Source organism: Thermoanaerobacterium sp. RBIITD, from assembly GCF_900205865.1.
Classification (GTDB): Bacteria; Bacillota; Thermoanaerobacteria; order Thermoanaerobacterales; family Thermoanaerobacteraceae; genus Thermoanaerobacterium.
In genome coordinates this window covers 2422201-2479871 of record NZ_LT906662.1, presented here as the reverse complement: position 1 = coordinate 2479871, position 57671 = coordinate 2422201, and the positions used below count along the sequence as shown (strand labels likewise).

56 protein-coding genes and 1 riboswitch (2 of these 57 only partly in view) are annotated in these 57671 nt (G+C 33.0%); of the genes, 8 read left to right on the top strand and 48 right to left on the bottom strand.

Annotated features, from left to right (window positions below; genetic code table 11):
* The 4 genes in view from CPG45_RS11865 to CPG45_RS11850 are tightly spaced (at most 32 nt apart) and all read right to left on the bottom strand, a layout consistent with a single transcriptional unit that may run on beyond the window.
* Positions 1-266 carry the 5' end (the start) of an extracellular solute-binding protein gene (locus tag CPG45_RS11865; RefSeq protein ID WP_096232144.1) on the bottom strand. It extends 904 nt beyond the left edge of the window, so only the first 266 of its 1170 coding nucleotides appear in the window; it begins with the start codon at positions 264-266; its stop codon lies beyond the left edge, outside the window.
* Positions 267-290: 24 nt separating this feature from the next.
* Positions 291-1280 (bottom strand): ABC transporter ATP-binding protein, encoded by a 990-nt coding sequence (locus tag CPG45_RS11860; RefSeq protein ID WP_096232143.1) that lies wholly within the window; start codon positions 1278-1280, stop codon positions 291-293.
* Between the two features lie 32 nt (positions 1281-1312).
* Positions 1313-2152: an ABC transporter permease gene (locus CPG45_RS11855; protein ID WP_197702804.1), complete on the bottom strand. Its 840-nt coding sequence runs from the start codon at positions 2150-2152 to the stop codon at positions 1313-1315.
* Between the two features lie 6 nt (positions 2153-2158).
* Positions 2159-2650, bottom strand: a complete 492-nt coding sequence (locus CPG45_RS11850) for a glycerophosphodiester phosphodiesterase (protein WP_096232142.1) — start codon at positions 2648-2650, stop codon at positions 2159-2161.
* Positions 2651-2787: 137 nt separating this feature from the next.
* Here CPG45_RS11850 and CPG45_RS11845 point away from each other — a divergent pair, with 137 nt between their 5' ends.
* Positions 2788-4443 (top strand): transposase, encoded by a 1656-nt coding sequence (locus tag CPG45_RS11845; protein ID WP_096231385.1) that lies wholly within the window; start codon positions 2788-2790, stop codon positions 4441-4443.
* Positions 4444-4454: 11 nt separating this feature from the next.
* Here the strand turns inward: CPG45_RS11845 and CPG45_RS11840 are convergent, their stop codons facing one another.
* The 19 genes from CPG45_RS11840 to pduA (CPG45_RS11750) form a co-directional block, all read right to left on the bottom strand.
* Positions 4455-4640 carry a hypothetical protein gene (locus tag CPG45_RS11840; protein WP_096232141.1) on the bottom strand — a complete coding sequence of 62 codons (186 nt, stop codon included), beginning with the start codon at positions 4638-4640 and terminating at the stop codon, positions 4455-4457.
* Between the two features lie 71 nt (positions 4641-4711).
* Entirely contained in the window at positions 4712-5710 is a 999-nt protein-coding gene (locus tag CPG45_RS11835) for a LacI family DNA-binding transcriptional regulator (RefSeq protein WP_096232140.1), read from the bottom strand.
* A 384-nt stretch (positions 5711-6094) separates the two neighbouring features.
* Positions 6095-6748 carry a nitroreductase family protein gene (locus CPG45_RS11830; protein ID WP_096232139.1) on the bottom strand — a complete coding sequence of 218 codons (654 nt, stop codon included), beginning with the start codon at positions 6746-6748 and terminating at the stop codon, positions 6095-6097.
* Positions 6749-6799: 51 nt separating this feature from the next.
* Positions 6800-7546: a cysteine hydrolase family protein gene (locus tag CPG45_RS11825; RefSeq protein ID WP_096232138.1), complete on the bottom strand. Its 747-nt coding sequence runs from the start codon at positions 7544-7546 to the stop codon at positions 6800-6802.
* A 243-nt stretch (positions 7547-7789) separates the two neighbouring features.
* Positions 7790-8938 carry an iron-containing alcohol dehydrogenase gene (locus CPG45_RS11820; protein WP_096232137.1) on the bottom strand — a complete coding sequence of 383 codons (1149 nt, stop codon included), beginning with the start codon at positions 8936-8938 and terminating at the stop codon, positions 7790-7792.
* 32 nt (positions 8939-8970) lie between these two features.
* Positions 8971-10410, bottom strand: coding sequence for an aldehyde dehydrogenase family protein (locus CPG45_RS11815; protein WP_096232136.1), 1440 nt, complete (start codon positions 10408-10410; stop codon positions 8971-8973).
* Positions 10400-11365: a cob(I)yrinic acid a,c-diamide adenosyltransferase gene (locus CPG45_RS11810; protein ID WP_096232135.1), complete on the bottom strand. Its 966-nt coding sequence runs from the start codon at positions 11363-11365 to the stop codon at positions 10400-10402. Before CPG45_RS11810 ends, CPG45_RS11815 begins: the two co-directional genes overlap by 11 nt.
* Positions 11337-11663: a EutN/CcmL family microcompartment protein gene (locus tag CPG45_RS11805; protein ID WP_096232134.1), complete on the bottom strand. Its 327-nt coding sequence runs from the start codon at positions 11661-11663 to the stop codon at positions 11337-11339. The genes CPG45_RS11810 and CPG45_RS11805 overlap by 29 nt, the downstream gene beginning before the upstream one ends.
* A 2-nt stretch (positions 11664-11665) precedes the next feature.
* Entirely contained in the window at positions 11666-12412 is a 747-nt protein-coding gene (locus CPG45_RS11800) for a flavoprotein (RefSeq protein WP_157732392.1), read from the bottom strand.
* Positions 12413-12416: 4 nt separating this feature from the next.
* Positions 12417-13073, bottom strand: coding sequence for a phosphate propanoyltransferase (gene pduL / locus CPG45_RS11795; RefSeq protein ID WP_096232132.1), 657 nt, complete (start codon positions 13071-13073; stop codon positions 12417-12419).
* Positions 13074-13131: 58 nt separating this feature from the next.
* Positions 13132-13425 carry a propanediol utilization microcompartment protein PduA gene (pduA, locus tag CPG45_RS11790; protein WP_096232131.1) on the bottom strand — a complete coding sequence of 98 codons (294 nt, stop codon included), beginning with the start codon at positions 13423-13425 and terminating at the stop codon, positions 13132-13134.
* Positions 13426-13440: 15 nt separating this feature from the next.
* The gene (locus CPG45_RS18030) at positions 13441-14052 is read right to left on the bottom strand and encodes a BMC domain-containing protein (protein WP_157732391.1); all 612 of its coding nucleotides are present in this window, start codon (positions 14050-14052) and stop codon (positions 13441-13443) included.
* Between the two features lie 16 nt (positions 14053-14068).
* Positions 14069-14506: a glycerol dehydratase reactivase beta/small subunit family protein gene (locus CPG45_RS11780; RefSeq protein ID WP_157732390.1), complete on the bottom strand. Its 438-nt coding sequence runs from the start codon at positions 14504-14506 to the stop codon at positions 14069-14071.
* Positions 14499-16319 (bottom strand): diol dehydratase reactivase subunit alpha, encoded by a 1821-nt coding sequence (locus CPG45_RS11775; RefSeq protein WP_096232129.1) that lies wholly within the window; start codon positions 16317-16319, stop codon positions 14499-14501. Before CPG45_RS11775 ends, CPG45_RS11780 begins: the two co-directional genes overlap by 8 nt.
* Before the next feature lie 15 nt (positions 16320-16334).
* Positions 16335-16841, bottom strand: coding sequence for a diol dehydratase small subunit (locus tag CPG45_RS11770; RefSeq protein WP_172856556.1), 507 nt, complete (start codon positions 16839-16841; stop codon positions 16335-16337).
* Between the two features lie 12 nt (positions 16842-16853).
* The gene (locus CPG45_RS11765; RefSeq protein ID WP_096232127.1) at positions 16854-17510 is read right to left on the bottom strand and encodes a propanediol/glycerol family dehydratase medium subunit; all 657 of its coding nucleotides are present in this window, start codon (positions 17508-17510) and stop codon (positions 16854-16856) included.
* Between the two features lie 14 nt (positions 17511-17524).
* The gene (locus CPG45_RS11760) at positions 17525-19192 is read right to left on the bottom strand and encodes a propanediol/glycerol family dehydratase large subunit (RefSeq protein ID WP_096232126.1); all 1668 of its coding nucleotides are present in this window, start codon (positions 19190-19192) and stop codon (positions 17525-17527) included.
* Between the two features lie 14 nt (positions 19193-19206).
* Positions 19207-20022 (bottom strand): propanediol utilization microcompartment protein PduB, encoded by an 816-nt coding sequence (gene pduB / locus CPG45_RS11755; RefSeq protein ID WP_096232125.1) that lies wholly within the window; start codon positions 20020-20022, stop codon positions 19207-19209.
* A 17-nt stretch (positions 20023-20039) separates the two neighbouring features.
* Positions 20040-20315 carry a propanediol utilization microcompartment protein PduA gene (gene pduA, locus CPG45_RS11750; RefSeq protein ID WP_096232124.1) on the bottom strand — a complete coding sequence of 92 codons (276 nt, stop codon included), beginning with the start codon at positions 20313-20315 and terminating at the stop codon, positions 20040-20042.
* Positions 20316-20554: 239 nt separating this feature from the next.
* Here pduA (CPG45_RS11750) and CPG45_RS11745 point away from each other — a divergent pair, with 239 nt between their 5' ends.
* Both CPG45_RS11745 and CPG45_RS11740 read left to right on the top strand, forming a co-directional pair.
* Entirely contained in the window at positions 20555-21772 is a 1218-nt protein-coding gene (locus CPG45_RS11745; RefSeq protein WP_096232123.1) for a sensor histidine kinase, read from the top strand.
* Positions 21765-22823, top strand: coding sequence for a response regulator transcription factor (locus tag CPG45_RS11740; RefSeq protein ID WP_096232122.1), 1059 nt, complete (start codon positions 21765-21767; stop codon positions 22821-22823). The genes CPG45_RS11745 and CPG45_RS11740 overlap by 8 nt, the downstream gene beginning before the upstream one ends.
* A gap of 27 nt (positions 22824-22850) precedes the next feature.
* On the opposite strand, the gene CPG45_RS11735 is transcribed toward CPG45_RS11740, so the two are convergent.
* The 3 genes from CPG45_RS11735 to CPG45_RS18025 all read right to left on the bottom strand — a co-directional run bounded on the left by CPG45_RS11735 (position 22851) and on the right by CPG45_RS18025 (position 24840).
* Positions 22851-23273 (bottom strand): PaaI family thioesterase, encoded by a 423-nt coding sequence (locus tag CPG45_RS11735; RefSeq protein ID WP_096232121.1) that lies wholly within the window; start codon positions 23271-23273, stop codon positions 22851-22853.
* Between the two features lie 28 nt (positions 23274-23301).
* Entirely contained in the window at positions 23302-23871 is a 570-nt protein-coding gene (locus tag CPG45_RS11730; RefSeq protein WP_096232120.1) for a sigma-70 family RNA polymerase sigma factor, read from the bottom strand.
* A gap of 276 nt (positions 23872-24147) precedes the next feature.
* Positions 24148-24840 (bottom strand): C40 family peptidase, encoded by a 693-nt coding sequence (locus CPG45_RS18025; protein WP_284697557.1) that lies wholly within the window; start codon positions 24838-24840, stop codon positions 24148-24150.
* A riboswitch (cyclic di-AMP (ydaO/yuaA leader) is annotated at positions 24837-24954 on the bottom strand. It overlaps the preceding gene by 4 nt.
* A gap of 162 nt (positions 24955-25116) precedes the next feature.
* Between CPG45_RS18025 and ku the strand changes: the two genes are divergently transcribed.
* The 3 genes from ku (at position 25117) to CPG45_RS11710 (ending at position 28588) form a co-directional block, all read left to right on the top strand.
* Positions 25117-25929, top strand: a complete 813-nt coding sequence (ku, locus tag CPG45_RS11720) for a non-homologous end joining protein Ku (protein ID WP_096232118.1) — start codon at positions 25117-25119, stop codon at positions 25927-25929.
* Positions 25930-25935: 6 nt separating this feature from the next.
* A complete protein-coding gene (gene ligD / locus CPG45_RS11715) occupies positions 25936-26859 on the top strand; it encodes a non-homologous end-joining DNA ligase (RefSeq protein WP_096232117.1) in 924 nt (307 codons plus the stop codon).
* A 67-nt stretch (positions 26860-26926) separates the two neighbouring features.
* Positions 26927-28588 (top strand): peptidoglycan D,D-transpeptidase FtsI family protein, encoded by a 1662-nt coding sequence (locus CPG45_RS11710; protein WP_096232116.1) that lies wholly within the window; start codon positions 26927-26929, stop codon positions 28586-28588.
* Between the two features lie 19 nt (positions 28589-28607).
* On the opposite strand, the gene CPG45_RS11705 is transcribed toward CPG45_RS11710, so the two are convergent.
* Positions 28608-28973, bottom strand: coding sequence for a NusG domain II-containing protein (locus CPG45_RS11705; RefSeq protein ID WP_096232114.1), 366 nt, complete (start codon positions 28971-28973; stop codon positions 28608-28610).
* The gene (locus CPG45_RS11700; RefSeq protein ID WP_096232112.1) at positions 28960-30009 is read right to left on the bottom strand and encodes an FAD:protein FMN transferase; all 1050 of its coding nucleotides are present in this window, start codon (positions 30007-30009) and stop codon (positions 28960-28962) included. Before CPG45_RS11700 ends, CPG45_RS11705 begins: the two co-directional genes overlap by 14 nt.
* A gap of 156 nt (positions 30010-30165) precedes the next feature.
* Between CPG45_RS11700 and CPG45_RS11695 the strand changes: the two genes are divergently transcribed.
* Positions 30166-30858, top strand: coding sequence for a polysaccharide deacetylase family protein (locus CPG45_RS11695; RefSeq protein WP_096232110.1), 693 nt, complete (start codon positions 30166-30168; stop codon positions 30856-30858).
* 29 nt (positions 30859-30887) lie between these two features.
* Positions 30888-31433, top strand: a complete 546-nt coding sequence (locus CPG45_RS11690) for a YkoP family protein (protein WP_096232108.1) — start codon at positions 30888-30890, stop codon at positions 31431-31433.
* On the opposite strand, the gene CPG45_RS11685 is transcribed toward CPG45_RS11690, so the two are convergent.
* The 20 genes from CPG45_RS11685 to CPG45_RS11590 form a co-directional block, all read right to left on the bottom strand.
* The gene (locus CPG45_RS11685) at positions 31427-32719 is read right to left on the bottom strand and encodes an ABC transporter substrate-binding protein (RefSeq protein WP_096232106.1); all 1293 of its coding nucleotides are present in this window, start codon (positions 32717-32719) and stop codon (positions 31427-31429) included. The two genes, CPG45_RS11690 and CPG45_RS11685, sit on opposite strands and share 7 nt — an antisense overlap.
* A 199-nt stretch (positions 32720-32918) precedes the next feature.
* Entirely contained in the window at positions 32919-33629 is a 711-nt protein-coding gene (locus tag CPG45_RS11680) for a YesL family protein (RefSeq protein ID WP_096232104.1), read from the bottom strand.
* An 80-nt stretch (positions 33630-33709) separates the two neighbouring features.
* Positions 33710-34900: an ROK family transcriptional regulator gene (locus CPG45_RS11675; RefSeq protein WP_096232103.1), complete on the bottom strand. Its 1191-nt coding sequence runs from the start codon at positions 34898-34900 to the stop codon at positions 33710-33712.
* Between the two features lie 14 nt (positions 34901-34914).
* Positions 34915-35901, bottom strand: coding sequence for a UDP-glucose 4-epimerase GalE (gene galE / locus CPG45_RS11670; protein WP_096232101.1), 987 nt, complete (start codon positions 35899-35901; stop codon positions 34915-34917).
* A 15-nt stretch (positions 35902-35916) separates the two neighbouring features.
* Positions 35917-37080 (bottom strand): galactokinase, encoded by a 1164-nt coding sequence (locus CPG45_RS11665; RefSeq protein ID WP_096232099.1) that lies wholly within the window; start codon positions 37078-37080, stop codon positions 35917-35919.
* Positions 37081-37098: 18 nt separating this feature from the next.
* Positions 37099-38658: a UDP-glucose--hexose-1-phosphate uridylyltransferase gene (gene galT, locus CPG45_RS11660; protein ID WP_096232097.1), complete on the bottom strand. Its 1560-nt coding sequence runs from the start codon at positions 38656-38658 to the stop codon at positions 37099-37101.
* Positions 38659-38808: 150 nt separating this feature from the next.
* The gene (locus CPG45_RS11655; RefSeq protein WP_096232095.1) at positions 38809-40998 is read right to left on the bottom strand and encodes an alpha-galactosidase; all 2190 of its coding nucleotides are present in this window, start codon (positions 40996-40998) and stop codon (positions 38809-38811) included.
* Positions 40999-41177: 179 nt separating this feature from the next.
* Entirely contained in the window at positions 41178-42170 is a 993-nt protein-coding gene (locus CPG45_RS11650; RefSeq protein ID WP_096232094.1) for a LacI family DNA-binding transcriptional regulator, read from the bottom strand.
* Between the two features lie 83 nt (positions 42171-42253).
* On the bottom strand, positions 42254-42415 hold the full coding sequence (locus tag CPG45_RS11645; RefSeq protein ID WP_197702803.1) for a mannonate dehydratase: 162 nt from the start codon (positions 42413-42415) through the stop codon (positions 42254-42256).
* Positions 42416-42430: 15 nt separating this feature from the next.
* Complete coding sequence (gene uxaC, locus CPG45_RS11640; protein WP_096232093.1) at positions 42431-43840, bottom strand: glucuronate isomerase; 1410 nt, start codon at positions 43838-43840, stop codon at positions 42431-42433.
* A 434-nt stretch (positions 43841-44274) separates the two neighbouring features.
* Positions 44275-46053, bottom strand: coding sequence for an ABC transporter ATP-binding protein (locus tag CPG45_RS11635; RefSeq protein ID WP_096232091.1), 1779 nt, complete (start codon positions 46051-46053; stop codon positions 44275-44277).
* A complete protein-coding gene (locus CPG45_RS11630; protein ID WP_096232089.1) occupies positions 46053-47819 on the bottom strand; it encodes an ABC transporter ATP-binding protein in 1767 nt (588 codons plus the stop codon). The genes CPG45_RS11635 and CPG45_RS11630 overlap by 1 nt, the downstream gene beginning before the upstream one ends.
* A gap of 674 nt (positions 47820-48493) precedes the next feature.
* On the bottom strand, positions 48494-50011 hold the full coding sequence (gene scpC, locus CPG45_RS11625; RefSeq protein WP_096232087.1) for a succinyl-CoA:acetate CoA-transferase ScpC: 1518 nt from the start codon (positions 50009-50011) through the stop codon (positions 48494-48496).
* Between the two features lie 296 nt (positions 50012-50307).
* Positions 50308-50670: a hypothetical protein gene (locus tag CPG45_RS11620; protein ID WP_096232086.1), complete on the bottom strand. Its 363-nt coding sequence runs from the start codon at positions 50668-50670 to the stop codon at positions 50308-50310.
* A gap of 66 nt (positions 50671-50736) precedes the next feature.
* Positions 50737-50964, bottom strand: coding sequence for a hypothetical protein (locus CPG45_RS11615; protein ID WP_096232084.1), 228 nt, complete (start codon positions 50962-50964; stop codon positions 50737-50739).
* 591 nt (positions 50965-51555) lie between these two features.
* Complete coding sequence (locus CPG45_RS11610; RefSeq protein WP_096232082.1) at positions 51556-52842, bottom strand: sn-glycerol-1-phosphate dehydrogenase; 1287 nt, start codon at positions 52840-52842, stop codon at positions 51556-51558.
* On the bottom strand, positions 52839-53951 hold the full coding sequence (locus CPG45_RS11605) for a GntR family transcriptional regulator (protein WP_096232080.1): 1113 nt from the start codon (positions 53949-53951) through the stop codon (positions 52839-52841). Before CPG45_RS11605 ends, CPG45_RS11610 begins: the two co-directional genes overlap by 4 nt.
* Before the next feature lie 196 nt (positions 53952-54147).
* On the bottom strand, positions 54148-55629 hold the full coding sequence (locus tag CPG45_RS11600) for an L-fucose/L-arabinose isomerase family protein (RefSeq protein ID WP_096232079.1): 1482 nt from the start codon (positions 55627-55629) through the stop codon (positions 54148-54150).
* A 36-nt stretch (positions 55630-55665) separates the two neighbouring features.
* Positions 55666-56307 carry an L-ribulose-5-phosphate 4-epimerase gene (locus tag CPG45_RS11595; RefSeq protein ID WP_096232077.1) on the bottom strand — a complete coding sequence of 214 codons (642 nt, stop codon included), beginning with the start codon at positions 56305-56307 and terminating at the stop codon, positions 55666-55668.
* A protein-coding gene (locus CPG45_RS11590; RefSeq protein WP_096232076.1) for a ribulokinase crosses the window boundary here: on the bottom strand, positions 56276-57671 show its 3' portion. It continues 299 nt past the right edge of the window; 1396 of the gene's 1695 nt are visible here — the last part of the coding sequence; its start codon lies beyond the right edge, outside the window; its stop codon occupies positions 56276-56278. Before CPG45_RS11590 ends, CPG45_RS11595 begins: the two co-directional genes overlap by 32 nt.

The following is a 57671-nucleotide window of genomic DNA, read 5'->3' as shown; positions in this document are numbered from 1 at the left end:
TCAACACCTCCTACGCCGCCTGTGCCTGATGCTAAATATTGCAACTTTACATCTATATCAGGATTTTTATCTTTAAATGCTTTTAAAACTGCTTCCCAAGTAGCACGTACATTATCAGAACCACCTGTATAAAGATTTATGGTCGACTTAGTATTTCTACTTGAATTATTATTCGTCGCAGTATTTTTTGAACCACAACCGCTTACTAAAATAGATAATGCTGTAAAAATTGATATTAGAATTAACAATATCTTTCTGTTAATCATGATTTATCCTCCTTTTTTATATTATTATTTATTTTTATAAATACAATGCCTTCCTATAGATAGACTCACATAATCGCCAATTTTATATGTTTCTGTATTTTCCCTTGGTAAAAAGGTCTTAATAATACCCTTTTGAGTTTCTACATTCATTTCAACAAAATGTCCTAGCACCATTATTGTACTAATTTTACCATCAATTTCTCCTTCACCATACTTGTTAACGCTGACGTTTTCTGGTCGTACTGCAATAATGTCATTGGAATCATTGCCCGAAATAAAGTTCATGCTACCAATAAACTCAGCTACAAATTTATTTACGGGTTTGTCATAAACTTCCGCAGGCGTGCCAATTTGCTCTATTACGCCTTTATTCATAACAACAATCCTATCTGATATAGCCATAGCTTCTTCCTGATCATGTGTCACAAAGACAACTGTTATATTTAATTCATTCTGAATTCTTTTAAGTTCTTCTCTCATCTGTGCTCTTATTTTTGCATCAAGGGCTGAAAATGGTTCATCTAAAAGAAGAAGTGATGGTTTAATTAGCAATGCTCTAGCAATTGCTACCCTTTGTTGTTGACCTCCAGATAATTGCGATGGATATTTCTTTTCCATGCCTTCCATTTTAACAAGCCTCAATGCATTAGATACCTCTTCTTTAATCCTCTGTTTTGTATGCTTTCTTAAACGAAGTCCAAATGCAAGATTTTCAAAAACCGTCATGTGAGGCCAAAGATTATAATTCTGAAACACCATAGCAGTAGGTCTTTTTTCTGGTGGATATTTCCCAATATCAATATTGTCAAGTATAACAGTTCCTGAGTCATTCTCAAGAAAACCACCAATAATCCTTAAAATTGTTGTCTTACCACATCCAGAAGGACCAAGGATAGTAACTAGTTCACCTTCGTAAATTTCCAAATTTATATGTTCTACCCCATCACCATTTTCGTATTTTTTAGTTATATCCTTTAGTATAAGTTTAGGACCGTTTCCTTTTATTTCTGTCATTATTTTTTCCTCCATTATCTTAACAAAAAAACTTATTTTATTTTAAACCCTTCTGCCAGTATGTTTGTACCAAAATACTTGATAAGAATAAATAGAAGAATTATTGTCGGTATAACAAGGATAAGTGAAAATACCGCTCCAGCTGTCGCTGGATAATCAAATATTACCGAATACATGACTACTGGAATTGTCTTATAATTAGGTACGCCGACTAATAAAGTTCCTTGTGCTTCTTCCAATGATTCTAGAAATGTAAAAATCGAAGCAACTAATATACCAGGCATTGCTATTGGAAGAGTAACATGCATAAACGTTTGAAATGGTGAAGCACCAATATCTCTTGCTGCTTCCTCTTGTTGTCTATGAACATTTTTGAATGAACCCGCAGGTATCCATGTCATATACATCATTGTATTTATTAAATGAATTATTATAACCCCTAAAAAGGTACCCATAAGGTTGAGTTTATAAAATAGTATGCCTATTGTAACATATAGACCTATTTTAGGAAAAGCATTTGTTACTAGAAACGAGAAAAGAAACAGTCTTCTAAAAGGGAATTTGAATCTTGCAAATGAATAGGCTGCGGGAACACATATTATTATTGATATTAATGTTGTCGTAATAGCTACTACAAATGACAAAATCATTGAACTTACAAGATTATCTTGTGATAAAACAAACTGCCACCACTTCAACGATAATGCAGATGGAAAGAAATTTGGATATTGATATTCATCTGAAAAAGCTAACATAATTACATTCATCAATGGTCCAAAGAAAAACAAAAGAAAAATTGTAAATGCAATAAATTCTAAAAATCTCTTCTTTCCTAGTGCGTAATAAAATCCTTTTATACTAAATAATCTCAATCAATATCACTCCTGAGTGCTATTAGAATCCAAATATAGATTCTCTTCTTTTAAAATCTTAGCAACCAAATCAACCTTATTTGTAGTAATATTATCAACACCATATTCTATCATTCTAAAGATATCATTAATGTTATCAACGGTCCACACAGACAGTTTTTTATTTACATTATGTATGTATTCAACCAGCTTAGGAGTAACAAGATGATAGTCAATATTAATACCAAGTACATCCAAATTGTTTATCATTTTTATTTGTTCAATAATGTAATCCTTGTTAGTTCTATTAAATAAGTTAAGATCAATATTTAAAAAGTATGGAATATCAATGTGTTTTTCAAGGACTTGTCCAACTAAATCATATGAAATCCCGGTTAAAAACACTCTATTATTCATTCCAGTCTTATATAAAAGCTCTTTCAAATATATAATGCCTTCAATTTCTTTTATATCAAGGTTAATTTTTATATTATTAAACTCTTTTACAATTTTAAGCACTTCTTCAAGCCTTATGATATGTTTTCTTATTTTAAATTTTGATTAAGGTGTCAAAAGTATTTTTCCTTCATGATAAACTAAAAATATGGTAAAATAGAAATACAAACAAAAGGAAATAGAAGGAGCGATACATAGCCATGGCATTCAAACCAAACGAATATCAACAAATCACAATTGATGATAGATTCTTAAACTTGGATGAAAGAACAAAAACGTTTGTTTTAAATTCATGGGCAAAAGGCTTTGCTGAAATCATATTTCCAGCAATCAATGAGAAACGCTTTTCCGTATTGTACAGTGACAATCCCGCTTCTCGTCCAAACAGTCCTGTAAACGCAATAATTGGAGCCCTAATACTAAAAGAAATGTTTAATCTCACAGATGACGAACTATTAGCAAGCATCCTATGTGATGTCCGTTTCCAATACGCCCTTCACACTACAAGCTTCAAAAGTCAACCTTTCAGTGATAGGACTTTTAGCCGTTTTCGTGAAAGGCTATATCTTTACAATCTAGAAACAGGAAGAGACCTTCTTCATGAAGAAATGGAAGCCATGGCAAACGTATTTGTAAAATACTTTAATATAAATCCATCAGTAAAAAGAATGGACAGCATTATGGTATCATCCAGTTGCAAAAAAATGTCCAGATTAGAAATACTATACACATGCGTAGCAAATATGGTCAAGGCAGTATACAAAACAGGAGAATATCAACACCTCAAAAACATGGAACACTACCTAGATGAAGACGACAGAAACAAAACAATCTATCATAGAAAAAACGAAGAAATAACAAAAAGACTTCAAGAAATAATTGAAGATGCCTATACACTAATAAAAGAATTAGGAGAAGCATACGCTGAATTACCAGAATATCAGCTATTACAGCGTGTACTAAAAGAACAAACAGAAATAACAGAAGAAGGCAAGATAGTACCAGTAGAAAAAGAAAAAATAAGCCCTGATAGTCTTCAAAACCCAAGCGACCCAGATGCAACATATCGCAAAAAAGCAGGAAAAGACCATAAAGGCTATGTAGCTAACATAGTAGAAACAATAGACGAAAAAGGCTCCATAATAACCAGCTATGACTATGATGTAAACACACACAGCGATAGCAGCTTTTGCAAAGAAACAATAGAAAAGCTAGGGAAACAAGAAAAAGAAATAACAATAATAGCAGATGGAGCTTACAGCAGCATTGAAAACATAGAACTTGCAGATAAAAACAATATCGAACTAATAACAACAGCTCTTATAGGGAAATTGCCAGATGAAATACAAAGCGAATTTGAATTAGATGAAACGACCCATGAAATAATCAAATGCCCAAGAGGAGAAAAACCATACAAAACAAGATACTATGAAAAAACAGGATTATATAGAGCATCCTTCAATAAAAAAACATGTGAACATTGTCCACTAAGAGAAAAATGTGGAGCGAAGCTACAAAAGAAATCGGCATATGTACTGATAACAGCAAAAACAATACAAAGAGCAAGCTATTTGAAAAAGATGTCAACAGAAGAATACAGTGTACTTCAAAAGATAAGAAATGGAGTGGAGGGTATTCCATCAATACTAAGGCGCAAATATTATGTAGATGTGATACCTGTAAGGGGATTAGTGCGCTCAAAAATCTGGTTTTCATTCAAAATAGGAGCCATAAATGCAAAAAAAATACTGAAAATGGCAGCGGAGATGGCTGCAACTTTGTATAAAAATATCAAAATCAAATTTATTCTTACAAAATCAGGTAAAAATCAAGCAAAGTTATCATTAGCAGCTTAAAAAAATGCTTCTTATGACACTTGAATCAATTTTAACTTATTATGACTCAATATGGGTATACAATTATTTATAAATCTTATGTCTACTTCGACTATATTTGCACCAGCATTTATTCCAGCAACTATTGATTCCAAACTGTCTCTTTTTGTATTCATGCATCCAGCATGAGCCGTAATGTATATTTTCTTTTTCTCCATCTTTTGTAAGCTCCATTATTTATTTTAATTTATAAATCTTTCAATTTAACTTAAACACCGCAATAAGAAATTTATGTGGAATTTCTAATAACTATTTTAGCAGGTATAACAGTGCATTCATCAATATAATTACAATCATTCATCATTGTATAAAGCTTTTTCATTGCTATAGAACCAATTTTTATTTTATCTACATGAACCGTTGATAATGATGGTACTGTATATTGGGACATATAAATGTCGTCAAAACCCATAACAGCGATATCATTTGGAATTTTTAATCCTGCGGAATTAAATACTTGTAAAGCACCGATTGCCATCATATCATTGCTGGCAAAAATAGCATCTGGCATATTTTTCGATTGGAGTATTTTCATAGCTCCATCAATCCCACATTCAGCTGTAGAATCACTAATGTATAAATTATGCTGGTTAATTCTTAATCCATTTTCATGTAATGCTGCCTGAAAACCATCCAATCGCCTCTTGTAACTCATGTGTTCAATAGGGCCTGATAAATAAGCTATATTTATATATCCTTTTTGTATCAAATGTATTGCAGCATCATATGCACCATTATAATCATCATTTATTACGTTTGTTGCATCCTCTACGTTGGTTGAGTTATTTATTAGCACATACGGTACTTCTGTTTTTTTTATAATATTTATCAGTTCCAGAGTTATATAACCTATCAGAATGAATCCGTCAACCCTATATTGAATCAAATGATTTAAGGACATATTGTTTATTTCATCATCAGCCATCATTATCATACTATAGCCTTCCATTTTAGCTTCTTTAGCAATTGACTCAATTATTTCACCATAAAAAGGATGCGATAAAAAAGGTTTATTTTTTCTGTAAATAACAACGCCTATTATACCTGTCTTTTTTGTTATCATAGCTCTTGCTAACCTATTTGGCTGGTAATTTAACTTTTTGGCTGCTTCTAAAATTTTTTGTTTTGTAGCAGCTTTGCAACTCCCACCCAATAGTACTCTAGATACAGTAGATTTAGAAACACCTGATAATCTTGCAATATCAATTATTGTTGATATTTTAGTCACCTACTTCTATTTAGGAACGTTCCCATTTTTATGTCGCTAAGTTTATTTTAATAGTTATTTGTTAAATTAGTTTTAAGATAATGTTAAATAATATTAAAATTGTGTTAATACTTTGTAAAATATGATACAAACTGTAAATCCAAATATTATTCCATCGCCACGTTATGGTGATAATAAGTAAATTCATAAACCGGCTTCATATAGCATATAGTAATCATGCCGGTTATGAATAAAAATATGTCATAATATTTTGATATCTTAAATTTACTATCAATATTATCAATTAATTACTTTTTTAGACAATAATTTGGTTACTAAAAAAGTCTTTCTATAATTTATAGAAAGACTTTATATCTTGGTGCAAGTAATTACATTTAGCAAATACTATTTAATGAATTCAAGAACTTCTTCAAGCGGTCTCATTTTTTTAGGCCTTGGCTCATAATCTGGGTATCCCGCAGCGATAAGTGCTATAAAGTCAAGGTCATCTGGTAAATTGATTAACATTTCTATATCTGATTTCGCTTGAACAGGTCCTGTCATCCATACGCTGCCTATGCCGTTTGTATGCAAACCTAATAAAAGATATGAAATAGCAGCTGATATAGATTGTATCCTTGAAGCACATAATTCTCTCGCTTCAAACATTTTATTTGCTTCAATATCCTTGTCCTTTCTCGCCCTTAATATTTTATCTGCCGCTGAAGAATATTTGCCAACAGCAGAGGCAATCAAAACGGGAGCATATCTAAAAAATGATGAGTTTTTTTTCCATCTTTCAATAGATTCTACATATTCATCAGCTTCCGGCCATTCAGCCATCATATCCGTCTTTTCCTGAACACTATCAGCAATTTTTGTAATCAATTCTCTATTTTTAATAACATAAAACTTCCACATCTGATGGTTTCCACCACTTGGTGCATATGTAGCAATATCAATACATTTTCTTAATATTTCATCTGGCACTTCTTTATCTTGCCACTTTCTTATTGAGCGTCTTGTTCTAATAATTTCCGCAAGTTCATCAAAATCCATCTGATTGCATTCCTTCCTTTAAATTACATAATTAATTTCCAGTTTATTATATTACTCTTCTAATAATTCTTTTACTATATTTATCCCATTAAGCTTCATATGATATAGAAACATAGTATGTGTCAAATCACCGTCATGTGGAATAATTTTAAGCCTTTCAGCTGTCTTGACACTAATATCATATGTCTCTACACAATTTTCGGGTACGAAAATACTAATTTTTAAATCATTTGCATTTGCTAACATCTTTAATGAAATAGCTGTTTCATATACGCACAAATCTGTGCAATCACCAACGACAATAAATGTCGACTTTCCTTCTTTGAGCATGCCAATTATTTTTTTCAAAAAGGAATTTCCACCTTCTAATTCGCCACCAAAAAATACATTTAATGAATTTTTTTCATATATTATCGGTTCCCCTTTTATTATCTCTCTTAATTCTTCAACAATACTGCTTTCTTCTGTACCTTCAACGCAATGTTTAGGATAATCAGCAAATTCCATAGCATTTGCCGTATGAGTGTCATTTATAAAAAATACATTTTTTATGCCCATTCTGTATGATGCATTAATTAAATTCTTAATTGGTTCAATTATACCCCCAACTCTTGGACTTGATAGTGCACCACTTTTGCAAAATCCATTTACCATGTCAACAACAAGTAGTGATACATTATCGACACCACCGGCATCCTTTATAAGCGAACTTAGTTTCATTTCATCGAGATTGCCATAAAAATCAAATAAGTAATTCAAAAATGGCCTTGTATTGTACAAAAAACTATCAAAATTCATTTAATTACGCCTCCTTCTAATATATTTAGATAATAGATCGCTTAAAAAATAGCTAGTTATTTTTTCAGCATAAATATCTGACTATAAATTCATATCTATCATCAATATACCATTCTAAATAATCTTTATATGTGTATTGTAGATTTTATCACAAAACATATCATAGCTACCTCTTAAATAAGATTATACCATATTATAATATAAAAATAGAACTCATTAGTCGAGTTCTTTTTTAAGAATAATTTAATATTTGTGAATACCATAATAGGCTTTTCGATATATTTCAATTATATCCTTTTTACTTGGCTTTTTTGCATTCGTCTTTAAAGTATTGTCAATAAGTGCCATATCAGATAATAATTCAAAATCACTTTCATTTACTTTTAAGTCTTTAATATTTGATGGGATTTCTAATTTTCTATTTAACTCTATGACATCACATATCAAGTTATCTGCGGCCGTGCTATCTGAAATATCATATATATTCTTTTTTAGGCTTCTCATGATATCCGCATATCTTCTACAATTGACATCAAGATTATATTCCATAACAAAGGGCAGTAAAACAGCATTGCAAAGGCCGTGCGGTAAATTATAAAGACCACTTAGTTGATGTGACATGGCATGTACAAGGCCAACTCCTACATTGCTAAAAGCTACACCTGCTAAATATTCCGCATATACCATTTGCTCCCTCGCATCTATATTTTTCCCATTCGAGTAGCATTCATAAAGATTGTCAAAGACCAAGGATATTGCCTTTAATGCAGATATATCACTTAAAACATAATGGTCTACAGATGTATATGCCTCTATAGCATGTGTCAAAGCATCCATACCTGTTTCTGCCGTCAATTTTGGTGGTAATCCTATCATCAAAAGAGGATCATCAACTGCAATATCTGGGATCACTTTTTCATCTACTATTGTAATCTTTCGGTGTTCTAATTCATCAGTAATAACACAAAATCTTGTGACTTCACTACCCGTTCCTGCTGTTGTATTAACACATACAAGTTTAATATTTTTATCTTCACATAATTCATTGTTTTTTAAAAGAACTAATTTAACACCTTTAGCAGTGTCGTGTGCACTCCCTCCCCCCAGTGATATTAATGTATCGCATTCATTGTTAATGAAACATTTTACTGCATTTTTTATTGCACTTACATTAGGATTTGGAATAACTCCATCAAATATAGTGCTTTTTATACTATACTCACCTAAGATCTTTTGTATTTTTTCTGTAAATCCTGCTTTTATCATAAACTTATCTGTAACAATCAAAGCCTTTTTACCAGATATTTTCGATATCTTATTTCCTAAATTAAGAAGACAATCTTTTCCGATTAAAGTTATAAAAGGCATAGTAAACAAATTGCCTTGTGACATTTTTTCACCCTCTTATTTATCATAAGACCATATTATACAATTCTAAATGAATCAACCATTACACATCTTCTCTGTCTGGTAAATGTTGCTGCACATGTTAAACCTTCACCTGTCGGACCAGCTATTGTAAATGTTGTAAATCCTTCACCACCGAATCCTATTCCAGCATATGAAGGTGCATTTTTTACAAATATCGTAGTATTTATTGCTCTTGCAAAACGTGTCAAATTATCAATATTCTTTGAATGCATTTCTGCCGTATGGTGATTTCCATGTTCTACTTCTACAGCTACATTTATTGCCTCATCTATATTTTTTACTTTGACAATTGGCAGTATCGGCATCATTAGTTCTTCCTGTACAAAAGGATGTTCTTTATTACAGCGATAAATTATACAAACTATATCATCACCCACATTAACACCTATTTGTTCAAGTAAAACTTTAGCATCTTTTCCAACCCATTTTTTATTTACAGCATATTCAAATTTAGATCTTTTTATTGAACAACCTTCTGCTTTTAACTCTTCTTTTTTAGTTAACACTATATTAACAAGCTTTTCTGCCTCATTATCTGTTAATTCATATGCACCATTTTTTTTCATATTATTAATTAAGTCTTCATATATTGGTTCAACAGCTATTACCTCTTTTTCTGCAATGCACGGTAAGTTGTTGTCAAAAGTACAACCAAGAATTATATCCCTTGCAGCCTTTTTTATATCAGCTGTCTCATCAACAACGCAAGGTGGATTACCCGCGCCAGCACCTATAGCTTTTTTCCCTGAAGATAATACTGTTTTTACGACACCAGGTCCGCCAGTTGCAACTAAGAGACTTATTTTAGGATGTTTTATCATAACATTTGTAGCGTCAAGTGATGGTTTTCTTACAGATGTTATTAAATTTTCGGGTCCCCCAGCTTCTATTATTGCCTTATTTAAAAATTCAACAGCCATTAAAGATGATTTAACTGCACCTGGATGTGGGCTAAATACAACTGAATTCCCCGCAGCTATCATTCCAATGCTATTGCAGCAAACTGTCTCTGCCGGATTAGTCGATGGTGTTATGCTGCCAATTACTCCGAAAGGAGCCATCTCTACGAGTGTCAAGCCTTTATCACCGGAATAAGCTTTTGTTGTAAGCACTTCAGTACCGGGAGTCTTTTCTGCAACTAACTTTAATTTTAGATATTTGTGATCTACTCTGCCCATTCCTGTTTCCTCAACTGCTAACTTAGCACAGTTTTTTGCATTATCAAGTATTGCTTTCCTCATTTCCGATATAAGCCTTTCCCTTTGCTCTATTGACATTTTCATAAGTTCTTTTTGTGCTTCATATGCCGCTTCAATTGCATCTTCCATTCGGTCATATATGCCATTTTGATACTTATCGTTTATACTTTTTTCTTGTATCTCCTTAAGAACACGTTCTATAACTTCAGATATCATATCATCCTTAATCTCCATTGTACATTACCTCCTTAAATTTTTCGAAACCCGCTTTGGCTATTTTCATATCTTGTTCAACAGTTCCTCCACTTACACCTAAACCACCTATAACATCATTTCCAATTTTTAAAGCTATTCCACCTCCAAATGTAACAACTTTTTTGTCAACTGTGTTTATGCCTAAAAGCTCACCATTCGGCCCCGTCATATCTTTTAAATCTTCCGTATTCATTTTTAGCGCAACCGCTGTATATGCCTTTCCTTTCGATATATTAATACTTAATAGAAGTGCTCCGTCCATTCTTTCCTGTAGTACAAGATTTCCTCCATCATCAACAATAGTGATTACTACCGGTATACCTATTTTTTCTGCCATATATTCGGCACTTTCAGCTATTTTCCTTGCTAACTCAAGATTCATCTTTTTAATTGGTGATAAACCTACCACTTTTTTCACCTTTTCATATATTTCGCTATAATCAACAAACCTGGCTAAAATATATATTAAATCTGATAATCTATTTATATATTTAATGAGGTGTGGATTTACTCTTTCTTTGAAGTTGAGTGAAATTATACATCTTTCAGCTCTACGTATAATTGTCCTTGCAACGTCAAAATAAGCACTTTTACTGTTTCCTGGTATTACAAAACCTTGTTGCTTAGGAATTTTATTTGAGTATTCATCGATAATTTTTTCAAGCTCGAGGACGTCTTCTTCTCTTATCTTCTCTGGAAACCTCTCTCTATCTATAGAAGCAAGTTCAGCTGCAACATCAAACAGTTTCTTCTGTATGTTTATTATAATATTTTTTAGGTCTTTATCTATAATGCTGTATCTTACAAGTCCCAAATAAGAATTTGCCTCATCAATCGTGCCATATGCTTCGACTCGCATATCACATTTAGGTACCCTAATATTTCCGAGTAAAGATGTTTCTCCACTATCCCCTGTCTTTGTATAAATTTTCATTTGAATCCCCCATTTCTTTGTCCAAATTTCTATCATATTCAATATTGTCTATAATTCCTACTATAGATAAGTCAACTGGGGATTCTTTTTTCTCTCCTGATGAATATCGTGCACTACTGCCTGTCGATAAAAGGACATATTCTCCAACACCTGCACCAACTGTATCTACCGCGACCATCGGATATCTTATTGGATTACATTTAAAATCAATCTGTTGTACAATAAGTAATTTATATCCAACCAACTTATCATCTTTTCTTGTTGATACAACATTCCCTACGATCCTTCCAAGTAACATTTTTATTCCTCCCTTATAAGCCTTATTTTGTTGTCCATTATGTAATCATTCGCGAGAGGTGTTACTAATGCATTCTTTTTTATATAAATTGTCTTCGATTTGCCAATATTAAGTAAATCTTGGAGTGTTACTACATTAGAATTCAATTTTGTATCATCGCAAATGTCATTTTTATAACTTCTCTTTTGAAAATTCAAATCAAATATACCTTTTATAACATCAAATAGATCACTGGAATTAACGAGAGTAGCTCCAAAGCTTTCAAGTATCTTAAAATAATTTAAAAGCATTCTATTATATGCCTCATTTTTTGTCATTCCCTTTGATATCCTAAATTGGTTTTTAAAATCTGCTCCATCTTTAACAATTATGATTTTTTTATTAAACATAAAGGCTTCGGCTAAGCCAAGTGTAACTTTAGTGTCCTGTATGCCAAGGGCTACCTTTGCAAGTGTATTTCTTGTCAGAGATGCTACTAAAATAAAGTCCGCCTCTTTTATAGATGTCGTAATATCATCCTTTTCTTCTAAAACATCGCTAATGCTTAATATTTTATCAATTCCTATGACTTTCTTTGCTGCATCTGATAAAACAGATTTGTAGCATATATTATATTTCTTAGCTTTTTTAAGGTCAGATAAAATAGAGTCAATATTGAGAGGTGTACCACTAAAAAATAATAAAACTTTCCGTCCAATACGTCTTACTACTTCAGCATATACTTCATCAATTAACTTTTCGATATCCATTTTATCATTCCTCATTATATTTATATATCTTTACAATTCTGACCATATCGCCATTTTTTATTTCGCAGCAATTCGCTTCGTCTGTATCGATATGCATTTCAAGTTTGTTTTTATCATTTACCCGTATTAATACATTTTTGAATATGATCCCTTTTTCACCTTGTGTTTCCACATCAACAAAATCTCCATTTTTTACACCATATCTTTCCGCATCTTCTTTTAGCATGTGAATATGTCGCTTCGCACATATCACTTTATTTTTAAAAATTAAAGAACCTTTTGGTCCAATTACTGCAAGTGTCTCAGAATCTTTAAGGTCTCCAGAATCCCTTACAGGTGGTTTTATGCCAAGTATATAAGAATCTGTTCTTGATATCTCTATCTGACTATATTTTCTCACAGGGCCTAAAACTCTGACATTTGACAAAGAACCTTTTGGCCCCGCTATTGTAACAGTTTCATTAGCCGCAAATTGTCCTGGTTGATTGACTTTGTTTTTCACTGTTAGAGCATACCCTTTACCATATAATACTTCAAGGTCATCCTGTGTCAGATGAATATGCCGGTTTGATATGCCTATTGGTATAGAATAGCTTCGATCTTTTATCGATATTGTTTTTAATATTTCTTTAGCAATTACTTCCGATAAATTTTCCTCCATTTACATCACTCCATGAAGTATTTTTATATGGCCCCACAATATGTGGAGCCAAAAGTTATTATTCAGTTTTTTCAACATTAAGCTTTGGCAGTATCTTTTCTGTGTCTGTATGTGGCCTAGGAATAACATGTATAGATACAACTTCTCCTACTCTCTTTGCTGCATTTGCACCTGCATCTGTAGCTGCTTTTACAGCACCTACATCGCCTCTTACCATAACAGTAACTAATCCAGAGCCTATTTTTTCATATCCAATTAGTACAACATTAGCTGCTTTTACCATAGCATCTGCAGCCTCTATAGCGGGAACAAGTCCCCTTGTCTCAACCATACCAAGTGCTTCACCAGTCATATAAATTACCTCCTATTATTTTTTGTAATGTATGCATAAATTTCTCGGCTGCCCTTTTCTTCTCGGGCAAAGCGGATCTTTGCATAAATTGCATACATCCTTTGTATTTGCAATTTCGTCTAATTTTGTCTCATCTTTATTTTCTATTTCAATCATAACTTCTCCTATTTCTTCAACTTCATCTTCTTCGTCTTTCTCTTCCTCAGCTTCTTCGGCTTTATTAGTTTTATTTCCATCTTTATTGGCCTTTATTTCCTTTAATTTACTAATTTTGATTACATTGTCTGTTGAATTCAGATTATTATCAGAATTATCAACATCATATTGTTGTTTTGCTACTCCAACAGTTTCGGCTGATACAACCATATCTTTTATACCTTCAATTGGCCTCGGTATTACAACACTTGTGTATACCTTGTTAACCTTTGAAGCAGCTATCTTTGCAGCTTCAACTGCAGCTTTAACAGCACCAACATCACCTTGTATCTTAACAGTTACCATGCCACCACCTTTTGAAAGCTCATATCCAATAAGTGTGATGTCTGCTGATTTTAATGCTGTATCACATGCCTCTATAGCGGCGGCAAGTCCTATAGTCTCAATTAATCCTAATGCTTTTGTTATCACAGAATCACCTCCAGCCTTATCTGCTGGATATATATTTTTCAACAATTTCTTTAACAATATTCTCTAAAATATCAGTGTTATCTTTCTTTTTATCTGCTGTATCATTTTTAGTTTTTTGAAGTAATTTAAAGGGTAATCCTTTATATAATCTTGCAGCATTTGTTCCAAAATTTCTCGCAACCTGATAATCGCTATCACCAATACTGATATCAAAAACAGGCTTTTTATCAGGCATTTTTGAATAATACAATGTTAAATTATTTTTATTAGCATTTGCTCCTATCCCAAATTTTGAGATTAGTGCTGTATTATACGGAGTTTTATAAAATTCCTTACTATCGACATATACTTTATAAGGTATACCTTCTTCTTCTATCCCAGCTTTTATTTCCCTTAAGATTCTATCATTACAACCATTTGTTGAAATAACTATTGATGGTATTTCATTACCCATTGTTTTCACTTCCATATAAGTATGATAGTACAAGCCCTGTAGCTACAGCATTCCTTGGTCCTTCTTTTGCTCTAATATTGCCTCTTCCGCATACTATTCCATATTTAGAAAGCGCATCAGATATCATATCAGGAATTTCAAAATCTAATGCAGAACCACCTACCAAAACTACGAATTCCGTGCCCCTTATATCGCCTGTCGTCGAAATATCTTTAAGTGCCCTTATAGCATTTGATACAAAAACTTTCTTTTTAGCATCTCTTCTGACAACTTTTATTTTTTCCATGCTATACTTTGTCGGTATTGGCTCAAGGCCATTCTCGGTTATAACAGCTACTCTTGCAAAAAGTGAAGAGTCTAAAGGATTTTCAAAAAATTGAACTGTTCCATCTTCCAATCTGATGTTAAATAGACTTTCTACTTTTGCAAGTGGATATTTTTTGATGTTTTCTGCAATATCAAAACTATCAAGTCCTAACTCAGATTTAATAAGCATTGTTACCATATCACCAGCACCCGCGTGGTGAATTGACCTTATTTTACCACTTTTATCAATATATGCTGCATCAGTTGAACCACCTCCCATATCAAGTATGGCAAGGGGTCTACTTGTTCCAGGGGTAGTAAGTGCCCCGAGTACTGCCATATTCGCTTCGACACCGGCAATACTAACTTTTATTCCTGTTTCGTCTTCTAATTTTTTAGCTATTTGTTGCATTGGTAATTTATTTGTTCTAACCATTGCAGCGAGGCCAACTGCATTCTCTAAGGAAAACTCCCCAGCAATGCCTCCTTTGACCTTTTGTGGTATAAATGTATCAACTGCAAGGATATCCTGTATATGCATATCACTTATCGGCTGCTTCGTCAATTTCGACATAACTTGCTTTACTCTTTCAAGCATACCACCGACATTAGTCCCCGGTTCTCCTGATACATCTATTAATGGTTTAACTTCATCAACTCTCTCCATTATCTTTTTTGAACCACTGCCAATTTCCACTTCTATTTTGCTTTTCCCGAATAATATTAATTTACCTGCTGGAATTACTCTCTCTTTGACTTCACCTTGAGGAGTTCTTATAACAACGGCTGAGCGATTACCTATAAGTGCCCTTGCAACAGGTATAATGTGTTTTGTTTCTTCGGGGGTTAATTCAAATACCGTTGCAATTCCATATGGATTTGAAAGAACTTTTAGTGTTTCACCCGGATTTGCAACTTCGACAGCTGCTTTCATATTTAATGGGACTTTATCTATCAATTCAACTTCATCAACTATAGGTATTTTCTTTTTAAGTCTATTACAAATGAGAACTGCGTCATCCTTTTTAACAATTGCCCCATTAACATTGACATTATTATCTAACGCACTATTTATTCTATTTGCAGCTTCTTCAAAATCCATGTTTGGCGGAACTATACATATTACATTATCACCAGCGTGCAAATTCTGGAGTTCATCTATATAAACCGTTGTACCAATTCCAAGCCCAACTCCACCTGGTGTAGTAGGATTATGGCCAATCATAGTAGATTCTGTTATTATGGTTTCTGTTATTGTTTCCATAGCTACATCACCGATTACAGGTGTTGCCTCATTAATCCTTATCATCTTAATGTCTTTTAGGTTAATGCCGGCATTCGAAGCTGCATTGTCAAGTGCTATTAATATGCCAGGGACATTGTCAACAGTTCCTTTTATGCCTGTTGTCTTTGTTATACCGCTTGATATAAATTTTTTACTTTCAATATCTGCTATGGCGACTTCTGTTGTCGAATTTCCTATATCGATTCCAGCAATCAGATTCAATTATTATCACCTCTGTCAAGCTTTTAAAATGCCCCTTCTTTCATAAACATCTGCAGCTTCTCTTATAAGGTCAGCATTCATCTTCGCACCATATTTTTCATCAAGCTCGTTAGCAATTGACAAAAGTTCATCTTTAGTTGACCTTCTCGGTCTTAAAGCATTATATATTTCAAGCACCCTGTCATCAGGAACTTTTGTAAGCTCCGCAGCTCTTCTTAAATTCCTTGCAAATTGGTGTCTTCCAACAGACTCAGCGACTTGAGCCTGATATAGTAATGTATCACTTGTTATTCTAATATCATCAGGTGTTACCTTATCATTTAAAACTGAATCTAACGTTATATCGTCAAGTCCTTTACCAGTGGACGTTTTTACTAAATCTTTACGTTTTTGTGCGAGTGGATAATCCTTATATGTCACTTTACAGATGTTATTGCAATTTTCTTCCTTTTTGTTATCAGTTTTTTCACCCATGGTCTTTAGCACATCGCGAATTATCTTTTCCAACATCTCATCCTGCATCATAAATCCCCCTTACTTAAATTCAACTTGTAGTTCAATAGGCTTAGCATTAGGGACAACATGTTCTGTCTCTTTTATATGAAGCACAGCAGCAATAGCCTGATATCTTGGTCTCGCCATTTGATCATTTTTAACCGGGACAGGTGATGGTGATTCACCTTTTGCATATTTCGCGGCATTTTTGCCTATTGCTCTATATGTCTGCCTATCGATTAATGGAGCTTGTGGAAATAATTCAAGGTTATCAAGTGGTGCTAAATCTTTTTGATGAATGACGGTTGTTCCTTTAGACTGTATGCCTATGCCTATGCCCGAACCACTCAAAGAAGCCGCATCATGTGCCATAAATCCAACATCAGATGTACGTAGAACTCTTATTACCCTTGACTTTATGCCTTCTTCCTCAATCCCTGCTAATACTTCTCTCAATACATCTTCATGTGGTATTCCAACTATTGTTTTTGTTTGGTATTCTCCAAATGCCGGCCCTATTGCTATAACTACTTCGTCGCTATTTATACCTTTTTGGGCTTCACCTAATTCTATAAGCTTAAGCTTTCCTGAATGATCAGGTTTGCTTGGAGCAACAACAGTTTTGATATCGCGGTTATTAATCCTTTTCAGGACTTCTTCTGTTATCTGTCTTATTAAAGCATCATTAACATCCATTTTAAAACCCCCTTTTATACAAGGTCTTCTGGGCCTTTTGCTTGATTAATATTTTTTATTTCTTCCCATCTCTTACCTTCAACCCTATATCCTGTACCAGGTCCTGTATAATCATTAACATCGTTAACCGCACTTATAACATTAAAATTACTATCAAAAATTGAAGATGTATGCAGATAATCACCAGCGACTCTTTGCTTTAACATATTGAGAACTCTATCCGCGACATCATTAAAGCCGTTTTTTGCAAGGGCTTTTACAATATCAAGGCCAGTTATTCCACGCTTTAGTAAATCCTGAGCAGCTCTCATATCCTCTGCTTGGTTTCTTAATGGCATGTCTTCACTGCCATGTGCGTATGTTGCAGCATCAACCTCAGTATCCGTTATAGGAGGGAGTCCAAGTTCTTTAAATACCGCTTGTAATGCTTTAGCCGCTTTATGCCTCATAGCAATAACATCCTGTTCTGTAACAGGCCTTAACCCGCCATCTGCCTTAAAATCTCTTTGCAATATTAAATAATCATCATAATCTTCTGCATCAAAATTTGACCCAGCAAACATGTTATCATAGTTGGGAACAGCACTATAACCTGAAAATATAAAATCAGTTCCGGCCAATATATATAGAAGAGTTCTTGCAGTTTTTCTTATTGGTGAATGTGTAAATGTCTGATCATTACCAGATGCTACTTCAAGGTCGAGTAGCTCTGTTATTAAATTTTCTGCTATTACTGCTCTTAAGCCACCAGATACGGCACCTGGTACACCTATGCAACTTATGGAACCATTCTGAAGCCCTTGTACGCCGGCACCCTTTGTTATCATTATGCATCTTGCCTCAAGATAAAGCATCGATTTTCCTTCGGCATATCCCATCTGCACTTCTGATCCTGTACCTGATGTAAATCTCATTTTTAACCCTCTTGAAGCATATGATGATGCAAGGAATGATTTTGACCATGGCGTATCATCGCCATCTATAAAAACTCTCTCTGTTCCATATACTGATATAGTTTCAGCATATGCTGTAAACCCTCTCATTCCAAGTCTTAATTCGGTTGCTTCTTCAAGTGCGCATTGTGTCAATACACCGCCGCGGCCTGTCTGTGATCCAATAAGGAGAGCCATTGCATTAAATGGTGCATATCTTGTAAGTCCGACTGTCGTCTCCATTTCATCAAAGCCTCTTATTGCCGATTCTGCTGCATCAGCCGCTATCTGCACTGGATTATCTTTTAAATTTGTCACATGGCATTGATTTGATGGTGTTCTTCTCGCTCTCATTTTTTGAAGTCCCATTGCCATTTCTATTACATTCATTTTATCAACTACTTCGACTAACTTTGCCGGCGTTATAGATGTCGTTACTTTTATAACTTCGTTTCGTGGAACATTTACATCGCAAATCATTTTAGCTATGTCAACCGAATTTAAAGCCATTGCCTTTTCACAATTTTCTTTATTTATTGCATGGTCAGCTATAAATTGATCTATAAAGTCAAAGTCCTCTCTTTTCTTACCGTCGAGCTCAACAACTACACCATTTTCTATTTTTATACTTGGTTTAGGATCATTGGGACTACCTATTGCGATTAGGCCAACTTCTGGCCAGTCCTTGACAAAACCATCTTTGTTCACATCTCTCTTTTCAAGAACTTCAAACCTTTTCGACCTCTTCATTTATATCACCTCGTTTATATATATGGCTGTGTAGTCGATACAGGATTTTGCCCCATAGCTTTTAATACCTTCATGCCAACTTCTCTTGCCGCTATAACAGCCTGTCTTACAGCTCCAGAATCACCTGTAACAGAGATTATTACCTCATTTGAGTGGGCAGTTCCAGCACCGGGACTCGCGTATGACACAATCTCTACGTTAGCAGTCTTAACTGCCGTATCAGACATCAACACACCGATTGCCGCTGGTGCTCCAACAATAAGGCCAAAAGCTTTTCCGACTGGTGCTCCAAATGCTTTATTTATCGCGTAACTTGCTCTTGCAGTATATTGTAGCTCAAGATGTCCTGCATCACATGTATATACATCGCCGAAAGTTCTATTGAGTTCCTTCAACGAGACTTCGATCGCTCTTCTTGCATCAGATACTTCCTCTGCTCCAAATATTATCAAACTTCCATGTCCCGCTCCACCTTTTGTATCTCTTGCAAGTTCAACAGATACAATTTCCGTATTTGTGGCTTTGACACCTTCATCTGCGGCCATTATCTGGGGACCCGCACCTGTTCTTGCACCTAATATGCCAATTGAGCGGAACCTTTTATCAAGGCCCATTTTTTCGTGGAGCATCGAATCGACGTTGGCAATTACAAGCCCCACTGTGTCGCCAATTGCTGTACCGACGAATTCGGTTAGTCCCACTGTAGGCATCATAACATTATCCTCCTTTTCTACTTCTTTTATATTTTCTGCTTTATCGGAAGCAGTTACATTTTGATTAAGCCTTTTTTTCACTTCTTCCATAACTTTTTCGAGAACTTTATCATCCATAAACATTCCTCCTTAACCTATATTTTGGGTAAAATCTTCTCGGTATCAGAATGTGGTCTCGGGATTACATGAATCGACACAACTTCGCCAACTCTTTTTGCCGCGGCTGCGCCAGCGTCTGTTGCAGATTTTACAGCACCAACATCACCACGTACCATAACAGTTACTAGGCCATGGCCAATCTTTTCGTAACCTATAAGCACTACATTAGCTGCTTTTACCATCGCATCTGCTGCCTCTATTGCAGGAACTAAGCCTTTTGTTTCAACCATTCCAAGTGCTTCTTGACCCATACATAAACCTCCTTTTATTTTTCTATATAATAAATTCAACATTAATTTTTAATTGCCTATTGATAACATTGATATTTTTTTGGACTTTATTGAGTTTGTTTTATAACATATTTACTTAAAATTTATTAAGTGATAAAATATAAGTAGTATATTAACTGATTTTTGTATTTAATTGATATCTATTAAAAAGTCCTTGCATATATATTTAACGTATAATAATATTGGACATGGTGATACATATGAATAAATATAAACTAAAAGACCTTATTGATATACCATTTTTGCAAGACCTACAAGATAAATTCGCTAAAATAATGGATGTTGCTGTCGTAACCGTCGATGTTAAGGGAGAACCTGTAGTTAATCCCAGTAATTTCTCTGACTTTTGTAAATTGGTAAGAACATCACCACATGGGCTCCATAGATGTATGCGCTCAGATGCAACTGGTGGATTCAAAGCAATGAGGGCTGGTGAGCCATTTGTTTATTATTGTCATTCAGGTTTAACAGATATAGCCGCACCAATTATAGTAAATGGGCAATATCTTGGTTGTGTTTTATGTGGTCAAGTTATGGTTGATGAATTTGACTATAAAGACCATTTAAAACCTGATAAGCTTTCAAAAGAACTGTCCCTCCCTATTGAACAATTAAATGATTGTTTAAAAAGAACTCATACAATAGCATATCAAAAACTAAAGGATGCCGTTGATTTTCTTTATCTATTTGCTAATTTTATTGCAAAAACCGGTCTTGCAAATCTTACGCAGCAGAATCTGATGCATGAAATGCAGGCAAGGATGGAATTAGAAAGATTACTTAAAAATACGGAATTAAAAGCACTGGAATCGCAGATAAATCCACACTTTTTATTCAATACATTGAATACGATTGCTCGTATGGCATTAATTGAGAATGCAAGTCAAACTGAAGAACTTATTTATGATTTATCAGATATATTAAGATATAGTCTTAAAAATATTGACCAGCTTGTTGATATTGAAACTGAAATAGGCAATATTAAAAAATATTTATTTATCCAAAATATTCGTTATGGCGACAGAATATCATATTCTATTGAAATCAGTGACGAAATTTTAAAAGCCCAAATTCCAGTTATGACACTACAGCCACTCGTCGAAAATTCTATAATACATGGGCTCGAAGGCAAAGTAGAAAATGGTTTTATTAAAATTAATGGTTATAGGGATAATAATTTTGCAATTATAGAAATTATTGATAACGGTTCAGGAATCCCTAAAAATATCCTAAATAATCTTCTTCAAGAAAATAAAAAGGTCGATTCAAGCTCAACGGGACTTGGCATACAAAATGTTGACAGTAGAATAAAACACTTTTTTACAAATGATTGTGGATTAAAAATCGAGAGTATTACTGGCAAAGGTACCAAAGTACTAATTAAAATACCTTTTATAAGGAGTGACAAACATGTATAAAGTCCTTATAGCAGATGATGAAAGCATTGAAAGAAGGGCTATAAATATTATTTTAAAAAGAAATAATAACTTTAAACTTATCGGAGAAGCTAAAAATGGCATTGATGCTGTAGAAAAGGCAAAAAATCTTAATCCTGATGTTATACTTATGGATATAAAAATGCCGGAAATGGACGGTATTCAAGCAACAAAAGAAATACTAAAAACAAATCCTAATGTCAAAACAATCATATTAACTGCCTATGACGAATTTCAATATGCTCAGCAAGCAGTTAAAATTGGCGCTGTTGATTATCTGTTGAAACCCGCTCGTCCAGAAGATCTAATTAAAAGCATAAGTGATGCAGTTATGTTTAAAACGCAAGATGCATTTCCTATTAATAGCAAAAATCTAAAGACATATCTCGATATCAATAAAAACAATACTTTATACGAAAAAATAAAAATAGGCGACAAAATGGCAGTAAAAATTGAACTTAATAAGATAATTGAAGAGCATTTACATAACAAATCCGACGATATTAAAAAATTTTTGATTATTCTATTCATTAAGATGATAGATTTTATATCGAATGAAAATGATTTTATTGAAGATAAACTTATAAAACTTGGTGACAAATTTTCAATTGAAATAAGTAAATTGGAAGATGTAGCTCAAATAAAGGAAGTTGTTTTCGATCATATTGATATGCTTTTTAATATAATGATAAATGATAATATTAAGGCAGATAAACCTTCTCTAATTAAGGAGACACTAAAATACATTGACAAAAATTATAATAGAAATATAACACTTGAAGATGTAGCAAAATATATACATTTAAACCCGCAGTATTTAAGTAGATATTTTAAAAAGACTATGAATATGAATTTTATTGATTATATTTCTAAATTAAGAATAAATTCTTCAAAAAAATTACTAGCCGAAACAGATTTAAGCATTAATTCTATCGCACTAAAGGTAGGATACATGGATTCAAGTTACTTCTGCAAAGTATTTAAAAAAATCGAAGGTATTTCTCCACATAAGTTTAGAGAAAACTTGAAATAGAAAAAGAGGCCGCTTTGGCCTCTTTATTCATTTTATATTATAGAAAGTCTCCCTCGCCGTCGCAGCTAATTTTCCTTCTTGATTATATGCATCACATACTGCAATAGTCGTTGACTTACCAGTATGGACTACTTTTCCGATCGCCTTTATTGTATCGTTATTCATAACAGGTTTAATAAAATTTATATTCATCTCAAGTGTAACTATGTTTTTCCCAAGTGTCCTTGCAGCCATTCCCATAGCTGTATCCATAATAGAAAATAATACACCACCATGGGCTATACCAAGTGGATTTAAGTGCTTATCAGTAATTTTTACTTCCATTATGGATTGTCCCATCCCTAATTCTGTAATGTTCATATCAATTAATCTGTGGTAGCTGGTGCTTTTATTTACCTCTAATATACTATTAAAAATTTCTTCATCAATTCCTTTATTTATTGCGGCCATAATTACAATCATCCTTTCATAATGTTTATTAAATTATTATATCATTTTTTATTTCAAATCTTAATCTATCTATACCGCGATTTTTTAATTTAACAATGCTTTGATAGCCTATCCCCATTTCTCTTGCTATGTCTGCCATTGATCTATTTTCAAAAAAATATAATTCTATTATATTCTTTTGTTTTTCCGTTAATTTCTTGAATGCATTTTTTAATTTTTCATCTAAATTATTTTGGAAAAATTCATCCTCGGGCGACAAATTTCTGCTTTCGATTAAGTCAATTATCTCATCTTCATCATCGTCACCTGCTTTAACATTTAATGATAAATTTAAATTTCTCTTTCTATATCTTCCAATGAAGAAATAATTAAGACGCATATTGGCAAAACCTATGAATTCCTTCCCCTTATTCACATCAAATTCTTTAATTGCCCTTAACAAAACCTCTCTTCCGTCTTGAAGCATATCATTAAAATCGTCGTATGGAAATCTTTTTGCAAGTGAAATTAAAAGCGGATTAAACCTTTCTAAAATCTCCTCAGTTGATGTTTCATCGCCATTTTTTGCCTTAAAGCACAGTTCATTATAACTTCTCATGGAATACACCTCACAAAATAGTGAGGACCGGTCCCTTTCAGCGCTGCACTGTGCTTTAATTTTATATTAAAAACATATGTTCGACAATTTTTGACTTTATATAAAGTACAAATTGATTTTTAACAAATCGGCAAAGATTTTAAGAAAATCGTAAATGTATCTGCAAATTTATATAGAACTTCCATTAAGATTTTATTTAAGCTTAAATATTTTTCCAAAGAAAAAAAGCATGTATATGTACTATTAACGGTACACATACATGCAATCTTCTTATTCTTAATAATATCTTCTGGCACCTATATAATATTGTCTAAACCAACCGCTAAAATCATCATATGCTGCCTGCTTTCTCGAATCGCTCATATGTATTATGCGGTTATCACCTATGTATATTCCTTCATGTGTCGGACCATTGCCAGATGTTGAGAAAAATACTATATCGCCCGGTTGTAAATTTGATAAACTTACTGCCCTTCCACCATCATATTGGTCATATGTTGTTCTGCCAATGCTCTTCCCTGCTTTTTTGTACACATACTGCACAAAACCGGAACAATCAAAACCTGATGGCGTTGTTCCGCCATATACGTATGGAGTTCCCAAATACTGTTTTGCTATACTTACAATGTCATAATTTGATGTACGCTCATAGGAGCCTCTTGATGTAGCACTTCCGCTTCCTGCCGCTCTTTGAATTGCTGCCTCTGTCGCAGCACCTACTATGCCATCAACAGCAAGTCCATATTTACGTTGTAAAGACATTACGGCATTCTTCGTAGCACTGCCGAAGATTCCATCAATACCACCTGTGCTAAAACCAAGTCTATTTAATTGCTCTTGTAAATTATACACTGCCTGTCCTCTTGAACCATATTTTAGTACTTCCATTGCAAAAACACTTGGTGATTGCATAAGTGTTATTGATATAACAACTGATGCGACTAACTTTTTGTGATTCAATAGATTCATCCTCTCTTTCCGCCTACGAGGTTAGTTGTCGGGTTCGGTAAAGAGTAACCCTACCGCAATGCGGATTCACCCCTAAAAAATCCCCCGTTCATTTCGATTAGGCATTTAATAATTTTTTAATAAATTTAATAAAAAATTTATTATTTTAATAATTATTTAATATTATACAATCGTTATATCTTAATGTCAACCGAATTCTATTTATTTCCAGAAGTTTTCTATAATATGTGGATATAATATGAATAATAAAAATTATTTATAAGGAGTTGTAGTATTATGCGCTCAATGTGGAAAGGTGCTATAAGTTTTGGCCTTGTAAGTATACCTATAAAGCTTTATGCAGCAACAGAAGACCATACTATACATTTTAAACAGCTGCACAAAGAATGTAAATCACCTATAAAATATGAAAAGATTTGTCCTGTTTGCAATAGGCAAATATCAGATGAAGAAATTGTTAGAGGTTATGAATATGAACCTGGAAAGTATGTTATCATAGATGACGAAGATTTAGAAAGGATTCCTATGTCGACAGTAAAAAGCATTGATATCCTCGACTTTACAGATATAGATAAGATAGACCCTATTTATTATGATAAAACATACTATATTGCACCCGAAGACATTGGAGCAAAACCATATGTTTTGTTGAGAGATTCGATGAAAGAAACTAATCGTGTAGCAATTGCAAGGGTCGTAATAAGGGCAAAGCAAGATCTAGCATGTATTAGAGTTTATAATGATAAATACATGGTACTTGAAACAATGCATTTTCCCGATGAGATAAGAAATACAGAACAACTGCCACCTATAAGAGATGTCAATTTGCATGAAAATGAGATAAAAATGGCTAAACAGCTTATTGATGCACTGACAGCTAATTTTGATCCAATAAAATACGATGACAATTATAGAAAAGCAATAATAGAGGTCATTGAATCAAGGATTCAGGATAAAAAGATAGAAATTCCAGAGAAAGCTCCGGCTGTAGAAAATGTTTTAGACCTTGTAAGTGCATTAAAAGCCAGCATAGATTCTGTGAAAAATGATACAACTTCTAAAAAAGTACGTAAAAAGAAAGGTGCATAAAAAATAATGTCAATGATCGAAGAAAAAATATCACCGATGTTAGCATCACCGGGAAATGTATTTGATAGCTCTGAATGGATATATGAGATAAAGTGGGATGGTTCGAGGACTCTCGCATTTCTTTCATCTAAAACCCGATTGCAGGATAGAAGACTTGTTGATATAAGCCATCAGTTTCCAGACCTTATGAAACTCAATAAATGTATTAATTCTGATGAAGCGATACTTGATGGGGAATTAATTGTATTAAAGGATGGAAAACCAAGTTACAGAAATATAATGTCGCGTAAGCATCAACAAAATTCTCTGAAAATTGATCTTTTAAGCAAATCATTGCCTGCCATGTTTGTAACATGGGATATATTATATATGGACGGAAAGGAATTAATAGGTTTACCGCTGATTGAACGAAAACGAATATTAGATAAAGTTGTGAATGAAAGTGACATCATAAAAATATCTGACTTTATCTATGAACATGGAAAAGCTCTTTTTGATGAAACGGGTAGACAAGGTCTTGAAGGTGTAATGGCAAAAAAAGCAGATTCTAAATATTATATTGGAAAGAGAAGCCGATTATGGCTTAAATTAAAACATTTCATAACAATAAATGCTGTCATTTTAGGATATCGGACTGATAAAATATCACTTATACTTGGTCTTTATGATGAAAATGATAAAATTGTTCCAATTGGAAGTGTCGAATCAGGCATATCACAAATCGAGCTTAAAGCTTTCATAGATGTAGCAAATGATATTAAAACCAACAATGATTTTTATCATTTAAAAGAAAAAAATATACAGTGGATTAAGCCTGCCATTGTTTGTAAAGTAAAATTCATGGAATGGTCAGAAAACTTTAAAATGAGAGCACCTTCTTTTATAGAGTTTGTATATGATGTAAAGCCTGAAGAATGCAGTTTTGTATAAACCAATTGAAATATGTATTACATTGTTTTAAAATAAAGTTATAATCTAAAAAGGGGGATACTTTCAATTGTCATCATTGAATAAAAAGCGCATTTTAATTATACTTTTAATTTTTTTGGTTCTGATATTCCTCATTTTAATACGCCTTGTATGGTTACAAGTAATAATGTCATCGAAGTATTCGTTGGCCGTTAAGAGGCAGACTACATCAAACATCATATTGAAACCTCAAAGGGGTATTATATATGATGCAAATGGAAATATCCTCGCTACAAATGTACCTGGTGGTGATGTCTTTGCATCACCAAAAAACATAAAGCATCCTGATAAAGTTACTGACGAATTATATAAATTATTAAATATGAAAAGGGATAACCTTTATAAAATATTAAATAATAAAACATCTGAATGGGCGATGCTTAAGAAGAATGTACCTTTAGATAACATAAACAAGATTAAAAAACTAAATTTAACAGGCATATACATAGATGATACAAACATCAGAAGTTATCCTGATAACAACTTATTATCGCAGACACTGGGTTTTACTGGCTCAGACGGCAATGGGCTTTATGGGTTAGAATATTCCTTTGAAAAATATCTTAAGGGAATACCTGGTCTTGAAATCGCAAATACCGATGAAGTAGGACATATTATTGGCCTTCCGGAAAAACTTTATAAACCAGAGAGGGGAAATGATGTTGTTCTTACTATTGATTCGGTTATACAAGGATATGCCGAGACTGCCATTGAAAAAGCTTATGAAAATTATAGCCCTGCTAATGGTATAACTGCAATTGTAATAAATCCTAAAACAGGAGATATACTTGCAATGGCAAGCAAACCAGATTTTAATCCAAATGAACCATATAAAGTCAGCTCTGATAATATTTGGTCAAATCCTGCAGTGTCAGGATTATATGAACCAGGATCTGTATTTAAAGTCGTAACTGCATCAGCTGCACTTGAACAAGCAGTTGTTACCCCAAATGAGCAGTTTTATGACCCTGGATATTACATTGTTGCAGGACATAGAATAAATAGCTGGACAAATCTCGGTAGTATAGATTTTGCAAAAGCAGTTGAAATGTCCAGCGACACTGTCTTTATGAAAATTATAGTAGAAAGACTTGGATTAAATACCTTGTATAAATACATACATTCTTTTGGATTTGGTGAAGAAACAGGTATACCTCTTCCAGGCGAAGCATCAGGGATGATTATACAGGAGAGTAAAGTTCAACCAGTTGACCTTGCTTCAATATCATTTGGACAAGGTATTGCTGTGACGCCACTGCAAATGCTAAATGCTTTTTCAGCAACTATTAATGGCGGATATTTGATGAAACCAAATATAGTCAAAGAGGTAAAAAATAATGATAAAGTCATTAAAGAATTTAAGCCACAGGTTGTAAGACAAGTTATATCAGAAGATACATCTAATACAATGAAAACATTACTTCAAAAAGTTGTCGATGAAGGTACTGGTAAGGCCTGCCAGATACCAGGTGTTACTGTAGGTGGAAAATCGGGTACAACCGAAAACTATTCGCCGGGAAAGTACACTGCATCTTTTGCTGCATTTGCACCTGTAGATAACCCTGAAGTCGCAGTTATTGTCGTGATAAGAAACCCTACTAAAAATGGACATATGGGGGGAGAAATAGCAGCACCTGTTGTAAAAGATATATTATCAAATACATTAAGATATATTTCAGTGAAAAAATAGCCGTAAATTCTTACGGCTATTAATATACTACATCATCGACTTCACCTTTATTACCTATAACTCTGACAACAACTCTGTTTGGAAGACATACAATTTGCTGCCCTTCTTTATCAATCCATCCTGTCTTAACACAGATTTGATCGTGACAATCAGCCTCCTCCATTCTAACTCTTCCATTTTTTATTTCTACTATATTTATGTGTTTGCCATTATGAATTGTAATAGTCTTATCGATGTTAAGTGACAATTCTTGATATTTCGTTCCGTTTACTTCTATTATTACCTTGCTGCCATTCCTGTTAAATGCCTTATAATATGTGAAGTATCCCGAAATGATTGAAGTTACAATCAATACGCCTATTAAGATTTTATCACCTATTTTCATACAGTTTAAACCTCGTATCTGTTATTTTTAATTTCCCTTTGAGTCCGGATGTTGCATACACTTTATAATCTGGTGTAACAAAAATAGCATCAACACCAGGCATACTCTCAATAAGCTTCATACCTTTATCAACGCCAAGAATAAATGTTATCGTAGATAATGCATCGGCATCGATAGATTTAATATTAGAAGAAACTATGGTCGTACTTACAACACCGCTTTCTGCCGGATATCCTGTATAAGGATTTAATATATGATGATATCTTTTACCATCCTTAATAAAGTATCTTTCATAATTACCGGATGTATCTATAAGCATATCTTTGCCAGAAACTATTGCGAAATATTTCCCTTTATCGCCAAATGGATCCTGAATACCAATATTCCAATTTGAACCATCTGGTTTTGACCCAAGCATATAAACACTGCTTCCACCAAGGTTTAAAAGAGCATGTTTAACGCCGTATTTTTTCATTATGTTTTCAATTTCATCAGCGGTATAGCCTTTAGCAATACCACCTAAGTCTATTGCCATACCTGGGCGTTTTAATTTTACCTCGTTATCTTTTTCATTCAATAAAACATCTCTATAATTTATAAGTTTCATGGCATCTTTAATCTGATTATCTGGTGGAATATGGGCATTTTTTGTGCCAATTCCCCACAAATTTACAAGTGGTGCAATTGTTATATCAAAATTCCCATCGCTAATTTTGCCATATTTCAATGCTGTTTTTATGACATAAAGTGTATCAGGATTCACTTTTACGAAATCTTTTCCAGAATTATTATTTATTTTTTGTATATCACTTCCATCTTTTTGACTGCTCATTTGATTATCTATCACTTTTATTCTGTTCATAGATTCATCAACAGCTTTTTTAGCATTCTTTCCATATGCTGTAACTTGCATCACAGTGTCCATCATAAAATCCGTTCTTGTATATTGCTTATCATCATTTCCACAAGCAATCAATGAAAAAGAAATCACTGAAATTAACATAATTGCTAGAAACTTTTCAGTTATATGGTTCATAAAGTTATACAATCCCTTCAATGTCCTATAATAAAATCACATATTTTATTATAAATGTTTTTCAGTTACACTTCAACTAACTCTACTGTTAATATATTCACTTGTAAGTTTTCATATTTACGTATATAATTTTATTGTAAGGGGGAAGTTGAGGCCATGATAGAATTCATGATTAAAATTTACATATTATATCTTGTACTTGTAGCATTGTTACCAACAATTCTTGGGCGTATATTTCATTATAACGTAATATACAACAACAAAAAAAAACTCCCATGGATTACAATAACCTTTGATGATGGTCCAGATCCAGAATACACACCTATTTTGCTTTCACTACTTGATAAATATGATGTTAAGGCGTGCTTTTTTTTACTCGCTGATAAAGTTGAAAAATATCCCGACCTTGCTAGAGAGATAGTTAATAAAGGACATGAGATAGGAATACATGGTTATAAGCATTATGTGAATTGGTTTTTGGGCCCGAAAGCGACTTATAATGAATTATTAAGATCAATAGAAATTATATATAATATAACCGGAAAATACCCTTCATATTACAGGCCGCCATGGGGATTATTTACTACATTTATATACCGTTATTCAAAAAAGCTCGGTGTTAAGATTATATTGTGGAGCTACATGAGCTGGGATTGGAAGGTTAAAGACCCTGATTTAATAGTAAATAACATCTTAAAAAGAGTAAAAGGCGGACATATCCTAATATTCCATGATAGCAGCACTAATATTGCATCTGACAAAGAAGCACCGGAAACAATGATAAAAGCTCTCGATGAGATCATAAAGGGGATCAAGGAAAAACATTTAGAAATTGTCGACATAAATTAATTTATTTTTTCTTAAGTGAGGTAGCTTTTATGAAAAAAATATTTAGATACATTTGGTCGTTATGGGAATACATTTTTGCAAAAATAGATAGGATTCATAACGTTGGTGATGATGATTCCGCACTTAGAATTGCAATCAAAACATATCATGGCAAAAAAATAATTTTAAAAGACGGTACTACAATAAGTCGCGGTGATAAATATGGTGAACTACATTTAAACAATAAAATGCTGACAAAAATAACATCAAAAAATAGCTCACCCGTTTCTATAGGAATTACCGCTCTAAGGGAATTTAAAAAGTCCCTTAAGGTCTTTAAAAAGTATATAAATGAAAACCGTGAATTTGATAATATTAATGTATTTATGGGTTATTCTCTTTTTAATCAAGGAATAGAATTACTGGGCTTTGAAGTCAGAGATATAAAATCGCCTCTCGAAAGATTTATTTTTACATATTATGAAATGCTACTCCTCGTTATTTTCCATCCTGACGGATTCAAAAGATTGAAAAATAATAAATTTACTGCCAAATTAGTTTTGATTTCAAAGAACACTATTAATAACAATTACTGATGTATAATATCATTTATCTTTTTTAATATTGCATCAGCACTATCATTATTTTTCAGTCCATCATGAATTGTATTATTGATTTTTATATTTTTATCTTGCCAATTTTCTGGAACGTAATTTGTATAATTAATGGCTTTTTCAATTCTTTTCATATACTCATCACTAACTGATATACCTTTCTTTACTGGAATATAACCCATGTCCTCAACATCTTTCTGTGAATCTGTTATAAATTTTATAAATTTGTAAGCCAATTCTAACTTCTTTTTATCACTTTGCTTAGTAATACCATATCCATAAACTTTTGAAGATATTGTAAATGGGATATCACCATCCCCTTCCGGATATAATGCAACATCAAACTCAAAAAGCTTATTTCTACTTTGAAGGTACTTCAAATTAGCTATTTTATAGCTTTCGTCAACCAATACCGCACTTTCTTTTAGCGTTGCAAAACTATCCCATACTTTATTATAGTCACCTTCAAATGATACAGGATTTAAAACTCCCTTTTTATTTAAATCAACTAATTTTTGTATTCCAGATAGTGCTTGAGGACCATCAAAAGAAATTTTGCCTTTATCATCTACAATATTTGCGCCATCTGACATCAAAAACCCCCATACATTATAATTATTATCATCAATATATGTTGATAGACCGTAATAATTTATTTTATCCTTTTTACCTGCATGATATGTCAATTTCATCATATCCTCAACAAATTTATCATATGTCCACTCACCATTTTCTGGTAATTCTACTTCTCTTTTATTGAACATATCTAGATTTAGAAATAATACATTAGTGTACATACCAAGTGGAAGTCCATATATATTTCCTTTATATGTGAATGTATTAATAACCCTTTCCTTTAGCATGTCTTCATAATTTCTATCTAAATATTTATTTAATGGTTCTAGTTTACCTTCATATATATTTGGATTATCAGCCGCAATTGGTATTATATCTGGCCTTGTACTATCGCTCAACAATTTATTAATTTTATCAAATCCATCTTTGTATTGAAGGGGTTCAAATTCAATTATTACACCCGGATGATTGTACTCAAAGTCCTGTATCTTTTTCTTTATAAAGTTAAAACCATCTGGGTCATTTATTGATGGATGCGGGAAATCCCAAAGGGTAATGATCCCCCTGTATCCTTGTTCCTCCAGTGGCTCTGTCTTTATTTTCCCTGTTTCAAATAGATACATATAATGGGGCCAATACAATAAAAACGCTATAATTAATATAATCATAAAAAGAGTAAAAGGCTTTTTCATAAAATCCACCTCTTACTCTATCTATATTCAAATCTTGAATTCTATATCACTCTTTATTTTTCTTTAATTCATTTATTTCATTTTCCAATTGATCCGTTTAAATGCTCCTACTGCACTGAGTAATATATTTTAATAATAGATAATATTATCCAATATGGAAATTCTTATTCATTTTTCCAATGCCTTTTTATTTATCTTTCTAATCACTCTCTTCTTTATTTGTTTTTGTCATTCTAGAATCAATAAATTTTTCAAATAATCCCCTGTCATAAACATTTATTATAAGTCCTACCAAGCTAAAACCTATAACTAATAGTGGTATTAAAGCTAATATAAAGCTAATAAAGATTATTGCAATACTTAATAAAACAATTCCAACTGTTTGAGGCAATCTTATAATTGAAAATATAAATGCATTCTTGTATATATGCCTAATTTTAAGATTATACGTAACCATCAGAGGGTAAGTATACACATTAACTAAGATAAATATAAATCCTATAAAAATTGTTATATAAGTCCCAGCGATCTTTATAAATCCTGAGCTATATGTTGTATAAATCTTAAAATTATTTATAAGGATAAACGCCGCTAATACGTTAATCAGGGTAATAATAAAGCTCTGTTTAAAATTCTTTATAAAGCCATCTTTAAAGTCATTCCAAAGCCAAACGTTTCTACCAAGGGCATGATTCCGCAGCACATTATTAAATCCAGCCAATGCTGGTCCTATTGTAATAATAGGTATACAAAATATAATAAATAATAGATTCAAACTAATAAGCTGCCAGAAATTGTTTTTGAGAATATCAAAAAATAGTGCTACACCTTTTTTAGGAATATCATCTGCATTTAAATCAGGTCTATGTGGATCACCATAATACATCCTATTAAAAAAGTTTCCAAACATCGTTTTCCTCCTATATAAATCTTTAATTCTATTATAAATATTATTATATCAATTTTCAAATACAAAAATTAGGATGGCATTTATAAAATACCATCCAAGATTATATTTGAAATTCCCATAAGTGCTGCGTTGTAATCAGGATTTGAAAATTCTATTCTACATGTTGCATATGATGCTTCAAAAGAACGGTTTTTTATCGTTTCAATGACAACATCTTCTATATATTGCTTTGCTCTAGCAATTCCACCTGTAATCAAAACTAATTCTGGATTAAATACATTAACTATATTTGCGATTCCTATACCGAGGTATATAGCAATCTTCTTTAATTCAGCTGATGCAATATCATCATTTTCTTCTACAGCTTTATAAACTAAATCAGGTGTAATATTATCAAAATCACCAGCTACATACTGGTAAATTATTGATTTAGAACCTTCTTTTATCCTTTTTATTACATTATTTATAAGGGCCTTTTCTGATGCTACTGCTTCAAAACATCCATAATTTCCACAGCTGCATTTTGGGCCAGCAACATCTATTGTCGTATGCCCTATCTCACCAGCTATGTCATTTATCCCTCTGTATATTTTCCCGTCCAATATTATCGTCGCACCTATGCCATAACTTACTTTTAAAAAAACCATATTTTCAACATCCTTAGCAACACCATTATAGAATTCTCCCAATGCCATTGATCTAACATCATTTTCGACAAATGCTGGAATATCAAATTCTTTTTCAATCATCTCTTTAATAGGGACATTTCTCCAGCCTATATTAGGCGAAAAAACTGATATACCTTGACTTGATCTTACAGGCCCCCTTACAACAACACCAATACCAGCTATTTTATTCTTTGATGATTTTTTTATTTCCTTAATTGTTTTCGTTAATAATCCAAGAATGCTATCTTGGCTTTCATTCTTTATATTTACATATTTTTTATCTTTAATATTTATTTCGGCGTCTACTAAATATCCTTCCATCGCATTAGTACCTATTATTAGGATGATGAGATTAAATGCTTCATTATTTATTTTTAAAAAAACAGGCGGCCTTCCGCCGCTGGATTCGCCAAGTTTATCTTCTTTCACGAGCCCACTGTCAATTAACCTGTTTATTATATTTGTAACTGTGGGTGGTGTTAGATTAGTAATCTTCGCTATTTCAGATCTTGAAGCATACCCATTTCGTCTTATAACATTTAATATTAAACTTTCATTCATGCCTTTTAATAGCTTATAACTTACAGGTATCAAATCCGCCAATATTATCACTCCAATTAATCCTTATAACCATTTGGATGTGTCATATGCCATTTCCACGCTGTATTTATTATTTCTTCAAGTGTATCATGCTGTGGTTTCCAACCAAGCTCTTTTATAATCTTATCTGATGATGCTACTAGTCTAGCAGGGTCTCCTGCACGTCTTGAAACAACTTTAGCAGGTATAGGATGTCCTGTTACTTTCCTCGCTGTCTCGATTACTTCTTTTACAGTAAAGCCCTCCCCATTTCCAAGGTTGTATGTGGCACTTAAATTATCGCGCCTTAGTTTATTAAGTGCTAAAATGTGCGCATCAGCTAAGTCTGTAACGTGGATATAATCCCTTATACATGTGCCATCTTTCGTATCGTAGTCATCACCGAATATATTAATACAATCTCTTTTCCCAAGTGGGACCTGTAGTATAAGTGGTATTAAATGTGTCTCTGGATTATGGTCTTCACCGATTTTCCCGCTTACATCTGCACCAGCCACATTAAAATACCTCAACACGACATACTTTATTCCATATGCATTATCACACCATTTAAGCATTTTTTCAACAGCTAATTTCGTTTCGCCATATGGATTTGTCGGAAATGTTTTGTCATCTTCTTTTATAGGTACATTTTCAGGTTCACCATATGTTGCAGCAGTCGATGAAAAGACTATCTTTTTGACACCATATTCCTTCATCTTTTTTAATAAGCATAATGTGCCATATACATTGTTTTCATAATATTTTAAGGGTTTTTCAACACTTTCACCGACTAATGAGAAAGCTGCAAAATCTATAGCGGCTTCTATTTCATTTTCTTTAAAGACCTTATCCATAAATTCGCTGTCCTTTAAATCGCCAACATACAGTTTACCATCAATAACTGCTTTTTCATGCCCTGTTATCAGATTATCAACTATAACTACATCTTCACCTTTTTTAGCAAGCTCATATGCTGTATGACTACCTATATAACCGGCACCACCACAAACTAATATTGACATCTAAAATTCCTCCTTTTACTCTTTTATCTCCTTTGCTCCATCACCAACACCTGTTACATACATTGATGGAGCATATCCTATCTTTTCTTCATATCCTTTTGAAACAATATTCACAAAATCATCTACATATTCCTCCTTTACAAGGCTTACAGTACAGCCGCCAAATCCTGCACCCGTCATTCTTGAACCTATGACAAAATCCAATTTCAATGCTTCATCAACAAGAGTGTCCAACTCTTTTCCTGTTACTTCATAATCATCCCTTAGAGAATTGTGTGATTCTATCATAAGCTTCCCGAATTCTTTAATGTCGTTATTTTTAAGAGCATTAACCGCTAAAAGAACTCTTTCATCTTCTGTCACAACATGTCTTGCCCTTTTTACTAAAACATCATCCGGTATCAAATACTTGTATTTCTCAAATTCTTCTGCTGTAACCTGCCCCAAATTGTCAACATTTAGTTCTTTCTTAAGATAGCTTAGAGCTTTTTCGCACTGGCTTCTCCTTTCGTTGTATTTTGAGTCCTGAAGTCCTCTTCTTTTATTCGTATTCGATATTACAATCTTATATCCCGAAAGGTTTAGTGGAACATAAGAATATTCCAATGTATCACATTTTAAAAATATAGCATAGTCTTCTTTTCCCATTCCAACTGCAAACTGATCCATGATACCGCAATTAACACCTACAAAAGTATTTTCAGCTTTTTGACACAGTTTTACAAGTTTAATTCTATCTATATTGAGATTTAATACCTCATTAAGAGCCACAGCTGTTACGAGCTCTATTGAAGCAGATGAGGAAAGCCCTGCGCCATTAGGTATATTGCCTTCAAAAACTGCTTCAAAACCCTTCAATTGATGTCCTTCATCTTGAAGTACTTTGAGAACACCTTTGGGATAATTTGCCCAATCATCTTTTTTATCATATACTAAATTATTAATGCTCGTTTCAACTTTTAAATCAAAATTTAATGAAGTCAATAAAACTCTGTCGTCGTTTCTCATTCTTATTGCCATATATGTTCCAAAATCGAGTGTACAAGGGAATACATATCCTCCATTATAATCAGTGTGCTCCCCTATCAAATTAACCCTACCTGGTGAATAAAATAGCCTAATTTCTTCGCCTTTATCACCATAAATACTCTTTAATTGTTCAATTACTTTTGCTGGCATTAAAATTCCTCCTTTGATTTAATCTTTATTAAACCCTGCAACACTTAAAAATCTTTCAAATGCCGATTTACCCTTCTCATCTCGTTTATAAACTCCTGCATCCATCAATACCTTTAGGAAAATATTGCCTACTTCATCTTTAAGTACATTTTCTGCTTCATCTTTATTAAGCCTTGTACCATATTTGTCAATTAGTTCATCTATCCACGGAATATGTTTAAAAAGCATATTACCTTCATCAACATTAGTTTTATCAAATTTCATATCCCCTGTTAATATTTTTTCTATTTCATCAAGCTCATTTTTTAACCTTCCGGGTAAAACTGCAAGCCCCATAACTTCAATTAAGCCTATATTTTCCTTCTTTATATGGTGTAACTCTACATGGGGGTGGAATATTCCATAAGGATATTTATCTGTCGTTCTATTATTTCTTAAGACTAAATCAAGTTCATATTCATCATTTTTATTTTTTCTTGCAATAGGTGTAATTGTATTATGTGGTACTACTTTTCCATCTTTTTCGCTGTATGCCAAAATATCTGCAGATGGGTCGCTATAGTCTCTCCACTTTTTAAGTGTTAATGAAGATAATTCAATAAGCTTATCTTTATTTTTACTTGAAAGTCTTATTACAGATAATGGCCATTTTACAATCCCAGCTTTAACATCCGGAAAAGATTTATTTCTATAAAACTGCTCTATTGCAGCTTCTTCCATAGGAAATACATGGCGTCCACCTTGAAAATGTTCATGTACTAAAATTGACCCACCAACAATCGGCAAATCGGCATTTGACCCCATAAAATAGTGAGGAAATTGATCGATAAAGTCAAGTAACCTAATAAATGTCTTCTCAGATATCTTCATAGGTACATGATTTTCATATAATAAGATGCAATGTTCGTTATAATATACATATGGTGAATACTGAAAATACCACTGCTCCCCTGCAACGGTTATGGGTATAACTCTATGGTTCTGTCTTGCCGGATGATTTAAGTTTCCACTAAAACCTACATTCTCAACACACAGAAGACATTTAGGATAATTTGTCTGCTTCATTGACTTTGCGGCAGCAATATCTTTGGGGTCTTTTTCAGGTTTTGAAAGGTTTACGGTTATCTCGAGTTTACCATAATCAGTGTTAGTCCTCCAATATAAATTCTTTGCTATGCGATCCATCCTTATATAATATGAATCTTTTGATAATGCATAAAAATAATCTGTTGCTTTTTTAATCCCTTCATTTTTCTTTATGTCGTTAAATTTCTTCACTACTTCTGATTCTCGTGGCATCAATAGCCCCATAATCTTTGTATCAAATAAGTCCCTACTAGTAATTGTATTATCTTGTATGATGCCATTTTCATATGCAAAATCTAAAAGTGCATCAAGTATTTCATGGGGATCCTTCACATCAACATCTGGTATAGGTCCGTTATATGGCTCATTTATTTTTAATATGTTAAGAAGCGAATTGCGGCACTGTATCATATCGATATCCTCTATTATACCATGCTTTAGTGCATACTGCAGCAATTCTTCTATCTTAAATGCGGCGCTATTGATATCCATCTAAATCCATTCCTTTCACATTAATTTGCATTCCTTAATATTATAATACTACATATAATAACTTTTTTCAATATTTTAATTAAGTCTAACAGAATAAATTTTATAAAAAGAATATATTCTGATAATTCAGTCAGGATATATTCCAATAATTTATTCCACAGCCTTAAATCTTAACATTACACTCTGAAAATCTCCAGGTATATCCGGTATATATAAACCGGCATTTTGGAGTTCGTCGCCGCCGTAAATTTCACCGTTGTCTATTAACATATAGTTAAAGTCATCATTTATTCCTCTTAATTTAAGATATTTATCAGGTGCATTCGGTACTACTAGCACTTTAAAGTAAAAGACTATAAATTCTCTTTTATCTTCTGTGACAAACATCCATGCCGCTTCATTGCCGTCAAAGGGACTTTCTAATCTATAAAAGTCGCCGAATGATATTATATTCCGTATTTCTTTGTATGTTTTAACTTGATTTTTGATTTCCTCTTTATCTTCTTCATTTAATTTACTTAAATCCAATTCATATCCAAATTCTGCCGACATTGCTACATTACCGCGGGTTTTTATTGGCGTTATACGTCCTATCTGATGGTTCGGAACCGCTGAAAGATGACTGCATATAGTTGATATAGGATATACTATGCTTGTCCCATATTGCACTTTTATTCTCTCTATTGCATCTGTATCATCGCTTGCCCATATCTGTGGCATGTAGTACAACATACCAGGATCGAACCTTCCGCCACCACCAGAACATCCTTCAAAAAGTACGTCTGGAAAACTACTTGTAATCTTCTCTAATACTTTATAAAGTCCAAGCACATACCTATGTGCAGTCTCTTTCTGCCTTTCAGGTGGTAATAATTCTGAGCTTATTTCTGTCATATGTCTATTCATATCCCATTTGACATATGATATGTTAGCAGAGTTTAATATGTCTGATACAGATTTAATGATAAACTCACAGACTTCATCCCTTGAAAGGTCCAGTATTAATTGATTTCTTCCAAGTGAGCGGCTTCTATTCGGTACATGGAGGCACCAATCAGGGTGTTTTCTGTATAAATCACTATCTGGTGATACCATCTCAGGTTCGAACCATAATCCAAATTTTAATCCAGTTTCATTAACCTTCTTTGCCAAACCTTCTAATCCATCAGGAAGTTTTACTTTATCAACATACCAATCCCCAAGTGAACTATCGTCACAGTTTCTTTTGCCAAACCAGCCATCATCAAGGACAAAAAGCTCTATTCCTAGTTTAGCCGCTTCTTTAGCAATATCAAGAAGTTTTTTCTCATTGAATTTAAAATATGTAGCTTCCCAATTATTTATGAGGACTGGCCTTACCATATCTCTGAATTTTCCCCTGCAAAGTCTTTCCCTGTAGAGCTTATGATATATCTCTGACATTTTATTTAGACCTTGATCAGAATATACCATAACTACTTCAGGTGTCTGGAAACTTTCATTACTCTTCAAAAGCCATGTAAAATCAAAAGGATTAATACCCATTGAAACCCTTGCTGTACTAAATTGGTCCACTTCGACATATGCAGCAAAATTTCCGCTGTAAACAAGGCTAAAGCCATAAACCTCGCCATTGTATTCATCAGCATTCTTCCTCATTAAACACAAAAATGGGTTTTGTTGATGGCTGCTGGCACCTCTTCTGCTTTCTATTGCCTGTAACCCCGATGTTAATGGCCTTCTTACTATATGCCTTTCCCTCGCCCATGCACCTGAAAGCTGTAGCATGTCGAAGTCATCGTCTTTAAAATCTACATTCATACTTAATGCTCTTAATAACTTTATATCTTTTATACCTTCGTTAACAAATTTAACAGATCTCGTTATCGCGTTATAGTCTTCAAAAACCGTATATGTTAGTATGACTTTAAGATCGATTACATCATCATATAATTCAATGTCAAGTGTCGTAGCTTCATTCTCATTTTCAACATATGTGGCAGGGAGGCCCTCAAGCTTTTCTTTGCCTTTATATATTCTATGTTTTAAATATTTTAAATCCGATATCGTATTGCCCTCTTCAAGTTGTACTTGATATGCGGGAATTCTCATGTCAGAATTACCGTATTGTGGATACTCCTGTCTCAATGTGTCGAGAGAAAATTGTATATCTCCAGGAATTGGATTAGGAGAAAATGCTCTTAATTTCATTTGATAAAGATTTTTGACATTTACATTTCTAATCCTCTTACCATAATGAAGATTTGTAATGTATCCAGTATCGAGTACCTTCATAATATATGATGTTTCTTTTGTATTAAGGTAGAAGACTTTATTTACTTCATCAAAATAAATACCCACAACAATATGCCTCCTTTTTATTTCCATATTATGTTTATTAATTTATTTTAAATACTTTATTAATTTTGAGTATAACATAAATGATTTATAATTTAAATATAAAAAAAAAGCCGATTTAAGACAAAACCGACTTTTTTATCACAGTTATAAACTGTTCAATATCATCTTACCATTCTTTATCATCGTATCTTTTTTACAGATTCCCTTACAATAAGCTCTGTATCAATATATATTTTCTTATTTTTACAATCCTTACCTGACAAAAGTATTTCTGCGCCCTTTTTGCTTACACCACTTATATCTCTTTTTACTGTTGTCAATGCTGGTATTGTAAATCTGCAAAAACTACTGTTATCAAAGCCTATGATTGATATATCATCTGGTATGGTGAAACCTGCTTCAAAAGAAGCTTTCATAGCCCCTACCGCCATATCGTCATTCGAACAAAAAACTGCTGTTGGTCTGTCTTTTATATCAAGAAGCTTTTTCATAGCCTTATATCCGCTTTCCATAGTATAATTGCCTCGAACTAAATATTCTTTACATATTTTGATATTATATTTCTCTAATGCTTTTATAAAACCTTTTTTTCTTTCTTTCGATGCTCTAAATCCTAATTTTCCTTCTATAAAAGCTATATTTTTATGGCCATTTTCTATAAGATATTTTGTCGCTATATATGCTCCTTCCATATCCGCCGATAATACATTTACAATGGAATTATCTGTTATATACCTATTAAGAACGACAACAGGTATTTTCTTATTATGTGCGTAATCTATAAAATTATCATCATTGTCACTCTGACTCATAACTATAATTCCATCGAAGTTCTTCTTATCAATAAATGAAAAGTCATTATAATCATCTATACTTTTTACTACTAAATTATAGTTGCCTTTAATAACACTATTTACACCCATTATTGTCTGATAAAAGAATTCAGGTGTTGTCTCTTCACCCATTGTTGAAAAGAAGAGTCCAATATTAAACGATTTACGTGTTACTAAGCTTCTCGCACTAACATTCGGTACATAATGTAGTTCCTTCGCAATAGCTTTTATTTTGTTTTTTGTCTCTTCATTTACAAGAGGACTATCATTAAGTGCTCTTGATACTGTTGTATGTGAAACATTTGCAAGCTTTGCTATATATTTTATTGTAACTCCCATTTATAATCCTTTCTTTTAATAAATATAATGTCTTATTTTATATCTGAGGATCTTTGTAATCACTAATATAACAAAAGTGGATTTTATTTTTTACTATACACCTCCATAATCTTGTAAAGCGGCCACACTTCTCCTACCGGAACATCATATATTGCAGATACGATACCTACTATGCCAGGTATTTGCCTTATGTTTTCAAGTGTAACCTTGTCGTCATCGCCATACCATCTAAATGTCATATACATGATATTACCTTCTTTCTAAATATTGATATTAAAATATTCTTTTGCATTGTTAAATGAGATGTCCTTAACTATTTTACCAAGCAAATCATAATCACGAGGTACTTCTCCATTTTCAACCCATCTTCCTATCATATCGCATAAGATTCTCCTAAAATAATCATGCCTGACATATGAAAGAAAGCTTCTGGAATCTGTCAGCATTCCTATGAATCTGCTTAATAATCCTAAATTTGCAACTGTCCTAAGCTGCATCTTTATTCCATCTATACAATCGTTATACCACCAAGCTGGTCCTAACTGCATTTTTCCTGCAATACCACCTGTTTGAAAATTGCCTATCATGGTTTCTACGACATAGAAGTCAACCGGATTAAGTGGATAAATAATAGTTTTTGTAAGTACGCCTTTCCTTTCAAGTAAATCTAAAAATTGACCAAGTGAATATGCGATTGATGCATCATTGATCGAATCAAAACCCGTATCGGGCCCTATTTTTTCAAACATCAGCGTATTATTATTTCTAATTACTCCAATATGCAACTGCATAACCCATCCGAGCTCATAATATTTTTGAGCGGCAAAATTTAAAGTGTATGTTCTATATTTGTCTTCTTCAACTGTCGATATCTTTTCTCCATTTATAGCTTTATTAAATATCTCTTCTACTTCTTCTCTTGTAACATCTACATATGGCATATACCTCATTGACTGATCAGATGCGAGGCAACCATTACTCTTGAAAAACTCCATCCGATTTTCTAATGCCGATAAAAAGTCATCGTAATTATTTATTTTTGTATTACTTACATTTTCTAGTTTTTTTACCCATTCAGTAAAACCTCTTTTATTTATATCAAGTGCATTATCAAATCTAAATGCAGGAATTACTTTTACATTGAAAGATTTATCTTCTTTTAATTTTCTATGATAAATTAATTCGTCTGTTGGATCATTTGTCGTAATTACAGCTTTTACATTGGATTTCGTTATAAAATCTTTTGCGCTATAGCCGTCATCATTTTTCAACTGGGATTTTGTATTATCCCAGATTTTTTTGGCATTGCTTACATTCAGTGTTTCATCTATATTAAAATATCTTTTTAGTTCTAAATGTGTCCAGTGATATAACGGATTTCCTATAGAATATTGAAGTGTTTCTACCCAAGCCATATATTTATCATAATCATCGGCATCACCTGTTATAAATTTTTCATCAATACCATTATTTCTCATAAGTCTCCATTTATAATGGTCACCATAAAGCCATAACTGTGTTATGTTCTCATATCTTTTATCTTCATATATTTCTTTCGCATCCAAGTGACAGTGATAGTCAAATATAGGCATATATTTTGCATAGTCATTATAAAGTTCATTCGCAGTTTTATTTGATAGCAAAAAGTCATCATCCATAAATTTCTTCATATAACATTTCATTCCTTTCAATCTTTTAGTACAAGAAACAGTGAATAACATTAATAAGTTACAATACCATTTTCAAATTTTGCATCTTTCACATGCATGTATTTAATATAATCTTTTAATAGAACATATGCATCTGAATACAGTTTTACACTACATTGGACAAATCAATTACTACATTTATTATTGCAAACCTAAATTTTTTCATCATGATGCCTCCAATTATTTATTTTTGTTCACGTTAAAATGTTCACGTGAACATTTCTTTTATATTCATAATAGCATTAAGTCAAAATAAAATCAATATAAAATCAAAAAAATATTGATATCAGGCATTATCTTTAATGATAATATTTAGGAATGTTAAATATAGTCTCGACTTTAAGAGAAAAAATAACCGCCCTGCTGAACATAGAGCGGTTTTAGTTTTTTAAAATTTAAACAGCAAATTTTATCTGTGATACCTGTAATTCATAGTATTTTCCATGAAGGGACATTAGTTTATCATGTGTACCTTCTTCGATTATTCGACCATCTTCCACGACAAAAATTCTATTCGCATTTCTTATAGTAGATAACCTATGCGCTATTACAAATGATGTCCTACCATCCAGCAATTTTTCTAATGCCTTCTGAACCAATATTTCAGTGTGTGTGTCTATACTCGATGTTGCTTCATCAAGTATTAGTATTGCAGGATTTGCGAGCAATGTCCTAGCAAATGATATAAGTTGTCTCTGTCCAACAGATAACCTTGAACCCCTTTCATTTACTTGTGTATTATATCCATCCTTTAATTCTATAATAAAGTCATGTGCATGGACTGATTTTGCCGCAGCAATGACTTCTTCATATGTGGCATCAGGTCTTCCATATTTTATATTGTCATAAATGGTACCAGCAAATATAAAGGTATCTTGGAGTACAATGCCAATTTTTGACCTCAGAGATTTTAATGTCATCTTCTTTATATCAAGGTCATCTATATATACAGCACCTCTTACTGGATCATAAAATCTGCTTATAAGATTTGCAATTGTGCTCTTTCCGGCACCCGTTGGACCTACAAGTGCTATAGTTTCACCAGGATTTACAGTAAAATTTATGTCTTTAAGCACAGGCTTTTCGGGGTCATAAAAGAATGAAACATCTTTAAATTCAACTTTACCTTTTATTGAAGGAATATCAAATGCATCTTCTTCATCAACAATATCCGGCTTTTGATCAAATAGCTCAAAAACTCTCTCAATAGATGCCATTGTAACAAGCAAGAGATTATATATGTTGCTTATATCATTTATTGGTCCCCAAAACCTACCGATGTAACTTAAAAATGCGAATATAACACCTATCGTAACTTCACCTTTAAAGTACATATTAGCACCAACTAAAAACAATATTACTGTACTTACGGCACCTGTTACATTTACAAATGGGCCAAAGAGTCCATTTAATTTTATAGCTTTCATCCATGTTTTAACTATATCGATATTTAAAATATTAAAATTTTTTTCATTTGCCTCTTCTTGCGCAAAAGCTTGTGTTACTTTCATACCTTGAATACATTCATTGAGATATGCATTCATATTTGAAGATTTTTGTCTTACCTCGAACCATCGCTTTCTTATCTTTCTTTTAAGTACATTTATGACAACCATTAAAATAGGTAGAACAGAGAATGTAACAAGCGACAATTTTATATTCATACCAATCATAATTACAATTATACCGACAAGTGTAATAACATCACTTAATACATTAACAAATCCATTTGTAATCAAATCTGCAGGTGCATTTATATCATTGACAAGCCTCATCATTATTTTGCCGGCTGGCCTGCTGTCAAAAAACTTGAATGATAATGATTGTACATGCTCAAAAAGCTTCTGCCTCATATTAAATATTATTTCTTGACCCGCTTTTGACAGGATGTAGGTTTTCCATCTATTTAAATACATAACAAATAGCGTTATTGCTACATATAAAATAGATATTTTCGAAAGACCGATAAAATCATTTTTGCTAATATAATTGTCTATAGCAATCTTCAAAATATATGGTCCAGCGAGGCCACCAATCGTAATAAGTATAACATAAAATGCTGATATAAAAATCTCCTTTTTATATGGCAGAGCGAACTTAATAAGCCGTAGAATCTGATGTAAATTAAATGGTCTTTCAAGCTCTTCATCATCATTATATCTATTAACAGCCATCAGGCACCCACCTCTTTCAATATGTTATCTATCATCTCATCGCTAAACATTGTTTTATATTGTTCTTTAAAGTTGTGGTAATATAAGCCTCTCTTTTTTATTAATTCCTTGTGCGTTCCTCTTTCTACTATACTTCCATTTTCCAATACAATTATTTCATCAGCGTCTTTAACAGACGAAATTCTATGAGCAATAATAAAAGTAGTCTTACCATTTTCTAAATTCTTAAGGTTCTCCTGTATGGATGCCTCTGTCTCCATGTCTACACTTGATGTTGCATCATCCAATATTAGTATAGAAGGATTTTTAAGTATTGCACGAGCAATAGCGATTCTTTGTTTTTGACCGCCAGATAGTCCAACACCACGCTCTCCGACAATTGTATCATATCCTTCAGGCATCTCCATGATAAAATCATGAGCATCTGCAGCCTTAGCAGCATCAATAATTTCCTCCATCGTCGCATCAGGATTGCCAAACGCTATATTGTCTTTAATCGTATCCGAAAATAAGAAAGTCTCCTGCATTACAATTCCAATGCTGTCCCTTAATGTCTTTAAATCTAGCTCTTTTATATCAATTCCGTCTATCAATATTTTCCCACATGTCGCATCATAAAATCGACCTATAAGATTCACAATTGACGTCTTCCCTGCACCCGTTGCACCCATTATAGCTATCTTTTTGCCCTTTTCAGCGCTGATATTGATATTTTTAAGGGCATACCCTTCATCATATCTCATAGAGACATTTTTAAATACAACATTGCCCTTTATTTTTTCAATATTTATAGGATTATCCGGACCTTTTATCTGAACTTTATAATTTAATAGGTCAAATATTCTTTCGCCAGAAGAATTCGCCTGTTCATACATATTTAATATATTTGGTAATGCTCTAAGTGGCCATATCATTGCCCACAAATATCCATTAAATTGTATTAACTCACCAAGGGTAATCTCATGTCTTTGAACTAGAAAACCACCAAACCAAATGAGGATAACAAAGCTCATGTCACCAATAAACCACATTACAGGTGCATATTTACCTGATATATACCCAATATTTATACCTTTCATCATATTCTCTTTATTTTCTTTTTTAAACTTTGCTATTTCAGCAACTTCCTGTACAAATGCTTTGACAACCTTTATTCCTGTTATATTTTCTTGGATTGTAGTATTTAATACTGCATACTCTCTTCTAAGTTCATCAAAGGCATTTTTTATTTTTTTGTTAAAAATTCCTGAAATATATATGAGAAATGGAGATAATACTAATGACAGAAGTGTTAATTTGTAATTTATCGTAAATAATATTATAAGTGTTATTGCAAATGTTACAATGCTATTTACTAATTGTAAAAAGCCGCCTGGAACAAATATCCTAACACCTTCAAGGTCACCTGTAAGCCTCGACATAAGTTCGCCTGTTCTCGCTTTGTCGTAAAAGCTAAAAGAGAGTTCCTGCAAATGCTTATACATATCATGCCTTATTGAAGATATCGTTTTTTGTGAAGAATACTCTACAAGCAAAGTAAATAGATAACTAAATAACGATGTAACAATGCTTATAGAAACCATACCCATAACAAGATATATTAAAAAATTATTTTCCTTCTTTAAAAGTACCTTATCTACAAGTAACCTTTGAAGATATGGGTTCACCATACCTAATATTATGTTGATTATAAGTAGGATTAAACTTAAGTAAAAGTACTTACTATATGGTTTCATGTACCCAAAGAGTTTTTTTAGAGTACCCATAAACTCAACACCTTTTCATTTTATTTTAAAATTTATTTTAGAAAGGTCTACATTTTCTCACTCCTTACTTTATATACTCTTTAATGAATTATATCATCATATATTTTTGAATCAATATTGATATATAATTATTAACTAATAACAAATCTAAATGACAAAGATGACCTCTTATATCCTCTTCTTTTTTCCTATTTCTTTAAGTTTAATAAACTACTTAATAAAATTTTAAAATTTCTCTTCATTATTATAGGTGTGTAGGTGCCTATTTAGAATAAAATTTATCCTCATCAAATTTTATTTAACTTTTTTTGTATTGATCTTTTCCAGTTTAATAACAACCTAGTAGGATGTAATTAATTATTTTATTAACCGTCATCTACTTCTTTCACAATCCGACTATAGTTGGTACCCGGCCTCACGACGGACACATTTGTCTTAGGCTAACGGTCCACGTAACGAACTTTCACCGTCAAGGCTACGCGCATTCCGCCCACACAAAAATAGCGGGGATATTATCCCGCTTATTTATTTTATTTTATACAAAATTAAATTTTAATTTGCTAATAATTGTTATTTTATTGCTATAGTATGATTTTTTTATTAATGTTATAATTTTCTTAAAAAACATAGGGTTTTTTCAACAATCTGAAGGCTGCCATAATAAACAACCTTTTTTACTTAGTTTCTGCCTCTTCTAATTTTTTCATGGTTCCTGTTTTTATGCATCTTTCATGCCATGAAAATGCTTCCCCGATTATATGTGGTGTTTGTACTTCACCAGTTACTCTAATAGATCTATTGTAATAATCCATAAGTGCATCTTTATAATCCGGATGTGCGCAATTCTCTATAATAACTTTCGCTCTCTCCCTTGGACTAAGCCCTCTTAAATCAGCTAAACCTTGCTCTGTTACTATTACCATAACATCATGCTCTGTATGATCTACATGTGATACCATGGGTACAATACATGAAATGTTATTATCTTTTGCTGTGGATGGTGTTGCAAAAATTGATATATAAGCATTTCTAGTAAAATCTGCCGAACCACCAATGCCATTCATCATCTTTGTGCCTAAAATATGTGTCGAATTAACATTTCCATAAATATCAACTTCAATAGCCGTGTTCATAGCAATTACACCAAGTCTTCTTATTATTTCTGGATTGTTACTTATCTCTTGCGGGCGCAATATAATTTTACCTTTATATTTTTCAATATTAGTATAAAATCTTTTAAGTCCATTTTCTGAAAATGTAAGTGCTGTACCCGACACTTTATCGACTTTACCGGCATCAATTAAATCAAGAACCGAATCTTGAATAACTTCTGAATAAAAAGCTAAATTGTTAAATTTTAAATTAACAAGTCCTCCTAAAACAGCATTAGCTACATTACCTACTCCAGATTGTAACGGCATAAGAGTATCTGGAAGTCTATTATGCTTTATCTCATTTTGAAGAAAGTCTATTAAATAATCTGAGATTTTTTTTGATGTGTCATTTACAGGTGTCAATGGTAGCACTGTATCTTTAATATCAGTAAAGACGACAGCTACTATTTTATCCGGATCACAGGGTATATACGGTGTTCCGATTCTGTCACTAACACTTGTTATTGGAATTGGTTTCCTATTAGGCGGGTCTTTTGGTTCATATACATCATGCATTCCTTCAAGCTCTAATGGTTGTGAAGTATTAATTTCTACAATTACTTTATCAGCCATATTTACAAATGTAGGTGAATTACCTACGGATGTTGTAGGAACAATTCCACCATCACTATTTATAGCAACAGCTTCAATAATTGCAAAATCTATTTTACCCAGAAATCCATATCTTATTTGCTGAGGCATATGGCTCAAATGCATATCTATATACTCAACTGCACCGCTATTAATAGCATTTCTCATGTCTTTATTTGTCTGATATGGTATCCTCTTAAAAACCAAATCTTCACGCGCTAAAGCACCATCGAGCTCATCTCCTACAAGTGCCCCTGTATAAAGATTTATTTTAAATCTTTCTTTTTTGCCTCTTTCTGCAAGTGCTAATGGAACTGCTTTAGGGCAGCCTGTAGCAAATCCACTTGTTCCTATTGTCATACCATCTTTTATATAAGATGCGGCTTCATCAGCTGACATAACCTTATCTTTAAGTTTTTGGCATCTTAATCTTTCCTCACAATTCATCACTAGGCCTCCTTTAGTATTTTTAAAGTACCTTGTTAGTATTTTAACATATTTCCTTTTATAGTTCAATCATCATTCTTAAATGTCTAAATATTTACATATTTCCGAATTTGTTTTTCTAACAAGAATATAAAAAACAGATATTTTATTTTATAATATATCTTTATCATAAATTGTTATATATGATAATATTACTATATTGTTTAATAAAAAATGTCATCTTTTAAAAGTTCACAATATTTTAATTTTTTATATAAACTTGAAAAAGCCCAACTTTCTCGTTGGGCTAAATGTATTCACTCTTTATCTTTTAAAGCGCTTATTTCTCTTTCTAACATCTCTATTCTACTTTTTAATTCATTTACTTCTTTTACAGCTTTTTCTCTCTCCAGCTTTAAATTATCAATTTGAGTTTTATATGCATTGTGCTCGATATCTTCCGCTTTTTTTACAGTATCTTCAAACATTTCTGATACTCTTTCTTTGCCTTTATCGTATATCTCAGCAGTCTTACCTGCTATATCATTTGCACCCTTTACGCCTTTGTCTAAAACAGGTTTCACAGTCTCTTTCACTTTAGGATATAATATATAACTTAGTGCTGCAGCACCAATACCCCAAAAGAAGCCACGGCTTCCAATCATTTTTAAAATTCCCATGGAAATAAACCTCCCTTCATAGGTTCTCTTATTATTTTACCCTATTAAAATTTAATTATAAAATCGTTATTTTCCAAATATGAGTGCTCTTGCAATTGATTTATATAAATCCTTCGCATTGTGCTTTTCACTCATCTTTACCGCATATTGTAAAAAATCGCTTATTGTTGCTTGCCATAAAATTACCATTTCATTCTTTACTGCTTTATCTTTTTCATACTCTTCAAAAGATACATCAACAGTCTGTCTCAATACTTTTGACACTTCCTCGAATTTTTTCCTTGCTTCTTCCATCAAATGTCCTCCTTGTCGAAAATTTATAGACTTTAAAGGAATTTACCATTATTACAAGCTGATTTACATTATAATTGTCTTGCAGCATCTTTTGCATACCTTGATAGTTCTATTGTTTCGGATATCTTTAAAGGATCATCATCAAATTGCTATGTCCAATACTTTTAAAAATTTTTTATTTTTTAAAAGAGATAATTTTCCCTCGACATATACTGTTGCTTCACTGCTTTACCTGGTTTTAACCTTAAAAATTCCTTTAAAGTTCTATTATTATAATGTATGGTTAAAGTATGAATAAAGACACTCTAATTTACAAAAAATACGATAAAAAGTCCAAGTGTGCTTTCTCTCATAATTAGTATCAATACGGTTGCTATTGTTATTATTAGATCTCCGTTAATTTTTATCTCAATATAGTAAAATGGCCATTTCTAAAGGTGCACCGAATTCAAAAACTTTTTAAAAAATGATAAAATTTTTAAACTAGGGAAGATATACAAAAACAGAATCTTAAACCAAAATTAGGAGATGTCTAGAATAAGCTATAGATAAGCAGAATACAATAAATAAAGAATTGAGGCAAATAAGCTCTCAATTCTTTATTGCTAAATCTAATATTCTATCTACGTTTATATCTTCTGCAAGTCTCAATATTGTATATCTTTTCCTCATTTCTTTGGCATTCATCAAAATATTTTTAAGTTCGCCTTTTTGCAAACCTAAATAAGATATATCAGACGGCGCTTCAACATCATTTAAAAGCTCATCTATATAATCACTTGATGGCACATTTTCTAATACCCATTTTTTCATCGTATCCCAATTTTTAAGTATGCGCTTTTGCCGTACTCTTCGCAGTTCTTCATCAATGTAATAATGATCAATATCTTTAAATACCTCATCAGCCATCGGTCCAAAGTTTTTTCTTATTCTGAATTCAAATTCTTCTTTTGTTTCATGCTTTCTTTCTTCCATCAATTTTTTAACTTCATCCTCATTTAGTGAAAAAACAGCATTATATAAACTGGCAGAAATTTTTGTCATTATGCCTACCTTTGCACCATGTGAATGCTGAATACCACTGCTTAAAAGTTCTTTCATCTCGATGAAATGTGACAGATGATGCTCTGCCCCCGAAGCAGGTCTTGAATTTCCAAACTTAAGCATAGAAAGACCAGACAATATCAATGCTCCCATTAACTTCTTAATAGCTTTTTCATCTTTGCTTTTTAAGCTTTTACTCACTTCTATGCAATCATTCAGAGACTTTCTCGTATCTTCTGCAATTTCTTTGGAATAATCTTCTTTTGTTATAATACTGCTTATATACCAGTCAGCAAGCGACGTAAATTTGCCGATTATATCACCAAAGCCAGATGTTATCATGTCATAAGGCGCATCTTTAAGTATATTAGTATCGCCCACGATGAACACAGGATATGTTGCAGTATACGTCCGCTTGAATCCATTTACTATGAGTGGAGATACGGATGATGCATATCCATCCATTGATGGTACAGTTGCCACAATACCATATGGTATTTTTGTCTTGCTGCTTACAAATTTGACAACATCGTTTATCGTCCCAGAGCCAACAGCAATCATTATTTCGACTTTGTTTTCCAGTGATGTCAGCACTTCTCCAACTGCTCTTTCATCAGGTATTAGATTGCCTTCCCTATTTAACATACATAACAATACGTCAAAATTTTTATCTATCAATATATCTCTTAATAGTGAACCCGCAGCCTTATAAGTATTTTTATCGCATACAATCAGTACGTAATACTTCATTCCTAAGCTATTCAATATATCAGGAACATCGTATAAGGCATTACTGCAAACCTCTACTTGCTTTATCATGGCACCAGAACTCATAGCACTTCCTCCAATTCAATCTCCTTAGTGGAATTTCTGATTCTTATTTCAGGCTTTATACATATATTCACAGGCTTATTAAAAGCTTTCTTTCCTTTTCCTATAAGTTCAAACAAAGTTGAAGCAGCTAGTCTACCCATTTCTTCTTTTGGATGTATAATTGAAGTAAGTTTAACGCTTGAAAGCTCTGCATAATCAGAATCATCGAAACTCACTATTGAAATATCATCAGGCACATTGTAACCTAGTTCTCTAATTGGATCAAGAATCCACATAGCAATCTGGTCATTGTAGCTGACTATTGCTGTCGGTTTATTCTCCCATTTTGAGTATATCTCATATATCCTTTCTTTAGGTTTTGTTTTCATTTCTTCTGTCGTGTAAAATATTATGTTGTCTTCCTTAATCTTAATATTGTTTTTCCTCAATGCTTTAACATATCCCTTGTACCTATTAAGCCCCTGATTATCATCGCTTTTAAATATGCCAACAATATTTTTATGTCCAAGCTTAATAAGGTGATCAGTTGCCATATATCCACCACCTTCATCGTCTTGAATGATGTAAGATGGGTTCAACTCTTCATAGAAGCTATTAATAAATATATAAGGAATTCCTCTGTTTTTTAGCTCATCAAAATAATTTAGATTTATATGTGGTAAGGCGCTTTTTGTAGGCTCAATGATCAATCCTCTGATGTCTTTCGCAAGGATGTTTTCTAATATATCCATTTCTGTCTCAATGCGGTTATTTGTATTGAAAAGCAATATTGAATACCCATTCTTAGCCAAAACCTGATCAATACCTTTGATTATCCTAGGAAATATATAATCGTTTATATAAGTCGTTATAACTGCAATATTTTTATTATCATAACTTTTAACAGCATTTCTATCAGCGCAAAACGTCCCTAATCCTTGCTTTCTATAAAGCCATCCTTCATTTTCAAGGTCATCAAGTGCTTTTCTTATTGTGTGTCTGCTTACTCCGAACTTTACCATAAGCTCACTTTCAGTCGGCAGTGGTTCATCTATATTAATATTATTTTTTATAATTAAATTAGTAATATAGTCTTTAACTATTTGATATTTTGGCACATTCTCTTCCAAAATTGAACATCCTCCCTCACCATCAAGATATCCACCTACATATATTATATCGCTTCTCAAAAATATAACTAAATCACAAATCAGACGAAATATTCATTAAATATTCGTCAATAATTATAGAGTTTAAAGACTTATTTCAATAGTTAAATAAAATTATCACCTGAAATTATCTTAACAGGTGATAATTTTACAAATCTTATTTAAATGGATTTTCATTCTTGTATAACATTGTGGCTGGCTGATTAAATGAAACATCATCGACGCCTAAAAGCTTCATAGCAGCGTACAAAACTTTGCCAGCATGCTTAAACGCAACACCTACATGATGTGGAAAATTCTTTTCTATCAAGACATGTCTGTAGAAGCGCGCCATCTCTTTAACCGCAAATACACCAATGCTGCCAAAAGACATAGGATCAATATCCAGTACTTCACCTTCGGCAACATAACTTCTAAGCTTTGTGTCTGCAGTGCTTTGTAATCTAAATAATGTAATATCACCTGGCCTAATAGTTCCTTCCAAAGTACCTCTTGTTATGTCTGGCTCTTTATCGGGCTCTAATAATCTATGCATTATGCGCTGATACTTCATAGTATAATTTTTCATCATGCAACTGCTAGTATTTCCACAGTGAAATCCCATAAAAAGATCACTATTTTTGTAATCACCAATTTTATCTTTATTGCTTTCATACATATCTTTCGGAACAGTATTGTTGATATCTAGAAGTGTTGCTGGTAAATTTGTGGCACATGTTATAATGTATTCGCTAAGTGCACCATATATATCCGTCTCACAAGCCACAGGTATGCCGCTTGCTGCTAGCCTTGAATTTACAAAACATGGGACAAAACCAAACTGCGTTTGAAATGCCGGCCAGCATTTGTTGGCAAAGACCACATATTGCGACGCCCCTATATTTTTATCTATCCAGTCCCTTAATGTAAGTTCATACTGTGCAAGCTTCGGCAGTATGCCACCGTACTTATTACCGGTACCTAATTCTTTTTCCATGTCTTTTATAACATCTGGAATCCTTTTATCATCTTTATGATTATTGTAAGCTTCAAAAAGATCTAATTCGGAATTCTCCATTATCTCGATGCCTAAGTCATAAAGCGGCTTAATAGGTGCATTACATGCGAGAAAGTCCTGTGGCCTCGGTCCAAAGCTTATTATTTTTAACTTTTTAAGTCCAAGTATCACCCTTGAAATATCTTTAAAATCTGATATCATATCAGCTATTTCATCTGCATATCCCACTGGGTATTCTGGTATATAAACATTTAGATTTCTTAAGTTTAAATTGTATGAAGCATTTAACATACCGCAATATGCGTCACCGCGTCCATCGTATAGATTGTCTTTTGTCTCCTCTGCCGCCGCAACAAACATCACTGGGCCATCAAACTTTTGAGCCATCATCGTCTCAGGTCCTTCCGGTCCAAAATTGCCTAGGTATATAACAAGTGCATTTACGCCTAAATCATTAGCCTCTTTCAGAGCATTCACGGCATCTATTTCATTTTCTACAGTTGTGGTGACTTCATTTATAGATATGCCTTTTTCAATACATGCTTTTACTACCGCATTTCTTCTTTTCTCACTTAAAGTGATTGGAAAACAATCCCTGCTGGTAGCTACAATTCCTACTTTAACTTCTGGTATGTTTATCATGCAAAATCCTCCTTCATTAAATTCACATCATATTTTTCATTGACCATATTTTGTAAGATATCTCTCATGGGCTCTTTTCACTTCTTCATCTGGTATCACATCAGGAGTGCCTAATAACAACGCTAGATGAACAGTTTTTGCCGTATCTTCCACCATCACTGCAGCTTTTAAAGCTGCTTCCGGCGTATTTCCTATTGTGAAAACCCCATGATTTTTCATCAGTATTGCAGGGCTATCGCCAATATAATCAACAATCGCTTTGCCTATCTCTTCACCGCCAATCTTCGCATAAGGTCCTACAGGAATTGCACATCCAAACTCGTCTGCAATAGCTGTAAGATAAACTGGAATTGACCGGCCAAGTGCTGCAAAACTTGTAGCATACGGTGAGTGTGTATGGACAATTCCATTCACATCACTTCTATGTCTGTAGACGTAAAGATGTGTAGCAGTATCAACTGATGGTTTTAGCTTACCTTCAACCACATTGCCATCCAAATCCACAACTACCATATCATCTGGAGTCATGTCATCGTACAAAACTCCACTGGGCTTTATGACTACAAGATTTGTCTCAGGATCTCTTCCGCTGACATTGCCGCTTGTCATTGTAACCAAATTGTTTTTAGGAAGCATCATGTTCATTTTATATACACGTTGTTTCAACTCTTCTAACATCTGAAACCACCTCTTTTATGTTTTTTAGCCTCTTCATTACATCATTTGCCCCTCTTCCAAAGTAGTCGTGAAGCAGTTTATACTCCTGAAATAGCTTTTCATATATCTCAACATTTTCAGAAATAGGCTTGAATGTCTTGTCTTTTAACTTTGGTATGATTTTAGCTGCTTCAAATATGCTGTCAAAACCGCCATTTTCCTTTCCTGCTGCAACCGCACCAAACATAGCCGCACCTAATGCCGGCGTCTGGTTTGACTTCGATACTTTTATTTCTAAGTTTGTTACATCAGCGTATATCTGCATAAGCATCGGATTTTTCTCAGGAAGTCCGCCACAGGCGTAAAGCTCATCTATCTTTATGCCGTACTCATTAAATGTATTTATTATCATCCGTGTACCATATGCGGTTGACTCTATCAAAGCTCTGTATATTTCTTCAGGTTTAGTTCTAAGTGTCAATCCTAAAATCAAACCAGTAAGATCCGCATCAACCAAAACAGATCTATTTCCATTAAGCCAATCAAGTGCCAAAAGGCCACTTTCTCCCGGTTTTAGCTTTGAGGCTTTTTCTGTCAAAAGCTGATGTACAGATATGCCTCTTTCTTGAGCTTCTTTTTTGTAATCATCTGGAACGCAATTATCTACAAACCACGCAAATATGTCTCCTACCGCTGACTGTCCAGCTTCATATCCATAATATCCTGGTACAATGCCGTCTTCCACTACTCCACACATACCCGGAACCTCAACTTCTTTGTCCCCTAAAACTACATGGCATATAGACGTGCCCATTATCATAACCATCTTTCCTGGAGATGCTACACCTACTGCAGGAAGCGAAACATGTGCATCGACATTGCCTACAGCAACAGCAATACCAGGCTTTAAGCCAATCATCTCCGCCATTTCCTCAGTTAATTCACCTGCTTTTGTGCCTAAAGGATATATGTCTCTTGATAACTTTTCATCTACTACATTTTCAAGCCTCTCATCTAACGCTTTAAAAAATTCTTTTGAAGGGTATCCCTTTCTCTTATGCCAAATCGCTTTATAACCTGCTGTACAGCTATTTCTCCTTTCATTGCCAGTTAATTTCATAATAACCCAGTCAGTTGCTTCTATGAATTTATCTGCTTCTTCATAAATATCTGGAGCTTCATTTAAGATTTGCCATATCTTCGGTATCAGCCACTCAGAAGAAATCTTTCCACCATACCTTGCTAAGAAATCCTCTTCTCTTTCAGAAGCAATCTTATTTAACATATTAGCTTCAGGTTGAGCTGCATGATGTTTCCAAAGTTTAACATATGCATGCGGATTTGATTTATATTCTGGTAAATCGCACAAAGGCGTACCATCTTTT

Bases quoted from the DNA above. Each gene is read 5' to 3' on its own strand.
- CPG45_RS11860 (WP_096232143.1), bottom strand. From the start codon at position 1,280: ATGACAGAAATAAAAGGAAACGGTCCTAAACTTATACTAAAGGATATA.
- CPG45_RS11845 (WP_096231385.1), top strand. From the start codon at position 2,788: ATGGCATTCAAACCAAACGAATATCAACAAATCACAATTGATGATAGA.
- CPG45_RS11840 (WP_096232141.1), bottom strand. From the start codon at position 4,640: ATGGAGAAAAAGAAAATATACATTACGGCTCATGCTGGATGCATGAAT.
- CPG45_RS11830 (WP_096232139.1), bottom strand. From the start codon at position 6,748: ATGGATTTTGATGAACTTGCGGAAATTATTAGAACAAGACGCTCAATA.
- CPG45_RS11825 (WP_096232138.1), bottom strand. From the start codon at position 7,546: ATGAATTTTGATAGTTTTTTGTACAATACAAGGCCATTTTTGAATTAC.
- CPG45_RS11820 (WP_096232137.1), bottom strand. From the start codon at position 8,938: ATGTCACAAGGCAATTTGTTTACTATGCCTTTTATAACTTTAATCGGA.
- CPG45_RS11815 (WP_096232136.1), bottom strand. From the start codon at position 10,410: ATGGAGATTAAGGATGATATGATATCTGAAGTTATAGAACGTGTTCTT.
- CPG45_RS11810 (WP_096232135.1), bottom strand. From the start codon at position 11,365: ATGAAAATTTATACAAAGACAGGGGATAGTGGAGAAACATCTTTACTC.
- CPG45_RS11805 (WP_096232134.1), bottom strand. From the start codon at position 11,663: ATGTTACTTGGAAGGATCGTAGGGAATGTTGTATCAACAAGAAAAGAT.
- CPG45_RS11800 (WP_157732392.1), bottom strand. From the start codon at position 12,412: ATGGATATCGAAAAGTTAATTGATGAAGTATATGCTGAAGTAGTAAGA.
- pduL (WP_096232132.1), bottom strand. From the start codon at position 13,073: ATGGAGGAAAATTTATCGGAAGTAATTGCTAAAGAAATATTAAAAACA.
- pduA (WP_096232131.1), bottom strand. From the start codon at position 13,425: ATGACTGGTGAAGCACTTGGTATGGTTGAGACAAGGGGACTTGTTCCC.
- CPG45_RS11780 (WP_157732390.1), bottom strand. From the start codon at position 14,506: ATGGGTAATGAAATACCATCAATAGTTATTTCAACAAATGGTTGTAAT.
- CPG45_RS11770 (WP_172856556.1), bottom strand. From the start codon at position 16,841: ATGCAGGATGAGATGTTGGAAAAGATAATTCGCGATGTGCTAAAGACC.
- CPG45_RS11765 (WP_096232127.1), bottom strand. From the start codon at position 17,510: ATGGATGTTAATGATGCTTTAATAAGACAGATAACAGAAGAAGTCCTG.
- CPG45_RS11760 (WP_096232126.1), bottom strand. From the start codon at position 19,192: ATGAAGAGGTCGAAAAGGTTTGAAGTTCTTGAAAAGAGAGATGTGAAC.
- pduB (WP_096232125.1), bottom strand. From the start codon at position 20,022: ATGGATGATAAAGTTCTCGAAAAAGTTATGGAAGAAGTGAAAAAAAGG.
- pduA (WP_096232124.1), bottom strand. From the start codon at position 20,315: ATGGGTCAAGAAGCACTTGGAATGGTTGAAACAAAAGGCTTAGTTCCT.
- CPG45_RS11745 (WP_096232123.1), top strand. From the start codon at position 20,555: ATGAATAAATATAAACTAAAAGACCTTATTGATATACCATTTTTGCAA.
- CPG45_RS11740 (WP_096232122.1), top strand. From the start codon at position 21,765: ATGTATAAAGTCCTTATAGCAGATGATGAAAGCATTGAAAGAAGGGCT.
- CPG45_RS11735 (WP_096232121.1), bottom strand. From the start codon at position 23,273: ATGGCCGCAATAAATAAAGGAATTGATGAAGAAATTTTTAATAGTATA.
- CPG45_RS11730 (WP_096232120.1), bottom strand. From the start codon at position 23,871: ATGAGAAGTTATAATGAACTGTGCTTTAAGGCAAAAAATGGCGATGAA.
- CPG45_RS18025 (WP_284697557.1), bottom strand. From the start codon at position 24,840: ATGAATCTATTGAATCACAAAAAGTTAGTCGCATCAGTTGTTATATCA.
- ku (WP_096232118.1), top strand. From the start codon at position 25,117: ATGCGCTCAATGTGGAAAGGTGCTATAAGTTTTGGCCTTGTAAGTATA.
- ligD (WP_096232117.1), top strand. From the start codon at position 25,936: ATGTCAATGATCGAAGAAAAAATATCACCGATGTTAGCATCACCGGGA.
- CPG45_RS11705 (WP_096232114.1), bottom strand. From the start codon at position 28,973: ATGAAAATAGGTGATAAAATCTTAATAGGCGTATTGATTGTAACTTCA.
- CPG45_RS11700 (WP_096232112.1), bottom strand. From the start codon at position 30,009: ATGAACCATATAACTGAAAAGTTTCTAGCAATTATGTTAATTTCAGTG.
- CPG45_RS11695 (WP_096232110.1), top strand. From the start codon at position 30,166: ATGATAGAATTCATGATTAAAATTTACATATTATATCTTGTACTTGTA.
- CPG45_RS11690 (WP_096232108.1), top strand. From the start codon at position 30,888: ATGAAAAAAATATTTAGATACATTTGGTCGTTATGGGAATACATTTTT.
- CPG45_RS11685 (WP_096232106.1), bottom strand. From the start codon at position 32,719: ATGAAAAAGCCTTTTACTCTTTTTATGATTATATTAATTATAGCGTTT.
- CPG45_RS11680 (WP_096232104.1), bottom strand. From the start codon at position 33,629: ATGTTTGGAAACTTTTTTAATAGGATGTATTATGGTGATCCACATAGA.
- galE (WP_096232101.1), bottom strand. From the start codon at position 35,901: ATGTCAATATTAGTTTGTGGTGGTGCCGGTTATATAGGTAGTCATACA.
- CPG45_RS11665 (WP_096232099.1), bottom strand. From the start codon at position 37,080: ATGCCAGCAAAAGTAATTGAACAATTAAAGAGTATTTATGGTGATAAA.
- galT (WP_096232097.1), bottom strand. From the start codon at position 38,658: ATGGATATCAATAGCGCCGCATTTAAGATAGAAGAATTGCTGCAGTAT.
- CPG45_RS11650 (WP_096232094.1), bottom strand. From the start codon at position 42,170: ATGGGAGTTACAATAAAATATATAGCAAAGCTTGCAAATGTTTCACAT.
- CPG45_RS11645 (WP_197702803.1), bottom strand. From the start codon at position 42,415: ATGTATATGACATTTAGATGGTATGGCGATGACGACAAGGTTACACTT.
- uxaC (WP_096232093.1), bottom strand. From the start codon at position 43,840: ATGAAGAAATTTATGGATGATGACTTTTTGCTATCAAATAAAACTGCG.
- CPG45_RS11635 (WP_096232091.1), bottom strand. From the start codon at position 46,053: ATGGCTGTTAATAGATATAATGATGATGAAGAGCTTGAAAGACCATTT.
- CPG45_RS11630 (WP_096232089.1), bottom strand. From the start codon at position 47,819: ATGGGTACTCTAAAAAAACTCTTTGGGTACATGAAACCATATAGTAAG.
- scpC (WP_096232087.1), bottom strand. From the start codon at position 50,011: ATGAATTGTGAGGAAAGATTAAGATGCCAAAAACTTAAAGATAAGGTT.
- CPG45_RS11620 (WP_096232086.1), bottom strand. From the start codon at position 50,670: ATGGGAATTTTAAAAATGATTGGAAGCCGTGGCTTCTTTTGGGGTATT.
- CPG45_RS11615 (WP_096232084.1), bottom strand. From the start codon at position 50,964: ATGGAAGAAGCAAGGAAAAAATTCGAGGAAGTGTCAAAAGTATTGAGA.
- CPG45_RS11610 (WP_096232082.1), bottom strand. From the start codon at position 52,842: ATGAGTTCTGGTGCCATGATAAAGCAAGTAGAGGTTTGCAGTAATGCC.
- CPG45_RS11600 (WP_096232079.1), bottom strand. From the start codon at position 55,629: ATGATAAACATACCAGAAGTTAAAGTAGGAATTGTAGCTACCAGCAGG.
- CPG45_RS11595 (WP_096232077.1), bottom strand. From the start codon at position 56,307: ATGTTAGAAGAGTTGAAACAACGTGTATATAAAATGAACATGATGCTT.